Annotated in this window: 42 protein-coding genes (1 of these 42 running past the window's edge); 17 read left to right on the plus strand and 25 right to left on the minus strand. The window is 71.2% G+C overall.

Going from position 1 to position 48757, the window contains the following annotated elements:
• From QRN30_RS07025 to QRN30_RS07055, 7 genes are all read right to left on the minus strand, one after another.
• On the minus strand, positions 1-1058 hold the 5' portion of the coding sequence (locus QRN30_RS07025) for an MFS transporter (RefSeq protein ID WP_284760726.1). It extends 322 nt beyond the left edge of the window; only the first 1058 of its 1380 coding nucleotides appear in the window; it begins with the start codon at positions 1056-1058; the stop codon falls past the left edge of the window.
• Between the two features lie 377 nt (positions 1059-1435).
• Positions 1436-2467, minus strand: a complete 1032-nt coding sequence (locus QRN30_RS07030; RefSeq protein ID WP_071251663.1) for an NAD(P)-dependent alcohol dehydrogenase — start codon at positions 2465-2467, stop codon at positions 1436-1438.
• Positions 2464-3780 carry an ROK family transcriptional regulator gene (locus QRN30_RS07035; protein ID WP_284760727.1) on the minus strand — a complete coding sequence of 439 codons (1317 nt, stop codon included), beginning with the start codon at positions 3778-3780 and terminating at the stop codon, positions 2464-2466. The genes QRN30_RS07030 and QRN30_RS07035 overlap by 4 nt, the downstream gene beginning before the upstream one ends.
• A 184-nt stretch (positions 3781-3964) precedes the next feature.
• A complete protein-coding gene (locus tag QRN30_RS07040) occupies positions 3965-5014 on the minus strand; it encodes a sugar phosphate isomerase/epimerase family protein (RefSeq protein WP_042537748.1) in 1050 nt (349 codons plus the stop codon).
• A 34-nt stretch (positions 5015-5048) separates the two neighbouring features.
• Complete coding sequence (locus tag QRN30_RS07045) at positions 5049-6161, minus strand: Gfo/Idh/MocA family protein (RefSeq protein ID WP_284760729.1); 1113 nt, start codon at positions 6159-6161, stop codon at positions 5049-5051.
• Complete coding sequence (locus QRN30_RS07050; RefSeq protein WP_017886783.1) at positions 6146-6853, minus strand: ThuA domain-containing protein; 708 nt, start codon at positions 6851-6853, stop codon at positions 6146-6148. The genes QRN30_RS07045 and QRN30_RS07050 overlap by 16 nt, the downstream gene beginning before the upstream one ends.
• Positions 6850-8031, minus strand: a complete 1182-nt coding sequence (locus QRN30_RS07055) for a Gfo/Idh/MocA family protein (RefSeq protein WP_017886784.1) — start codon at positions 8029-8031, stop codon at positions 6850-6852. Before QRN30_RS07055 ends, QRN30_RS07050 begins: the two co-directional genes overlap by 4 nt.
• Positions 8032-8128: 97 nt before the next feature.
• Here QRN30_RS07055 and xylA point away from each other — a divergent pair, with 97 nt between their 5' ends.
• From xylA to QRN30_RS07070, 3 genes are all read left to right on the plus strand, one after another.
• Positions 8129-9322 (plus strand): xylose isomerase, encoded by a 1194-nt coding sequence (gene xylA / locus QRN30_RS07060; protein ID WP_042537878.1) that lies wholly within the window; start codon positions 8129-8131, stop codon positions 9320-9322.
• Positions 9315-10781, plus strand: a complete 1467-nt coding sequence (gene xylB, locus QRN30_RS07065; protein ID WP_284760730.1) for a xylulokinase — start codon at positions 9315-9317, stop codon at positions 10779-10781. The genes xylA and xylB overlap by 8 nt, the downstream gene beginning before the upstream one ends.
• A gap of 69 nt (positions 10782-10850) precedes the next feature.
• Positions 10851-11840, plus strand: coding sequence for an acetylxylan esterase (locus QRN30_RS07070; protein ID WP_284760731.1), 990 nt, complete (start codon positions 10851-10853; stop codon positions 11838-11840).
• A 27-nt stretch (positions 11841-11867) separates the two neighbouring features.
• Here QRN30_RS07070 and QRN30_RS07075 read toward each other — a convergent pair whose 3' ends face one another.
• The gene (locus QRN30_RS07075) at positions 11868-12035 is read right to left on the minus strand and encodes a hypothetical protein (protein WP_194590285.1); all 168 of its coding nucleotides are present in this window, start codon (positions 12033-12035) and stop codon (positions 11868-11870) included.
• 197 nt (positions 12036-12232) lie between these two features.
• On the opposite strand from QRN30_RS07075, the gene QRN30_RS07080 reads away from it, so the two are divergent.
• A complete protein-coding gene (locus tag QRN30_RS07080; RefSeq protein WP_017886788.1) occupies positions 12233-12988 on the plus strand; it encodes a helix-turn-helix domain-containing protein in 756 nt (251 codons plus the stop codon).
• Positions 12985-14010 (plus strand): glycosyl hydrolase family 18 protein, encoded by a 1026-nt coding sequence (locus tag QRN30_RS07085; RefSeq protein WP_284760732.1) that lies wholly within the window; start codon positions 12985-12987, stop codon positions 14008-14010. Before QRN30_RS07080 ends, QRN30_RS07085 begins: the two co-directional genes overlap by 4 nt.
• 97 nt (positions 14011-14107) lie before the next feature.
• On the opposite strand, the gene QRN30_RS07090 is transcribed toward QRN30_RS07085, so the two are convergent.
• From QRN30_RS07090 to QRN30_RS07105, 4 genes are read right to left on the minus strand one after another with little or no spacing between them, the layout of a single operon-like run.
• Positions 14108-16603 carry a beta-xylosidase/alpha-l-arabinosidase gene (locus tag QRN30_RS07090; RefSeq protein WP_502869531.1) on the minus strand — a complete coding sequence of 832 codons (2496 nt, stop codon included), beginning with the start codon at positions 16601-16603 and terminating at the stop codon, positions 14108-14110.
• Complete coding sequence (locus QRN30_RS07095; RefSeq protein WP_017886791.1) at positions 16600-17481, minus strand: carbohydrate ABC transporter permease; 882 nt, start codon at positions 17479-17481, stop codon at positions 16600-16602. Before QRN30_RS07095 ends, QRN30_RS07090 begins: the two co-directional genes overlap by 4 nt.
• Entirely contained in the window at positions 17481-18503 is a 1023-nt protein-coding gene (locus QRN30_RS07100) for a carbohydrate ABC transporter permease (RefSeq protein ID WP_017886792.1), read from the minus strand. The genes QRN30_RS07095 and QRN30_RS07100 overlap by 1 nt, the downstream gene beginning before the upstream one ends.
• A gap of 2 nt (positions 18504-18505) precedes the next feature.
• Positions 18506-19801 (minus strand): ABC transporter substrate-binding protein, encoded by a 1296-nt coding sequence (locus tag QRN30_RS07105; protein ID WP_017886793.1) that lies wholly within the window; start codon positions 19799-19801, stop codon positions 18506-18508.
• A gap of 147 nt (positions 19802-19948) precedes the next feature.
• Here QRN30_RS07105 and QRN30_RS07110 point away from each other — a divergent pair, with 147 nt between their 5' ends.
• Positions 19949-20992: a LacI family DNA-binding transcriptional regulator gene (locus QRN30_RS07110; protein WP_284760733.1), complete on the plus strand. Its 1044-nt coding sequence runs from the start codon at positions 19949-19951 to the stop codon at positions 20990-20992.
• 13 nt (positions 20993-21005) lie between these two features.
• Here the strand turns inward: QRN30_RS07110 and QRN30_RS07115 are convergent, their stop codons facing one another.
• Positions 21006-21989 carry an AraC family transcriptional regulator gene (locus tag QRN30_RS07115; RefSeq protein ID WP_140448392.1) on the minus strand — a complete coding sequence of 328 codons (984 nt, stop codon included), beginning with the start codon at positions 21987-21989 and terminating at the stop codon, positions 21006-21008.
• A 121-nt stretch (positions 21990-22110) separates the two neighbouring features.
• Between QRN30_RS07115 and QRN30_RS07120 the strand changes: the two genes are divergently transcribed.
• Positions 22111-22557, plus strand: coding sequence for a MarR family winged helix-turn-helix transcriptional regulator (locus tag QRN30_RS07120; RefSeq protein WP_017886796.1), 447 nt, complete (start codon positions 22111-22113; stop codon positions 22555-22557).
• A 95-nt stretch (positions 22558-22652) separates the two neighbouring features.
• On the opposite strand, the gene QRN30_RS07125 is transcribed toward QRN30_RS07120, so the two are convergent.
• The 4 genes from QRN30_RS07125 to QRN30_RS07140 form a co-directional block, all read right to left on the minus strand.
• Positions 22653-23501: a carbohydrate ABC transporter permease gene (locus QRN30_RS07125; protein WP_027464448.1), complete on the minus strand. Its 849-nt coding sequence runs from the start codon at positions 23499-23501 to the stop codon at positions 22653-22655.
• Positions 23501-24469, minus strand: a complete 969-nt coding sequence (locus tag QRN30_RS07130) for a carbohydrate ABC transporter permease (RefSeq protein ID WP_175470757.1) — start codon at positions 24467-24469, stop codon at positions 23501-23503. The genes QRN30_RS07125 and QRN30_RS07130 overlap by 1 nt, the downstream gene beginning before the upstream one ends.
• Positions 24466-25785: an ABC transporter substrate-binding protein gene (locus tag QRN30_RS07135; RefSeq protein ID WP_017886799.1), complete on the minus strand. Its 1320-nt coding sequence runs from the start codon at positions 25783-25785 to the stop codon at positions 24466-24468. The genes QRN30_RS07130 and QRN30_RS07135 overlap by 4 nt, the downstream gene beginning before the upstream one ends.
• A 168-nt stretch (positions 25786-25953) precedes the next feature.
• A complete protein-coding gene (locus QRN30_RS07140; RefSeq protein WP_284760737.1) occupies positions 25954-26970 on the minus strand; it encodes a LacI family DNA-binding transcriptional regulator in 1017 nt (338 codons plus the stop codon).
• A gap of 153 nt (positions 26971-27123) precedes the next feature.
• Here QRN30_RS07140 and QRN30_RS07145 point away from each other — a divergent pair, with 153 nt between their 5' ends.
• The 5 genes from QRN30_RS07145 to QRN30_RS07165 all read left to right on the plus strand — a co-directional run bounded on the left by QRN30_RS07145 (position 27124) and on the right by QRN30_RS07165 (position 32262).
• Positions 27124-28356, plus strand: a complete 1233-nt coding sequence (locus QRN30_RS07145; protein WP_140448391.1) for a sugar ABC transporter substrate-binding protein — start codon at positions 27124-27126, stop codon at positions 28354-28356.
• Positions 28357-28504: 148 nt separating this feature from the next.
• A complete protein-coding gene (locus QRN30_RS07150; RefSeq protein ID WP_017886802.1) occupies positions 28505-29365 on the plus strand; it encodes a carbohydrate ABC transporter permease in 861 nt (286 codons plus the stop codon).
• On the plus strand, positions 29362-30249 hold the full coding sequence (locus tag QRN30_RS07155; RefSeq protein WP_284760739.1) for a carbohydrate ABC transporter permease: 888 nt from the start codon (positions 29362-29364) through the stop codon (positions 30247-30249). The genes QRN30_RS07150 and QRN30_RS07155 overlap by 4 nt, the downstream gene beginning before the upstream one ends.
• A gap of 49 nt (positions 30250-30298) precedes the next feature.
• Positions 30299-31162 carry a ThuA domain-containing protein gene (locus QRN30_RS07160; protein WP_017886804.1) on the plus strand — a complete coding sequence of 288 codons (864 nt, stop codon included), beginning with the start codon at positions 30299-30301 and terminating at the stop codon, positions 31160-31162.
• Positions 31163-31167: 5 nt separating this feature from the next.
• Positions 31168-32262, plus strand: coding sequence for a Gfo/Idh/MocA family protein (locus QRN30_RS07165; RefSeq protein ID WP_017886805.1), 1095 nt, complete (start codon positions 31168-31170; stop codon positions 32260-32262).
• Positions 32263-32334: 72 nt separating this feature from the next.
• Here the strand turns inward: QRN30_RS07165 and opgC are convergent, their stop codons facing one another.
• From opgC to QRN30_RS07185, 4 genes are all read right to left on the minus strand, one after another.
• Complete coding sequence (gene opgC, locus QRN30_RS07170; RefSeq protein ID WP_284760740.1) at positions 32335-34851, minus strand: OpgC domain-containing protein; 2517 nt, start codon at positions 34849-34851, stop codon at positions 32335-32337.
• Complete coding sequence (locus tag QRN30_RS07175) at positions 34848-35258, minus strand: ATP-binding protein (protein ID WP_017886807.1); 411 nt, start codon at positions 35256-35258, stop codon at positions 34848-34850. The genes opgC and QRN30_RS07175 overlap by 4 nt, the downstream gene beginning before the upstream one ends.
• Entirely contained in the window at positions 35255-37327 is a 2073-nt protein-coding gene (locus QRN30_RS07180; RefSeq protein WP_017886808.1) for a glycosyltransferase, read from the minus strand. Before QRN30_RS07180 ends, QRN30_RS07175 begins: the two co-directional genes overlap by 4 nt.
• 185 nt (positions 37328-37512) lie before the next feature.
• Positions 37513-38298: a TetR/AcrR family transcriptional regulator gene (locus QRN30_RS07185; protein WP_284760742.1), complete on the minus strand. Its 786-nt coding sequence runs from the start codon at positions 38296-38298 to the stop codon at positions 37513-37515.
• A 125-nt stretch (positions 38299-38423) separates the two neighbouring features.
• Here QRN30_RS07185 and QRN30_RS07190 point away from each other — a divergent pair, with 125 nt between their 5' ends.
• The gene (locus tag QRN30_RS07190) at positions 38424-39347 is read left to right on the plus strand and encodes an NAD-dependent epimerase/dehydratase family protein (RefSeq protein WP_274006970.1); all 924 of its coding nucleotides are present in this window, start codon (positions 38424-38426) and stop codon (positions 39345-39347) included.
• 70 nt (positions 39348-39417) lie between these two features.
• Here the strand turns inward: QRN30_RS07190 and QRN30_RS07195 are convergent, their stop codons facing one another.
• The 3 genes from QRN30_RS07195 to QRN30_RS07205 form a co-directional block, all read right to left on the minus strand.
• Positions 39418-40755: a fibronectin type III domain-containing protein gene (locus QRN30_RS07195; RefSeq protein WP_194590292.1), complete on the minus strand. Its 1338-nt coding sequence runs from the start codon at positions 40753-40755 to the stop codon at positions 39418-39420.
• 316 nt (positions 40756-41071) lie between these two features.
• The gene (locus QRN30_RS07200) at positions 41072-42880 is read right to left on the minus strand and encodes a DEAD/DEAH box helicase (protein WP_017886812.1); all 1809 of its coding nucleotides are present in this window, start codon (positions 42878-42880) and stop codon (positions 41072-41074) included.
• A gap of 91 nt (positions 42881-42971) precedes the next feature.
• Positions 42972-43436: a MarR family winged helix-turn-helix transcriptional regulator gene (locus QRN30_RS07205; RefSeq protein WP_042537769.1), complete on the minus strand. Its 465-nt coding sequence runs from the start codon at positions 43434-43436 to the stop codon at positions 42972-42974.
• Positions 43437-43532: 96 nt separating this feature from the next.
• On the opposite strand from QRN30_RS07205, the gene QRN30_RS07210 reads away from it, so the two are divergent.
• From QRN30_RS07210 to QRN30_RS07220, 3 genes are all read left to right on the plus strand, one after another.
• Complete coding sequence (locus QRN30_RS07210; RefSeq protein WP_284760743.1) at positions 43533-45692, plus strand: MDR family MFS transporter; 2160 nt, start codon at positions 43533-43535, stop codon at positions 45690-45692.
• A 76-nt stretch (positions 45693-45768) separates the two neighbouring features.
• Positions 45769-46356, plus strand: a complete 588-nt coding sequence (locus QRN30_RS07215) for a TetR/AcrR family transcriptional regulator (protein ID WP_056072745.1) — start codon at positions 45769-45771, stop codon at positions 46354-46356.
• A 367-nt stretch (positions 46357-46723) separates the two neighbouring features.
• Entirely contained in the window at positions 46724-47146 is a 423-nt protein-coding gene (locus QRN30_RS07220) for a VOC family protein (protein ID WP_194590294.1), read from the plus strand.
• Between the two features lie 31 nt (positions 47147-47177).
• Here the strand turns inward: QRN30_RS07220 and QRN30_RS07225 are convergent, their stop codons facing one another.
• Entirely contained in the window at positions 47178-47447 is a 270-nt protein-coding gene (locus QRN30_RS07225) for a hypothetical protein (RefSeq protein WP_042537772.1), read from the minus strand.
• 94 nt (positions 47448-47541) lie between these two features.
• Here QRN30_RS07225 and QRN30_RS07230 point away from each other — a divergent pair, with 94 nt between their 5' ends.
• A complete protein-coding gene (locus QRN30_RS07230; protein WP_042537898.1) occupies positions 47542-48417 on the plus strand; it encodes a DUF808 domain-containing protein in 876 nt (291 codons plus the stop codon).
• Positions 48418-48757 lie beyond the last annotated feature (340 nt).

Genomic DNA, 48757 nt, shown 5'->3' on the forward strand with positions numbered 1-48757 from the left:
CAGACGGCGAGTGCGACGAGCGAGACCATGATGAGCGCACGCGACCCGAACCGGTCGTCGAGGCGTCCGGAGACGAACGTCGCGATGCCGGCCACGACGTTCGCGGCGATGGCGAACAGGATGACCTGGGACGGCGTGAACCCGAACACCTGGGCGGCGACGATCCCGCCGAACGTGAAGACGGCACCGACGCCGTCGCGGAACACCGCGCTGGCGAGCAGGAACGCCAGGACGTTGCGCCGCTCGCGCCAGAGCCGGGCGATGTCGCGACCGAGGTCCGCGTAGGCGCCGAACACGCCACCGCCGCGGGTGCGGTCCGGCACTGCCTCGGGCACGGTGAGGAACAGCGGGATCGAGCTGACGGCCAGCCAGACGGCGGCGATGCCGATCGCGACGCGGACGTCCCACTGCCCGGTGGCGACGGTCGCCGGCAGCTGCAGGAGCCCGCCGACGACCCCGTCGCCCCGGAAGTCCTGGATGCAGAGCACGAGCAGCAGCACGAGCAGCACGATCCCGCCGAAGTACCCAGCCGCCCACCCGATGGCGGACACCCGGCCGGTGCGTTCCCCGGAGGCGACCTGCCCGAGCATGGCGTTGTACCCGACGGTCGCGATCTCGTAGGCCACGGTGCCGATGCCGAGCAGGGCTGCGCCGAGGAACAGGTACGGCTGGCTCGGCGCGACGAAGACCATGCCGCCGATCGACAGCGCGACACCGATCGTGGCGATGAGGACGGAGCGACGGCGGTGTCCGGACGAGTCCGCGAGCCGCCCCATGGCCGGGGCCACGAGCGCGACGACGATGCCCGCGATGGTCAGTGCGGTGGACACGACGGCGGCGTTGTGCGCGAGCTCCCGCTCCACGATCGCCTTGCCCGCCACCGACGTGTCGCCGACGAGCGCCGGGTCCACGAACGCCCGGCTCGCCAGGTACGTGCTGAACACGAAGGTGGTGACGACCGCGTTGAACGCGGCCGACCCCCAGTCCCAGAGCGCCCAGGAGACGAGCGCGCGCCGGTCGGTGCGCTGCGGCACGACGGCGGCCGGTGAAGCGGTCATGCGCGAACCGTAGCGCGTCCCGGTGACGCGGCGGTGGCCCCGTTCCGGGTCACGTGCGGGACGGGAGGCACGGGGCGGCCCGGCGCCGCGCCTCCCGTCCGCACCGTGCCCGCGTCGTCACCCGGTGCGGGCTTCCACGCACCGTGCCCGGCCGCAACACCGCACCAAGCACGCAACGCGGCCCGGCCGGGCCGGGCCGAGCCGGCGAAGCCTGCACCGTGCCGGACGGGAGGCACGTCGCGGCCCGGCCCCGCGCCTCCCGTCCGCACCGTGCCCACGTCGTCACCCGGTGCGCGCTTCCACGCACCGTGCCCGGCCGCAACGCCGCACCGGGCACGCAACGCGGCCCGAGCCAGCGAAGCCCGCACCGTGCCGGCTCAGGCCGGGACGCCGCCGGGGTAGACGACGGACTTGAGCGACTCCGGGTCGGTGTCGCTCTCGAGAGCCTCGCGGACGTCGTCGAGCCCGAACCGGCCGGTGACGAGCGAGTCGAGGTCGACCTGCCCGGACGCGACCAGCTGGATCGCCACCGGCCACGTGTTCGTGTACCGGAAGATCCCGGTGACCGTGACCTCGAGGTTCTGGATGTGCTCGACCGGCAGGGTCATCTCGGAGTTGCCGAGCCCGACCAGCACCGCGGCACCCGCCGGACCGACCGCCTTGATGCCGTCCGAGACCGCACGGGGCGCCCCGCTGGCGTCGATGAACGCGTCGACGGGGACGATGTCGGACGCGACGGACACGGCGGTGGGGTCGACGACTTCGGTGGCGCCGTACTCCAGGGCCCGCGCACGGCGCTCCGGGACCAGGTCGCTGACGACGATGCGCGATGCACCGAATGCCTTCGCGACCTGCGCGCAGATGATGCCGATCGGACCGGCACCGGCGATGAGCACCGACGAACCGGGCACGATGCCGGCCTTGCGGACGGCGGCGATGCCGACCGACAGGGGCTCGAGGAGCGCACCGGCCTCGAACGACACGGAGTCGGGCAGGACGTGCGCGAACTCGGACTCGATCGTGACCAACTCGGTGAAGGCGCCGTCGACCGGCGGCGTCGCGTAGAAGCGCATGTGCGGGCAGAGGTTGTAGCGACCGGCCAGGCACTGCGCGCAGCGGTGGCAGGGGCGCTGCGGCTCTATGGCCACGCGCTCCCCCACACGGGACGGGTCGACGCCCTCGCCGACCGCCTCGATCGTGCCGGAGAGTTCGTGGCCGAGGACGAGGGGTTCCTCGACGACGAAGTCGCCGATGCGGCCGTGGCGGTAGTAGTGCACGTCGGAGCCGCAGACGCCCACGGCGGCGACCCGGACGAGCACGTCGCCGGCGTCGACGGCGGGGACGGGGCGGTCCTCGACGGTGAGGTCCTGGGTGCCGAGCAGGACACTGGTGCGCTGGGTGGAGGTCATGCGGTTCTCGCTTCCTCGGCCGCGTCGTCGCGGCCGGACGTGAGGGTGGTGGAGGGGGCGGCGGCGGATGCCGCGGGCGTGGTGGCCGTGGTCGCCGCGGTCGCCGCGGGCGCCGCGGTGGCCGGTCTGAGCCGCGCTGCCGTCGGGTCGCGCAGCAGATCACGGAACCCGAGTTCAGCAGCGCCTCGGAGCAGGACATCGGCACCGAGCGCCGCCGGTGCGATGCGCAGCCGCTCGGTCACGGCAGCCATCGACTGGGCCCGGACCTCGGCCTCGATGCGGTTCCCGACGTGGCCGAGGAGCACTCCGAGGAACCCACCGAGGACGACCACCTCGGGGTTGACGGTGTGGATGGCATTGCGGAGTGCGGTCGCGAGGGCCGTGACCTGGCGGTCGACCACCCGCTCGACCTCGGGACGGCGCTGCGCGAGCGCCGCGGCGAGCGCTGACGGGTCGTCCGAGGCGACGCCGGCGGCAGCGACCAGGGCATCACGCGACGCCTCGGTCTCGAGACACCCGACAGCACCGCAGTGACAACGGACACCGTTCGCTGCGACGAAGGTGTGACCGAGCTCGCCGGCGTACCCGTCCGCACCGCTGAGGGGCCGAGCGGCACTGATGACGCCGCCGCCGATACCGCTCGCGCCACCGTTGAGGTAGATCAGGTCGTCGACTCCGCGGCCACTGCCGTACAGCCGCTCCGCCCAGGCGCCGGAGTTCGCGTCGTTCGCGGCCCGGACCGGCAGACCGGTGCGCTCGGCGAGGGGACGGGCGATCGGTTCGTCGTGCCAGCCGAGGTGCGGCGCGTAGCGGACCACGCCGTCCTCGACCCGCACGGTCCCGGGGACCGCGACACCGATTCCGGCGATCCGCGTGGGCGGGCCTTCCCCGGCGATCAACTCGTCCAGGAGTCCGGCGATGGTCTCGACCGCCTCGGCAGCGGTCGGGGCGCTCTCGCTCGCCGCCACCGCGCGGGTGCGCACGCTGCCGTCGAGTCCGACGAGTGCGACGGTCACGGCGTCCACCTCGACCGTGACGGCGACCGCGACCACCTCGGCCGAGGCACGGACCACCGGGCTCGGGCGGCCGACGCCAGCACTCGTGCTGCCGGTCCCGGGCACGTCCTCGTGCACCAGCCCGAGTTCGACCAGTTCGCCGACGAGCGTGAGCGTGGTTGAGCGGTTGAGTCCGGTGCGGCGGGTGAGCTCGGCGCGGGTGATCGGACCGTCCTCGTGCGCCAGGCGGAGGACACGTGCGGCGTTGCGCAGCGCCGGGGTCTGCGCGACACCGGGTGCTGCAGCTGTACGTGCCATCGGGTCCTCTCGGTCGGTCCTTGCTTGCTTGCTTGCTTGCCCATCTTCGCGTGCTCGGTCCTTCCCAGAACGCCTGCGATGGAGAGCGGGATCGGGCGTACCTGGTCGAAACGAACGACCAGGTGTGCCCGGATTCAGCAGGTACGCGCGGAAGCGGTGGGGCGTTCGAACGCAGGCGGCCCGGTCAGCGCGACTGCGAGAACGCGGCGTCGAACGACGCCTCCGGCGGCGCGATGGTGCCGAGCCGCCGTACGAACGCCAGCGCCTCGGGCCCGCCGACGAGGCGGTCCATGCCGGCGTCCTCCCACTCGACGCTGGTCGGGCCGGCGTACCCGATGTGGTTCAGCACGCGGAACACCCGCTCCCACGGCACGTCCCCGTGGCCGGCGGTGACGAAGTCCCACCCGCGCCGGGGGTCGCCCCACGGCAGGTGCGACCCGAGCCGGCCGTTGCGACCGTCGAGCTGCTTCACCGACTCCTTGCAGTGCACGTGGTACACCCGGTCGGCGAAGTCGAGCAGGAACGCGGCGGGGTCCAGGTCCTGCCAGACGAAGTGGGACGGGTCGAAGTTGAACCCGAACGCCGGGCGGTCCTGGAACACCTCGAGCGTGCGCTTCGCGGTCCAGTAGTCGTAGGCGATCTCGGACGGGTGCACCTCGAGCGCGAACCGGACCCCGACCTCCTCGAAGACGTCGAGGATCGGTGACCAGCGGTCGTGGAAGTCCTGGTACCCGGCGTCGATCATCGCCGGCGGCACGGGCGGGAACCCGGCGACGGTCTTCCAGATCGACGAGCCGGAGAACCCGGTGACGGTGTCCACCCCGAGCGCGGCGGCGGCACGGGCGGTCCACTGCAGTTCCTCGGCCGCACGCTGCCGCACGCCCTCGGGATCGCCGTCGCCCCACACGTGCGGCGGCACGATGTCCTCGTGCCGCTGGTCGATCGGGTCGTCGCACACGGCCTGGCCGACCAGGTGGTTGGCGATCGTCCAGACCTGCAGCCCGTTGCGTTCCAGGATCGCCTTGCGCCCGGCGACGTACTCCGGGTCCGTCGCGGCGCGCCGGACGTCCAGGTGGTCACCCCAGCAGGCGATCTCCAGCCCGTCGTAGCCCCACTCCCCGGCGAGTCGGGCCACCTCTTCGAAGGGCAGGTCGGCCCACTGTCCGGTGAACAGGGTGACCGGCCGGGAGGCCCGGGTCGTGTCCGTCGTGTCGCTCGCGTCCGTCGTCGTCATCGTCGTCGTCCTTCTTCGCGGTGGTCGGGTTCCGTCACCAGGATCCGGGCGCGGACCCGGCCGGGACGGTGGCGGGTCGCTCGACGCGCGAGTGCACATCGACGACCGAGTGGTCTCGGGCGGCGGCGGAGACCGCCTCCATGACCTCGAGCACGTGGAACGCGAGGTCGCCGGAGGCCCGGTGCGGCCGGTCCGTCGCGATCGCGTGGGCCATGTCGGCGAGGCCGTAGCCGCGACCGGCGTCGGCGTACCCGGCGGCGACCGGCAGGTCGCGCCACGAACGGTCGTCGGCGGTGGCGATCGACACGGTGTCCGAGAACCGGTTCGGGTCCGGGACGCCCAGGGTGCCCGCGGTGCCGTACACCTCGAACAGCGGGGCGCGGGTGGCCCAGACCTCGAACGAGACGGTCACGGTGGAGACCACGCCGCCCTCGTGCTCGAGGATCGCGACGACGTGCGTGTCGATGTCGACCGGGATCGGGGTGCCGGCGTTCGGCCCCGTGGCGACTGTGCGCTCGCGGGTGGAGCGGGTCACGCTTCCGCTGACCCGGACGACGGGCCCGAAGAACGTGACGAGGCTGGTCAGGTAGTACGGCCCCATGTCGAGCAGCGGTCCGCCGCCGGGCTGGTAGTAGAAGGCCGGCGCGGGGTGCCAGCGTTCGTGCCCGGGGGCGCTCCAGGCGACGGCTGCGCCGACGGGGGTGCCGATCGCGCCGTCGTCGAGCGCGGCGCGCGCGGTCTGGACGCCGGTGCCGAGGACGGTGTCCGGGGCGCTGCCGACGCGCAGGCCGGCGGTGCGGGCGGCCTCGAGCACCGGTGCGGCCTCGGCGGTGGACATCGCGAGCGGCTTCTCGCCGTAGACGTGCTTGCCGGCGGCGAGTGCCCGGGTGGCGATGTCGGCGTGTGCGGCCGGGATCGTCAGGTTGAGCACCACGTCGACGTCGTCGGCGGCGAGCAGGTCGTCCACGGTGGTGCCGCGCACGCCCTGTGCCGCACCGACCTGCTGGGCACGGGCGACGTCGAGGTCGGCGACCGCGGCGAGCTCGAGTCCGGGCAGGGCCGGGAAGTGCTCGAAGTACTGCTGGCTGATGACCCCGACGCCGACGACACCGACGCGGAGCACCCCCTCGTTCAGCGTGCTGCCCACAGGAGTCCCCGTTCGATGATGGTGCGGAGTGGCTGCGACTCGACGACCTCGAGGCGGTGCCCTGGTGCGGAGACGAACACGCGGCCCTCGCCCCACTGCCGCGTCCAGATCGCCGGTGCGGTGACCGGTCGGTTCCAGGCGTCGAAGTCGCGCGCGTCCTGGGTGGTGGTCGCGAGGACGTCGTTGTACTCGTCGGACAGCACCCAGTACTGCTCGGTGACGAGGTCGAAGTCCTCGATGCCCTGCGTGATCGGGTGCTCGTGCCCGAGGTCGGTGATGTGCACCGTGTACGGGATGTAGTTGTCCGACTGTTCCCCGACGCGCTCGTCGGGGTGCTTGCCCGCGTGGTGGGCGAACTGGCCGCCGACCATGTGCAGGTAGTCGGCGGTGTTCCGGAACGCGTCCGCGATGCCGCCGTGCCAGCCGGCCAGTCCGGCGCCGCCCAGGACCGCGCGCTGCAGCCCGGCGAACTCGTCGTCGGCGATGGTCGACATCGTGACGACCTGCACGATCAGGTCGACCTCGTCCATGACGGCGGCGTCGGCGTAGACGGCCGTCGAGTCCGACACCCGGACCTCGAACCCGTTCTCCTGCAGGAACGGGATGAACAGGTCGGTGGTCTCGACGGGCTGGTGGCCGTCCCACCCGCCGCGGACGACGAGCGCCCGGCGGGTCTGCTCGGCGGCGCTCACGAGGTCGCCGTCCAGGTGCTGCCGGCGGCGGCGCTGCGTTCGACGGCGTCGAGGACCCGCTGCACGTGCAGGCCGTCGGCGAACGACGGTGACGGGTCGGTGCCGGTGGCGACGGCGTCGATGAAGTCCTTCACCTGGTGGCTGAAGGTGTGCTCGTACCCGATGAGGTGTCCGGTCGGCCACCACGCGGCCATGTAGGGGTGCTCGGGCTCGGTGACCAGGATGCGCCGGAAGCCCTGCTCCCCCGCAGGGGCGTTCGACTCGTACAACCGCAGCTCGTTCATCGCCTCGAGGTCGAACTGGATCGCGCCGTCGGAACCGCTGATCTCGAGCGTCAGGCCGTTCTTCCGCCCGGTCGCGTAGCGCGTCGCCTCGAAGGTGCCGATCGCACGGTCGGCCGCGCCGCCGCTGAGCCGTGCGGTGAAGAACGCGGCGTCGTCGACGGTGACCTGCCCGCGTTCGCTCGACGCGGTGCCGGAGAGCCCGACCCCCTCGGCCATCAACGGACGCTCGGTCACGAAGGTCTCGAGCGTGCCCGACACGGTGGCGAGCGACGAACCGGTGACGTGCTCGACCAGGTCGATGGCGTGCGCGCCGATGTCGCCGAGCGCACCGGAGCCCGCGAGCGACTTGTCGAGCCGCCAGGTCATCGGGCCGTCCTCGTCCGACAACCAGTCCTGCAGGTAGAGCGCGCGGACCTGGCGCACGGTGCCGATCCGGCCGTCCTGCACCAGCTGCCGGGCGAACGCGATCGCAGGCACGCGGCGGTAGCTGAACCCGACCATGGCGCGGACCCCGTGCGCCCGGGCTGCAGCGGCAGCGGCGGTCATCGCCTCGGCCTCGGCAACGGTGTTGGCGAGCGGCTTCTCGCACAGGACGTGCTTGCCGGCCTGGAGCGCGGCGATCGCGATCTCGACGTGCGAGGACCCCGGGGACACCACGTCGACCACGTCGATGTCCGGATCGGCGACGACGGCACGCCAGTCGGTGGACGCCGCCTGCCAGCCGTACCGCTGCCGGGCTGCCTCGGTGCGTTCGGGATCACGCCCGACGATCACCGCCATCTCCGGGTCGGCCCCGAGGTCGAAGAACCGGGGAGCGGTCCGCCACGCCTGTGAGTGTGCGGCTCCCATGAAGCCGTGCCCCACCATCGCGACCCGCAGTCGTTCCTGTGCCATCCGCTCGCTCCTTTGCGATCACGTGCTTGCCACAGCCAACACTACCGCTTATGTTGGGCGCGGCAACATTTTGTTTCGACGACGAACGGTGACCACCATGGCAACGACGCCCACCCGTGCAGACAAGTTCTCCTTCGGTCTCTGGACCATCGGCTACAACGGCTCGGACCCCTTCGGCGGGCCGACCCGCCCCGCGCTCGACGTGGTCGAGGCGGTCGAGAAGCTCGACGAGCTCGGGGCCTACGGCCTGACCTTCCACGACGACGACCTGTTCGCGTTCGGTTCCACCGACGCCGAGCGCCAGACCCAGATCGACCGCCTCAAGGGCGCCCTCGAGTCGACGGGGATCGTCGTGCCGATGGTCACGACGAATCTGTTCTCCGCCCCGGTCTTCAAGGACGGCGGCTTCACCTCGAACGACCGGCAGGTCCGCCGCTTCGCGCTCCGCAAGGTCCTGCGCAACATCGACCTCGCCGCCGAGCTCGGCGCCTCGACGTTCGTGATGTGGGGTGGCCGCGAAGGCTCCGAGTACGACAGCGCCAAGGACGTGCAGGCCGCGCTCGAGCGGTACCGCGAGGCCGTCAACCTGCTCGCCCAGTACGTCACCGACAAGGGCTACGGCATCCGGTTCGCCATCGAGCCGAAGCCGAACGAGCCCCGCGGCGACATCCTCCTGCCGACCCTCGGCCACGCGATCGCCTTCACCGAGACGCTCGAGCGCCCGGAGCTGTTCGGCATCAACCCCGAGGTCGGCCACGAGCAGATGGCGGGCCTGAACTTCACCGCCGGCATCGCCCAGGCGCTCTACCAGGGCAAGCTCTTCCACATCGACCTCAACGGTCAGCGCGGCATCAAGTACGACCAGGACCTGGTGTTCGGCCACGGCGACCTGCAGAACGCGTTCTCGCTCGTCGACCTGCTCGAGCACGGTGCCCCGCAGGGCGGCCCGGCGTACGACGGCCCGCGCCACTTCGACTACAAGCCGAGCCGCACCGAGGACATCAGCGGTGTCTGGGACTCCGCGTCGGCCAACATGCGCATGTACCTGCTCCTCAAGGAGCGTGCGCAGGCGTTCCGCGCCGACCCCGAGGTGCAGGCGGCACTCGAGGCGTCGAAGGTCGGCGAGCTGTCGACGCCGACGCTGAACGACGGCGAGTCGTACGACACGTTCCTCGCCGACCGCTCCGCCTACGAGGACTTCGACACCGACGCCTACTTCGGCGGCAAGGGCTTCGGCTTCGTCCGCCTGCAGCAGCTCGCGATGGAGCACCTCATGGGCGCTCGTGGCTGACCTGGTCGCGGGGGTCGACTCGTCGACCCAGTCCTGCAAGGTCACCATCCGTGACGCCGCGACCGGTGCGGTCGTCCGCGAGGGCCGCGCGTCCCACCCGGACGGCACCGCCGTCGACCCCCGCCACTGGTGGGACGCCCTCGGTGCCGCCGTCGCGGACGCCGGCGGCCTCGACGACGTCGGTGCCGTCGCCGTCGCCGGGCAGCAGCACGGCATGGTCGCGCTCGACTCCGAGGGCCGCGTCGTCCGCGACGCCCTGCTCTGGAACGACGTCCGCAGTGCGGACGCGGCCGCGCAGATGGTCGACGAGCTCGGCCAGGAGGCGTGGGTCGCCCGGACGGGGCTGGTGCCGGTCGCGTCGTTCACCGGGACCAAGCTGCGGTGGCTCCGCGACGCCGAGCCCGAGAACGCGGCCCGCGTCGCGGCCGTGGCGCTCCCCCACGACTGGCTGTCGTGGCGGCTCCGCGGGTACGGTCCGGCGGACGAGAGTCCGCTCGGCCCCGACCTGGAGGCCCTGGCGACGGACGCGTCCGACGCCAGCGGCACGGCGTACTGGGACCCGGTGCGCCGCGAGTACGACCCGGAACTGTTCGAGCTCGCACTCGGGCGGCCGATGCGGCCGGCGTCGATGGGTGACGACGACGCCGTGGTCGTGCCCCGCGTGGTTGCTCCCGACGAGGCGATGGGCACCCTGTCCACCGACGTCGAGCTGCCCGGCGGCGCGGTCGCGCCCTCCGGCCTCGTCGTCGGCGCCGGACTCGGTGACAACGCCGGGGCAGCGCTCGGCCTGGGTCTCGGCCCGGGCGACGTCGCGGTGTCCCTCGGCACGAGCGGCACGGTCTTCGGGGTCAGCGACGCCGAGGTGCGTGACCCGAGCGGGACCGTGGCGGGCTTCGCCGACGGGACCGGGTCGCGCCTCCCGATCGTCACGACGCTCAACGCGGCCCGCGTGCTCGAGGTGATCGGCGGCCTGCTCGGCGTCGACCACGACGCGCTCGGCGAGCTGGCGCTGCAGGCGCCGGCCGGGGCCGACGGCCTCGTCCTGGTGCCGTACTTCGTCGGCGAGCGCACGCCGAACCGGCCGGACGCGACCGCCTCGCTGCTCGGCATGACGCCGGCGACCACCGACCGGGCGCACCTGGCCCGGGCGGCCTTCGAGGGGATGCTCTGCGCCCTCGCCGACGGACTGGCCGCGGTGCAGGACACCGGCGTGACCGTCGAGCGGCTGCTGCTCATCGGGGGCGCTGCGCGGAACCCGGCGGTCCGCGCCGTCGCCGCGCAGGTGTTCGGCCGTGACGTCCTGGTGCCGGAGCCCGGCGAGTACGTCGCCGCGGGGGCTGCGAAGCAGGCCGCGTGGGCGCTCACCGGAGCCCTGCCGACGTGGGACACCGCGACGACCACCGTGCCGTCCGACCCGCACCCGGAGGTGCTCGAGCAGTACCGCGCGGCGGCGCGCTGAACCGACACTCCGTGCCCCCGGCGCCGTCCTCGACGGTGCCGGGGGCACGATCGTCCCGGAGGACACACCATGCCACTGACCGACCTGCCCCTCGACGCGCTCCGCGCCCACCGCTCCGACGTCCGGCGCCCAGATGACTTCGACGCCTTCTGGGCGGACACGATCGCCCTCGCCCGGACCGCGGGCGAGGGGGTCGAGCCGGTCCTCGTGCCCGCCGAGACCCCGGTCACCGGTCTCGTCGTCGAAGACCTGACGTTCCCCGGGTTCGCCGGTGACCCGGTGCGGGCGTGGGTCAACCGTCCCGTGACCGACGACCCGGGCGCACTGCCGGTCGTCGTCGAGTTCCTCGGCTACGGCGGTGGCCGCGGTCGCCCGGGTGAGCGCGTGCACTGGGCCCTCGCCGGGTACGTGCACGTGGTGATGGACACCCGCGGCCAGGGCTCCGGGTGGGCCGGCGGCGACACCCCGGACCCGCACGGCTCCGCACCGCACGCCAGCGGCTGGATGACGAGCGGCATCGGCTCGCCCGCCGACCACTACTACCGCCGCGTCTACACCGACGCCGTGCGGCTCGTCGAGGCGGTGCGCACGCTGCCCGGCGTCGACCCCGATCGCATCGCGCTGACCGGCGGGAGCCAGGGCGGCGGGATCGCCATCGCCGCAGCGGCCCTGGTCGAGGCACACGTCGGACCGATCACCGCGGTGCTGCCCGACGTGGCGTTCCTGGCCGACTGGCGGAACGGCACCGACGTCGCGGTGGGCGGTCCGTACCTGGAGCTCGCGCAGTACCTCGCCGTGCACCGCGACGCGGCCGAGGGCGTGTGGGAGACCGCCGCGTACTTCGACGGGGTGAACCACGCCGCCGGCATCACCGCACCGGCGCTGTTCTCGGTCGCGCTGATGGACGACGTCGTCCCGCCGCGCACGACCTTCGCCGCGTTCAACGCCCTGGGCTCCACCGACCGCGAGATCGCCGTGTACCCGTACAACGGGCACGAGGGCGGCGGCTTCCGGCACTGGGAGCGTCAGGCGGCGTTCCTGGCGGACCGCCTGCGCTGACGGACGTCGCGCGTCAGCGGTCGCTGCTCACGGGTTCGGTCCACGCTGCGCGCGGAGGTCCCCGAAGGTGAAGCGCTCGCGGTTGACGTCGTCCTCGGACTGCACGATCCAGCCGCGTCTGGCAGCCCGTGCCCGCGCCCGGTAGGAGGTGATGTGGACCGGGGCGACCCCCGGTGCACGCTCGTAACCACTCATCAGATCCTCCGATCTGTCCCCGAGCCTCCGACCCTGTTCGGAGGAGGACAGTTTGAGTACCTCTTGGACGGTAAACGCCTCGCGCGGCGTCCACAATGCCCCCCGAACGGGTGCGGGTCACATCCGCGCACCTCGGATACCGACGGCGTCGTGGCGTCGGAGGCCGATCCACACGAGCGCCTCGTACGCTCCCACGTATGGACCAGGCACCGACCACGGCGAGTGGTCCCGAGCACGGCGGAGCACGGCTGTCCCGCACCGTGCACGAGGCGCTGCGGTTCGTGCACGCACACGCCCGCGAAGCGATCTCGGTACCGGACATCGCCGCCGCCGCGAACCTGTCGACCCGAGGCCTGCAGAGCGCGTTCCGGCGGGAGCTGCAGACCTCGCCAGCGTCGTACCTGCGCGGGGTCCGGCTCGAAGGCGTCCGCCGCGACCTGCTCTCCATGACACCGGCGGACCGTCGCACCATCGCGGACGTCGCGAAGCACTGGCACTTCAGCAACGCCGGGCGGATGGCGGCCGAGTACCGTGCCGCGTTCGGCACCGCACCGTCGGCGGCGCTCCGGTCGTTCGACCCGGCGGACCCGGACCCCCGCGCCACGACGGACCTCGGTGTCCCCCCGGGCGAGGGCTCGCGCTTCCGCGTCGTGCTCGACTGCGAGGTGGAGATCGAGGACGCCGACGCGACGTTCGCCAGCGCCCTGCGCCGCGCCCAGGGCGACGACCACCCCTGGCACGGCTACGACCCGGACGGCAGCACCGCTGACGTCGTCGCGTTCCTGCTGGCGAGCGCCGTCCGCGGGGTCGCCGGTGACACCTCCGGCATCCGGCTGCGTGCCGTCAACCCGATGCTGCGGGCGCCCGACCAGCACGGCGGGTACCCGTCGGCCGAGCTCCCGCCGTGGTCGGCACCCGGCCACCCCGGACGACCGGACGGACCCACCGCATGACCGGCACCCCGCGTCGACGCCGCTCCGCACTGCTCGCCGCCGCGCTCACCGCAGGACTCGCACTCGCCGGCTGCACGGCCCCGACCGCCGCCCACGCTGATGGGTTCGACGTGACCGGCTTCCAGCCCGAGAACGCCGACACCGCCCTGGTGGACGCGAACGCCGCCGCGATGGACGTGGTCGGCGTCGACGGGTTGCTGCTGAACCGCACGGGGTCGAAGGTCACCGCACCGTCGCGCGCCGCCAAGGCCCAGCGCAACCGGGCACACGCCAACGGGCTCACCGCGCAGCTGCTCGTCAGCAACTACTCCGAGGCCGACGGGGACTTCAGCGAGCCGATCGCCCGCAGGCTGCTCACCTCGCCCGCGAACCGCGCCCGGGTCGTCCGATCACTCGCCGCCGACGTGGCCACGGGCGGTTGGGACTCGGTCATGATCGACCTCGAGGCGCTGACCAAGGCCGAGAAGCCCGGTCTCACCGCCTTCGCCCGCGAGCTCCGGGCCGCCGTCGGCGACGACGTCCGGCTCGACATCGCCCTGTCCGCGTCGACCACCGCGGCCGGGTACGCCCGCCTCGGCTACGACGTGCGCGCCCTCCGTGCCCCGCTCGACCACCTGACGCTCATGGCCTACGACCAGCACAGCCCCTGGGAGCCGGACGCACCCGGTCCGGTCGGTTCGCTCGCGTGGTCGTCGAAGGCCGCCCGTGCACTCGTGAGCCTCGCTCCCGCCGACCAGATCGTGCTCGGTGTCGCCGGGTACGGCTACCACTGGAAGGGGAAGCGTCCGGCCGGTCAGCTCTCCGACGCCCAGGCCCGGCTCCGGGTCCGGAAGGCGGGCGCGACCGCCCGCTGGGACGCGACGGTCGGCGAGTGGACCGCGACCCTGCCGAGCGGCGAGGTGCTCTGGTGGTCCGACGCACGCTCACTGCGTGCGCGGGTCGCGCTGGCGGAGCGGCTCGGCCTGACGGGCGTCGCCGTCTGGTCACTGGACCTGTCCGACCGGCTCGAGCCGGTCGGGTGATCAGGACCCGCTGACGGACGGGAGGCGCGGTGCGAGCCCGCACCGCGCCTCCTGTCCGTCACCCGGTCACGCCCAGGGCACGTGGTCCGTCACCGGGTCAGACGAGCGACCACGCCACCAGGCGGGGGTCGCCCGGGGTGACCTCGTGCACCGCGCCCGTGACCGCGACGGTGGCGCGCTGGGTGGCGGTGCCGGGGACGGGGTGTCGGACCGGACCGTCGCCCGAGGCGACGATCCCACCCGCTGCCACCGAGCCTGACGGCCGCGACGCCGCCGCGTGCGACGCCACCCAGACCTGCACGTCGCCGGGCTCGACCACCCTGCGCATCCGACGGTCGGTGAACGCGAAGCGCTGCACCGGGACGCGGAAGCGGACCCGCACGGACTCCCCCGCTGCGACCGCGACGCGCGCGTAGCCGAGGAGCTGCACCTCGGGCCGGGTGACGCTGCCGTGCACGTCGTGCCCGTAGAGCTGCAGGACGTCCTCGCCGTCGCGCACCCCGGTGTTCCGGACCGTCACCGACACGGTGAAGACGCCGTCGGACCGGACGTCCGGGTCGACGACGAGCTCGTCGTACGCGAAGTCGGTGTAGCCGAGGCCGAAACCGAACGGTCGCACCGGCGTCGAGTCCGCGGCGGTGACGTCGGACGGACCGCCGAGCCGCGGGTGCAGGTAGGTGAACGGCTGCGCGCCGGCGGACCGGGGCAGGGACAGCGGCAGCCGGCCCGAGGGCGAGGCCACGCCGGTCAGCAGGTCGGCGATCGCCAGCCCGCCGCCCTCGCCCGGGAAGAACGCCTGCACGACCGCGGCCGGGCGCGGCTGGTCGCCGTCGAGCGCCCAGCCGATCGCGTACGGCCGGCCGGTGAGCAGCACCATCACGGTGGGGGTGCCGGTCGCGACGACGGCCTCGACCAGCTCGCGCTGCACGCCGGGCAGGTCGAGCGACTCGGTGTCGTTGCCCTCGCCGACCGTGCCGCGGCCGAACAGGCCCGCCTGGTCGCCGACGACGACCACCGCGACGTCCGAGGCGGATGCGACCGCAACGGCGTCGGCGAAGCCGGCCCGGTCGTTCCCCGTCACGGCGCAGCCCGTGGCGAAGCGGACCGCTGCCGGACCGAGCGCCTGGGCGACGGCTTCGCGGACGGTCGGGATCGCGAAGCCGAGCGGCAGGTCGGGGTGCGAGGCGAGCACGTGGTTGGCGAACGAGTAGCAGCCCTGCAGCGCCTCGGCGCGGTCGGCGTTCGGGCCGATGACGGCGACCGAGGCCCCCGGTGCGAGCGGGAGGACGGGGGTGGTGCCGTCGGCGGTGCCGCTGTCGACGCTGACGCTGCCGCCCTCGTTCGACAGCAGCACGAGCGACTCGGCTGCCAGCCGCTTCGCGAGCGCCTGGTGCAGCGGGGTGTCGAGGTCGATCCCGGTGGGGGCGTCCTCGGCGAAGGCGTCCGGTTCGAGCAGGCCGAGCCGCTCCTTCTGCCGGAGCACCCGGAGCACGGCACGGTCGACGAGAGCCTCGTCCACCTGCCCGCTGCGGACCCGCTCGACGAGCGGTGCGAGGTACGCGTCACCGGTCGGGAGCTCGACGTCGATGCCGGCCTCGAGCGCCAGCGCCGCGGCCTCGCCACGGTCGGCGGCGATGCCGTGCATGACCTCGAGGAACGCCACCGAGAAGTAGTCCGCGACGACCGTGCCGTCGAAACCGAGCCGGTCGCGGAGCAGGCCGGTCAGCAGCTCGCCGTTCGCTGCGACGGGCACGCCGTCGATCTCGGCGTACGAGTTCATGACGCTCCGGGCGCCCCCGTCGCGCAGCGCCATCTCGAACGGCGGCAGGTACACGTCCGCGACCTCACGGGCCCCGGCGTGCACGGGGGCGTGGTTCCGCCCCGCCTGCGACGCCGAGTACCCGAGGAAGTGCTTCAGGGTCGCGTCGACCCCGGCCGACTGCAACCCGCGCACGTACGCGGTGCCGACCGTGCCGACCAGGTAGGGGTCCTCGGCGATGCACTCGTCGACCCGCCCCCAACGCGGGTCGCGGATGACGTCGAGGACCGGCGCGAGGCCCTGGTGGACGCCGAGCTGCCGCATCGACGCACCGATCGCGGCGCCGACCTGCTCGACGAGCTCCGGGTCGAACGACGCGCCCCACGCCAGCGGCGTCGGGAACGTCGCGGCCTTCCACGCGGCGAGGCCGGTCAGGCACTCCTCGTGGACGAGCGCCGGGATCCCGAGCCGGGTCTCGCACTGCAGGCGGCGCTGTTCCGCCCAGAGCCAGGCGGCACGCTCGTCGGGTTCGACGGGGCGGGTGCCGTAGACGCGGGTGAACTGCCCGATGCCGTCGCGGGTGATGTCCGTCAGGGTGCCGCCCTGCTGCACGGCCGCCATCTCGCCCTGCATGGGGGCGACGACGCCGTTCTGGTCGAGCCAGTAGCCGACGAGCTGGGCGACCTTCTCGTCGAGGGTCATCTCGGCGAGCAGGGCGTCGGCGCGGGGGCCGGCGGGGGTCGTGGTCGCGTCCGTCGCGGTCGCGTCCGTCGCGCTGTCGGCCTGGAGGCGCGGGTCGCGTCCGGCGGTCCGCGTCGCGTCGGTCGCGGTCACCCCTTCACCGCCCCGGTCAGGCCGCCGACGATGCGGCGCTGGAAGATCGTGAAGAACACGAGCGCCGGGATCATCGACATCGAGGTGAACGCGAGCACCTTGGCGGTGTCGACGGAGTACTGCGACGAGAACGACTGGACCCCGAGCGGCAGCGTGTAGGCGGCCTCGTTGTTCAGGATGAACAGCGGCAGGATGTAGCTGTTCCAGCTGGCGATGAACGCCAGGATGCCGACCGTGACGACGCCGGGCAGCGACAGCGGCACGACCATCCGGAAGAAGAACCCGAGACGGCTCGCCCCGTCGATCGACGCGGCCTCCTCGAGCTCGTCGGGGATGGCGCGCAGGAACGGCACCAGGATGATCACGGTGGTCGGCAGCGCGAACGCGATCTGCGGCAGGATCACGCCGGCCAGGCTGTTCGTCAGACCGAGGTCCTTGACGAGCAGGTACAGCGGGGTGATCGCGACGGTGATCGGGAACATCAGGCCCGCGGCGAACAGGGCGTAGAGCGCCCCGCGGCCGGCGAACCGGTAGCGGGCGAGCACGAAGCTCACCATCAGCCCGAGCACGACGACCCCGAGGGTGGTCGTGACGGCGCTGATCGTCGAGTTGCCGAGCTGCTGCCAGAAGATGCCGCTCGACAGCACGGAGCCGTAGTTGCCGAACTCGAACGGTGCCGGCAGCCCGGCGGGGCTCGTGGTGATCTGTGAGTTGGTCCGGAAGCCGCCCAGCACGATGTAGAGCACGGGTGCCAGGTTGGCGGCGACGAACAGGATCGCGACGACGTAGGTCAGCGGGTTGGCGCGTCCGATCGCGGCACTGGACCGGCGCTCCCGCACGGCCCGGCGCCCGGGGGCGACGATGCTCGTGGTGGCCATCAGTTCTTCCTCTCGGTGAGTGCACCCGCGGTGTCACGGCGGAGCACGAAGCGCTGGTAGATCAGGGCGACCACGAGCGAGATCACGAACATCACGACCGCGACGGCGCTGCCGAAGCCGAAGTTGCCCGAGGTCCGGCCGTTGGCGACCATGTACGTCGCCATCGTCGAGGTACCCGCGGTCGAGGCGATGTACTGGCCCCAGATGATGTAGACGAGGTCGAACAGCTGCAGCGAGCCGATGATCGACAGGAACGCCCAGATGCGGATGGTCGGTCCGAGGAGCGGCAGGGTGATGCGCCGCTGGATCTGCCAGTAGCCGGCACCGTCGATGGCGGCGGCCTCGAACAGTTCCTCGGGGATGCTCTGCAGGCCGGCGAGGAACAGGATCACCGCGAAGCCGATGTACTTCCACGAGATGATCACGAGCAGCGTCCAGATGGCGATGTCGGGGTTCGACAGCCAGTCCGCACGGAGTCCGCCCAGGCCGATGCTCTGGAACAGGTCGTTCACGGCGCCGTTCGACTGGAGCATGAGGCTCCACCCGGTGCCGACGATCACCTCGGAGATGACGTACGGCACGAAGACGAGCACGCGGACGAGCCCGCGGCCGTGCATCTTCTGGTTGAGCAGCAGGGCGAGCACGATCGCGATCGGCCCCTGCAGCACCAGCGAGAGCACGACGATGAAGCCGTTGTGCATCAGGACCGCGTGGAACGCCTTGTCCTGGAAGATGATCAGGTAGTTCTGCAGCCCGACGAAGTCGGTGGGCGGGCCGTAGCCCTGCCACTTGAAGAACCCGTAGTAGGCGGCGAGGCCCACGGGCAGGATCACGAACGTGACGAAGACGATGACCGCGGGTCCGGCGAGGACCGCGATCTCGACGCGCTTCCGCCAGTCCGCGATGCGGCGCGTGGTCCGCCGACCGGCGGGGAGCGGCGAACCGCTCCCCGCCGGGGACGTCCCCGCGGCCGTGTCCGACCCGGTGGCCGGAGTCGTACCGAGCGAGGTGTCGAGGGCCATGCTCAGCCCTTGGCCGCAGCCTGGTTGGTGGTCTCGACGATGTCCTTCGCGTCACCCTTGCCGGCCAGCAGGTCGACGACGCTGGTGTTCAGCGCGTTGCCGACGTTCTGGCCGTACAGGGTGTCCAGGTACTGCGAGACGAACGGGGCGTCCTGGTAGGCGGCCAGGGCCGACTTCAGGTAGTCCGAGTCGACGACCGACTGGGCGTCCTTGTTCACCGGGATGGCGTTGAAGGCCTTGTAGTACGCCTCCTGGTTGTCCTTCTGCACGATGAAGTTCAGGAAGTCGGTGCACGCCTTCTTCGGGGCCTGTGCGGAGCAGGAGTTGCCGTCGACACCACCCATCATCGACTTCGGGTCACCCTTGCCACCGTCGGTCGCGGGGAACGGGAACCAGCCGAGGTCGGGCAGCGGCTTGGCGTCCGGCGTCAGCGATGCGATCACGCCCGGGTCCCACGCACCCATGAGCTCCATGGCCGCCTTGTGGTTGGCGAGGAGACCGGCGGAGCTGCCGGCACCCTGCTGTGCCGCGGTGGTCAGGAAGCCGTTGTTGAAGGGCTTGGTGGCGTTGAAGTCCTCGAGCTGCTCGCCGGCCTTCGTCCAGCAGGCGTTGTCGAACTTCAGGGACTTCGCCGCGTCCTCGAGCGTCTTCTGGCTGCACTCGCGGAGTGCGAAGTTGTAGTACCAGTGGGCGGCCGGCCAGGCGTCCTTCGCGCCGACGGCGACCGGGTCGATGTCCTTGGCCTTGAGCTTCGTGATCGCGTCGTTCAGCTCGTCCATGGTCGTGGGCGTGCCCTCGATGCCGGCTTCCTTGAACAGGTCCTTCGAGTACCAGATGCCCTCGGGGAGCACCGCGCCGGGCATGGCGTAGGTCTTGCCGTCCTTCTCGTAGCCGGCGAACGTGCCCGCGCTGATGGACTTCTTCGCGTCGGCGCTGATGGAGTCGGAGATGTCCATGAGCTGCCCGGCGGCGATCATGGCGTCCATCTTGCCGCCGCCACGCTGCAGGAACACGTCGGGGGCGTCGCCGGAGTTGAGGGCGGTCTGGAGCTTGCCGTCCAGGTCCTCGTTCTGGATCGCCTGGGTCTTGATGGTGACGTTCGGGTACTTCTCCTCGAACGCCTTGACCGTCGAAGCCCAGTAGGCCTTGCCCGGTCCGGTCGTCGAGTTGTGCCAGAAGGTCATCGTGACCTTCCCGCCGTCCTCGGAGGCATCGCTGCCCGCCGAGCACCCGCTGGCCACCAGTGCGGTCGCCCCGATCAGCGCGATGGCTGCCGCGGCACGGATCTTCCTCGTCATCGTGGAACTCCTGAAGTGTCGTCGTTGACATGGCGCGACATCGACTGCCGCTGCGGAGAGCATGCCTGCTGCTCGGGGGCGGTGTCAATCGATATCGATAACGTTTTCTTAACCGATCGCAGGGTGTCGCAGCGGTACGGTGTGCACATGGACTCGGCACTCGGCGCGCGTCCCGGTGCCGGCCGGGTGACGATCGGCGACGTGGCACGAGCGGCCGGGGTCTCGATCCCGACGGTCTCCAAGGTGATCAACCAGCGCGACGGTGTCGCCGCCGCCACCATGCTCCGCGTGCAGCAGGTGGTCGAGGACCTGGGGTACGAGACCTCACTGGTCGCCCGGAGCCTGCGCAGTTCGCGGACCGGGGTCGTCGGCATCCTGGTGCCCGAGTTCGAGCCGTTCTCGACCGAGCTGCTCCGCGGCATCTCGCGGGCGGCCACCGACACCGGCTACGAACTGCTCGCCTACGCCGGCCTGATGACCGGCGCCGACCGACCCGGCTGGGAACGCCGGTCGCTGTCCCGACTGTCCGGCACCCTGATCGACGGCGCGATCGTGGTCACCCCGACCACGGCCCTGTCGAGCTCCTCGATCCCCGTCGTGGCGATCGACCCCCACACCGGGCCCGAGGGCCACGCCACCGTCGACGCCGACAACGAAGCCGGAGCCGTCCAGGCCGTCGAGCACCTGCTCGCGCTCGGGCACACCCGCATCGCGCACCTGCAGGGTCGCGCCGACCTGGCGTCCGCCCAGCTCCGGGCAGCCGGCTACCGTTCCGCCCTGACCGCCGCCGGCATCACCGTCGACGAGTGCCTGCTGCGCGACGGCGGCTACCAGGAGGACCAGTCCGCGGCCGTCACCCGGGAACTCCTGGCCCTCGACGACCGCCCCACCGCGGTGTTCGCGGCGAACGACTCGTCGGCGATCGGTGTGCTCCGCGCCGCGGCCGAGGTCGGGCTCCGCGTTCCCCAGGACCTGTCCGTCGTGGGCTTCGACGACGTGCCGCAGGCCTCCACCACGACCCCGCCGCTCACCACGGTGTCGCAGCCGCTCGACGAGCTCGGGTCGCACGCCGTGCAGATGCTCCTGACCATGCTCCGTGGCGAGCCGACCACGGACCACGTCCGGCTCCCCACGACCCTGCGGGTGCGAGCGAGCACCGGCCCGGCGCCGCGACCCACGGCCGGCCGCTGAGCACCCGTCGTCGTCAGCGGCGCAGGGTCTGCTTCGGGTACTCGCCGAACCGGGCCGCGTACGCCGCCGAGAACCGGCCGAGGTGGGCGAACCCCCACCGCCGGGCGACGTCACCGACGACCCCGGCCTGCGGGTCGAGCTCGAGCAGTTCGCCGCGGACCCGGTCGAGCCGGACCTCGCGCAGGTAGGTCAGCGGCGACACGTCGAAGACCCGGCGGAACGACTCCTGCACCGACCGCACGCTCAGGCCTGCGACCTCGGACAGCTCCTGGACGGAGACCGGCTCGGCGGCGTGGGCGTGGATGTACTCCACCGCGGCCCGCAGCCGGGCATTCCGGGGGAGATCGAGCACCGCGGGCAGGTCGTCGGCCTGCGGCGGGAACGTGTCCAGGAACGCGGTGGCGGCCGACCGCTTGGCCTCGTGCCACGCGTCGGAGTCGGGCCCCTCGGCTCGCAGGGCACGCGACAACGCCACGAGCGCCTCCTGCCAGCGCTCCGCGGTGTCGGGCTCCGGCACCCGGGTCGGGTCGAACCGCAGCGGCGCCGTCTCGACCTCCAGGTGCTCGTACGCGACGCGGTGCACGTAGTCACGCCCGAAGTGCACCAGCCGCTGGTCGTGGTCCTCGGCCGTGAACACGAAGTCGTCCTCGGGTGGCAGGAGCACGGGGACGTCGCGGCGCAGCTGCATCCGCGCACGCCCGGAATCGAGCGACGCGGTGCCGCTCGTGATCCAGGTCACGACGTAGTCCGCCCCGACGGGCACCGAGCCACGCACGGCACCGCGGAGCCGCGAACGCCGGATGCTCACCTCGGAGTCGCCGACGGCCGTGTACCGGTACGAGAAGTCGTCGTCGATGCGCCGGACGGACCACCGATCGGCACCGTGGACGGCGGCGAGGTCGCGCTCGGCGGCGTAGGGGTCCCCGCCGGCGACCTCGAACCGCACCGGTTCGCCGGCCCGGTCGGCACCCTGCGGGTCCGGGACGGGGTCAGCCACGGCGCCCTGCTCCCGACGCCGCCACCCGGACCGTTCCACGAACCGCGCTATGTGGATACGCTGGGGTGGTGACTGCGGCGTATCGTGACCCGGACGAGACCCGTGCAGAGGGGGCGCTGTCGTGAGCGATGTCGACCTCGACGCAGCGCTGACCCGGCTCGAGGCCGCGGTCTCCGAACTCCGCGGGCGGCTGCGCGACGAACTCGGCGTCTCCGGCGGCGACCTGACGCTGCTGCAGTTCGTGTCCCGCGCCGAAGCAGCGGGCCGGACCGTGCGCGTGAAGGACCTGTCGAAGCACCTGGGACTCACCGGCCCGGCGGTCACCGGCATGGTGGACCGACTCGAGCACAGCGGACACCTCAGTCGCGTCCCGAACCCCGACGACGGCCGGAGCCGGTACATCGAGCTGACCGATGCCGCCCGCCGCGACTACACGCGCGCGATGGACGGCACGAACAAGCACCTGCACGACCTGATGGCCTCCTTCTCGGAACGGGAGCGGGCCAGGTTCGTGCGGATCATCGACCGCATCGTCGCAGCCGTCGATCTCGGCGCACCGAGCCCCTGACGGCAGGGTACGGGCGGTCAGCGCGACGCTCGGACGAATGTCCAGCATGCGCAGCTAGGTAAGTTCTCTACCTATCTCCGCATGCCGGACACCCGTCACCCCTTGACGGCGCCGGAGGTCAGACCGGACACGATCGAGCGGCGGAACACGAGCACCAGGATCACGATCGGCACCGTGGCGGCCACGCTCGCGGCGAAGATCTGCGCGAACGGCACCGTGAACTGCGTCCCGAAGAGCGCGATGCCGACCGGGATCGTCCGGAACGAGTTCTCGCTGTTGAAGGTCAGCGCCATCAGGAACTCGCTCCACGATGCCGTGAAGGTGAAGACGCCGACCGTGAACAGGCCCGGCTTGGCCATCGGCAGGATCACGCTCAGCACGGTGCGCCACGCCCCGGCCCCGTCGATCTCGGACGCCTCCTCGATCGTCGACGGGATCCCCTGCAGGTAGTTCCGCATGATCCAGATGGCGAACGGCAGGTTGAACGCGACGTACGGCACGATCAGACCCGGGTACGAGTTGAGCAGCCCGAGGTTGCGCTCGAGCAGGTACAGCGGCGTCAGCACCGCGATCGCCGGGAACACCGACAGCATGAGCAACGAGGTCATGATCGCCGTTCGGCCCCGGATGAACCGGCCGGCCAGCGCGTACCCGGCCAGGAACGCCAGCGCGAGCACGATCACCGTGGTCGACACCGACACGATGACGCTGTTCACCATGTACTGGCCGAGCGCGTTGTCACGGAAGGCCACCACGAAGTTGTCGAAGGTGAACGACTGCGGCCACACGGTGGGCGGCGACTGCCCGATCTCGGACGCCGGCTTGAGCGACGTCGTGACGAGCCAGTACAGCGGCAGCGCCGTGAGCACCGCGATGACGACACCGCTGACGTTCACGGTGTTGACCCACTTCCGCCAGCCCTTGCGCACACGTTGACGGGGCATCAGTCGTCCCCTCCCTTCGCCTGGTTCCGGAACGCCCGGAGGAACAGCAGACACCCGGCCGCGACGATGATCGCGGTCGAGGTCGCGATCGCGGCGCCCGGACCGATGTTGATGTCCTGGAAGAGCACCTTGTAGCCCATGATCGCGAGCGACTGGGTGGCGGTGCCCGGTCCGCCGTTCGTCAGCACGAACGGCAGGTCGAAGACGCCGAACGCCTGCAGGATGCGGAACAGCACCGCGATCGTCAGGGTCGGGGTGAGCTGCGGCAGCACCACACGCCAGAACGTCTGCCAGGTGCTCGCGCCGTCGAGCTCGGCGGCCTCGTAGTGGTCCTCGGAGATCTGCACCAACCCGGCGAGCAGGATGATCGCGACGAACGGCGTCGTCTTCCAGATGTCCGCGACCATCAGCCCGGTGATCGCGGGCACCGGTTCACCGAGGATCACCGGAGCGTCCCCGAACAGACCGAAGAACCACGTCGCGACGCCGTAGGTGCTGTCGTAGATGTACTTCCACAGCTGCGCGTTGACGATGGTGACGAGCGACCACGGGATGAGCATGAGCGCGAGCATCCAGCCGCGGGTGGCCCCGAGCCGCTCGAGCACCAGCGCGACGAGCATGCCGAGCACGAGCTCGACCGAGACCGTCACCACCGTGTAGAGCACCGTGAACCCGAGCGCCCGGTACCAGTCGGCGCTCTGCAGCAGGGCCGCGTAGTTGTCGAACCCGAACGACTGGATGGTGAAGCCCTCGTAGCCGACCTCGACGTCCGCGAAGCTCAGGACGACCGAGTACACGACCGGGAAGATCGTGACCGCGGCGACCACCAGGAGCGCCGGGGCCGCGAAGCCCCACGCACCCCGCGAGCGGATGCGGTCGAGACGCGACCGCCCCGTCGGCCGGGGCGGCGGATCGACGCGCCCCGTGCCTCCAGGCCGTGCCGGCCGTGTCGCGGTGCCGGCGCTCACAGCGCTGCTCCCTGCAGTGCCAGCGAGATGGCGGAGGCCATCGCGCTGGTGCCGCCGTCGACGGACGCCTGCCCACCGAGGATGCTGTTGCCGTTCTGGTAGATGCCCTGCGACACCTTCGGGTAGTAGGCGGTCGAGGTCGGGCGGGGCACGAGCGTGATGCCCGCCGCCGTGTCGTAGGTGGGACGCTCCTGGCGCTTCGCGTCCTCGCTGACGAGTGAGGCGCTCCGCGCCGGCAGGACGCCGCCCTCGCGGGTCAGGAACTGCTGCGCGGTCTCGCTCGACATCCAGCGCGCGAACGTCAGTGCCGCCGCGGGCTCCTGCGTGTGCGGGTTGATGTAGTTCCCCCACCCGCCGATCGTCGAGTGGTGCTCGTCCATGCCGTCGAACGTCGGCCGGGCGGCCAGACCCACCTTGCCGGCGACCCGGCTGTCCGGACCGTTCGCGATCCCCCACGCGTACGACCAGTTGCGGAGGAACGCCGCACGGCCGCCGGAGAACGCGTCGTTGGTGTCCTGCTCCTGGTACGTCAGGGTGGCCCGCGGCGACGCCCCCTCGGTGATCAGTGAGCGCATGAACTCGAAGGCGCGCTTCGTCTCGGAGCTCGTCGTCTCGGGCTTGGTCAGGTCGTCGTTGAGCAACGACCCACCAGCGTCCGCGACGAACTCGGTGACGTTGCAGGTCAGCCCCTCGTACACGTCGCCCTGGAACGCGAACCCGTAGCTGACGTCACCGGTGTCGACGAGCTTCGCGGCGGTCTCGCGCACTTCCTCCCACGACGCCGGCACCTGCAGGGAGTGCTTCGCGAGCAGGTCCTTCCGGTACAGGAAGAACGACTCGTCGATGTACAGCGGGAACATGTAGTACGTGCCGTCGACGCTCGCCGCGAGCCGGAGCCCCTCGGGGAACTGGTCGAAGAAGTCCTCACCGACGAGCTGGTTCACCGGGGTCGCGAGCTTGTTCTTCGCGAACTGCCCGGGCCACGCGACGTCACCCAGGTAGACGTCCGGCGTGCTGCTGCCCGCCGCGATCTGGGTCGTCAGGCTGGTGCGGTTCGTGTCGGTGTCGCTCGGGGCACTGACGATCCGGACCCGGATGTTCGGGTGCTCCTTCTGGAACTCCGCGATGAGCCGACGGCGCAGGTCACCCCCGTCCTTCGAGGCGACCTGGCCGGCCCACCAGCTGATCGTCGCCTCGCCCTCGGGCGGTTCGGTGGGCCAGTCCTCGACCCGCGTGCGCTCGGGTCGGGTGGAGCAGCCGGCGAGCAGCAGCACCCCCGCTCCCCCGAGCATGAACGTCCTCCGGTCGATGGCCATCCGTCCTCCTCGACGTGTGGTGCTGCGAACCTGTGCATCCACACAACCAGGCGGAGCCTGGGCTGTCCGCAGGGATCTGTCGCTTTCGCTGGTGGCTCCGTGGGGCCGGGGGGCGGCGGCCTGGAGGCCCGTGGCGGGGACGACCCGCGCCTCCGGACCGGCGGGTGGTCAGGCCGGGGCGGGGGCCGTGGACTCGGCGATCCGCAGCGTGCACGGCAGCAGGAAGTGCGGCAGGTCCTCCGAGGTGCCGTCGAGCTGCTCGATGAGGGCGTCGGCGGCCCGCACGCCGAGCTCCGGGCCGGGGGCGACCATCGTCGACAGCCGCGGGTAGTGCTGGTCCGCGTTCGCCTCGGACGACGCGATGCTGAGCACCGAGACGTCCTCGGGGACCCGCCGCCCGGCGGTGTACAGCCCGACCAGGACGCCGGCGGACGAGTCGTCCTTCATCACGAGCACGGCGGTGACGTCGGGGTCCGCCGCGAGCAGGTCACTCGTGGCCTGCCGGCCGCCGTCACTGCCGGGCCCCGCCGTGACGATCGTCCCGGTCAGTCCGCGCTCGACCATCGCCTGCCGGAACGTCGACTCGACGCGCAGGTGCGGTGCGTAGCCGGCCATCGGGGTGCCCTCGAGGTCCTCGAGGACGAGCCCGAACCGCCGGTGCCCGAGGGCCTGGAGGTGGTCGAGGCTGTCCTCGATCGTCGTCTCGAAGTCGATGTCGACGAAGGGCAGCCCGCTGCTGTCGCGGGTCCGGCCGATCAGGGTGAACGGCACGTCGAGGTCGGTGAGGACGGCGACGCGGGGGTCGTCCATCCGCACCTCCATCAGGATGACGCCGTCCACGAGTCCGCCCGACACGAGGTCGTCCAGGTCGTCGCCGGCGGGGTCCACTGGCCAGAGCACGAGGTGGTACCCCCGCTCGGACGCACGCTCCGCCGCGCTCATGAAGAACTGCGAGGTGGTCGGGCTGAAGCGGTTGCCGGTGGTCGGGAACAGCAGCGCGATGATCCGGGTGCGTCGGCTCGCGAGCGCACGGGCGACGACGTTGCCACGGAACTTCAGCTCGCGCATCGCGGTCCGCACCCGCGCCGTGGTTCCGGGGGTCACGTACTTCGTCCCGTTCACCACGAAGGACACGGTGGCGATCGAGACCCCCGCCCGATCGGCGACCTGCTGCATCGTGGCCATGCCGCTGATCCTAGCGCTCGCCGTGTCAGAAAAGCGCTTTACAGGTGAAGCGCTTATCTGTTAGCTTCTCGCCCCAGGAGCACAGCGACGATGACGTCAGCGGCCTCGTCGATGCGTGCCTGTCCCAGCATCCGTCAAGAGAAGAGCTCTGCAATGAAGCAAAGATTCCCCTCCCAGTCGCGCCGGACCCGCGCCCTCGTCGGCGCCGTCGCCGTGCTCGCCACGGTCCCCCTGGTCCTGTCCGGGTGCTCCGGCTCCGGATCGGCCTCGTCGGGCGGCAGCAAGGCCCTGACGATCGAGGACTACTACGACGCGAACTACAACCCGGTCTACAAGCAGTGCGCCAAGGAAGTCGGCGCGACGGTCACGATCAACCACGTCGCCGGCGCCGGCCTGATCTCGAAGGTGCTGCAGCAGGCGTCGTCGAAGACGCTGCCCGACGTCCTCATGCTCGACAACCCCGACGTGCAGCAGATCGCGTCGTCCGGTGCGCTGTCCGACCTGTCGGCCTACGGGCTCGACGCCGACGGCGACGTCCCCGGCGTGAAGGCGGCGAGCACCTACAAGGGCAAGCTCTACGGCCTGCAGTCGAACACGAACTCCATCGCGCTCTACTACAACAAGAAGCTGCTGGCGGACGCCGGTGTCCAGCCGCCCAAGACGTGGGACGAGCTCAAGGCCGCCGCGAAGCAGCTCACCAAGGGTTCGACCTACGGCTTCGCGATGAGCAACATCAACACGTACGAGGGCACCTGGCAGTTCCTGCCGTTCTTCTGGTCGAACGGTGGTGACGAGAAGGACATCGCCACCGCGGACGCCACCCAGGCCCTGCAGCTCGTCGAGGACCTGCAGGACGACGGCTCGATGTCCAAGAGCTCGATCAACTGGGCCCAGGCGGACGTCAACAACCAGTTCCTGGCCGGCAAGGCCGCGATGATGATCAACGGCCCCTGGCAGCTCCCGGCGCTCAACGAGAAGAAGAGCCTCGAGTTCGACAGCGTCCCGATCCCGACACGCACCGGCGAGGCCACGGTCGCACCGCTCGGCGGCGAGGCGTTCACCGTCCCGCAGACCGGTGACAAGGACAAGATGCAGCTCGCCGGCAAGTTCGTCGGCTGCCTGCACACGCAGAAGATGCAGAAGGCCCTGTCCGAGGTGAGCGGCAACGTGCCGACGAACCTCGAGGCCGGCGCCGCGTGGGCGAAGGACCACCCGCAGGTCGCGTCCTTCGTGACCACGGTGCAGACCGCCCGCGCTCGCACCGGTGAGCTCGGACCCGACTGGCCCAAGGCCGCCACGAAGATCTACACCGCCGTCCAGCTCGCCCTCACCGGCAAGGCCAGCCCCGAGGCAGCGCTCAAGCAGGCGCAGTCCCAAGAGCAGTAGTCCACGGGGAGCCGGCCGACCGGTCGGCTCCCTCCGGCGACTAGGAAAGGACCCCGGCGTGAGCGCCTCGACACAGACACGACCACGGACGATCCCGCCCGTGACGACACCCCGACCCGGGCAACGACGAGCCCGGTTCCGATCCGGCGTGACCCGATGGCTCTTCGTGGTGCCAGCGGCGGTCTTCGTGGCCGTCTTCTTCGGCTACCCGGTGGTGAAGAACATCGTCATGTCCTTCCAGGACTACACGACGGCGACATTCTTCACCGGCGAGGCCCCCTGGGTGGGACTCGCCAACTACATCTCGGTGTTCCAGAGCTCGGTGTTCACGACGAGCCTCGTGAACACCGCGCTGTTCACGGCGGGCTCGATCATCCTGCAGTTCGTCATCGGGCTGAGCCTGGCGCTGTTCTTCCGCCGGCACTTCCCGCTGTCGGGCTTCCTGCGGGGACTGCTGCTCCTGCCGTGGCTGCTGCCGCTCATCGCGTCCAGCGCGGTGTGGAAGTGGCTGCTCGACCAGGACAGCGGCGCGCTCAACCAGCTCCTCGGTGTGGTCGGCATCGCCCCCGTGCCGTGGCTGGTCAGCCCGAGCCTGGCGCTCATCGCCGTGATCGGCGTCAACGTCTGGCTCGGCATCCCGTTCAACACGACGATCCTGTACAGCGGTCTGCAGTCCGTGCCGCCGGAACTCTACGAGGCCGGCTCGCTCGACGGCGCCACCGGGTTCAAGGCGTTCTGGTACATCACCTGGCCGAGCATCCGGTCGGTGGTCAGCGTCGTGATCGTGCTCGGGGTCGTCTACACGTTGAAGGTCGTGGACATCATCCTCGGCTTGACCGGCGGCGGCCCGGCCAACTCGACCCAGACCCTGGCCACGAACGCCTACCACCAGTCGTTCATCAACTTCCAGTTCGGCATCGGAGCCGCGGTCAGCAACGTGCTCATCGTCGTCTCGTTCGTCTTCGCGATGGTCTACATCGCGATCTCACGGAAGGCGGTCGACGAATGAGCGTCGGACTCGCGAACCAGACCGTCACCGCCACCCGCGCGATCACCACCAAGAGCACCCGTGCCCCCCGGCCACGCGGTTCGGCGAAGGGGATCCCGTTCACGATCCTCGGCTGCGTGTTCCTCGCGATCATGGTGTTCCCCATCTACTGGATGGTGAACACCAGCCTGCAGGCGACGTCCGGGGCCGCCACGGCCACGTGGTTCCCGTTCTCCCCCACCTTCGCCGGCTACCAGGCCGCGTTCGCCCAGCAGGGGCAGAACTTCGTCTCGAGCATGATCATCGGACTCGGCACCGTCCTGCTGACGCTCGCCATCGCGACACCGGCCGCGTACGGGCTCGCACGGTTCCGGATGCGCGGCGGCCGGGTGTTCCTGCTCGTGCTGCTGATCACGCAGATGATCCCGGCGATCGTCATCGCGAACGCGCTGTACACGCTGTTCAACAACATCGGGCTGCTCAACAGCTACGTCGGGCTGATCCTGGCCGACAGCGCGGTCCAGGTGCCCTTCGCCATCCTGCTCATGCGGGCGTTCATGGAGTCGATCCCACCGAGCCTGGTCGAGGCGGCACTCGTCGACGGCGCCAGCGACTTCCGGGCGTTCGTGTCGATCGTCGTGCCGATCAGCCGGAACGCCATCGTCACCGCGGCGCTCTTCACGTTCCTCGGCGCGTGGGGCGACTTCCTCATCGCACTGACCCTGACGTCGACGACCGCGGTCCGACCGATCACGCTCGGCATCTACAACTACATCGGCTCGAACGTCACGGACTGGGGTCCCGTCATGGCGACCTCGGTGCTGGCGTCCCTGCCCGCTGCCGTCCTGCTGATCTTCGCGCAGAAGTACATCTCCGCCGGTGCCCTCGGCGGTGCCGTCAAGTGACGGCACCGGACCGAAGCCGCCACGCATCCCAGCCAGAAAGGCACACACCATGACCACCACCCCGCTCCGAATCACCGTCTGGGGCGAGAACGTCCACGAGCAGGTCGAGCAGCACGTCGCCGAGCGGTACCCCGACGGCATGCACGGCGCGATCGCGGACGGCATCCGCGAGCACCTGCCCGAGGCCGTCGTCCGGACCGCCACCATGCAGGAACCGGAGCACGGCCTCACCGACGAGGTCCTGGCGGACACCGACGTGCTCACCTGGTGGGGGCACGCCGCACACCAGGACGTCGACGACGCCGTGGTCGACCGGGTGCACCGGCACGTGCTCTCCGGCATGGGGCTGCTCGTGCTGCACTCCGGCCACTGGTCGAAGATCTTCGGCAAGCTCATGGGCACCACCTGCACCCTGCGGTGGCGCAGCGAGCACGACCAGGAGCTCGTCTGGACCGTCAACCCCCAGCACCCGATCACCCGCGGGGTGCCGAACCCGATCGTCATCCCCGAGCAGGAGATGTACGGCGAGTACTTCGACGTCCCGACGCCCGACGAGCTCGTGTTCATCTCGGGCTTCACGGGCGGCGAGGTGTTCCGGAGCGGCATGACGTACCGCCGCGGCCTGGGGAAGATCTTCTACTTCTCCCCCGGTGACCAGGACTTCCCCGTCTACCACCACCCGGACGTCCGCCGGGTGATCGCGAACGGCGCCGAGTGGGCACGGCCGGAGCGCGAGCGCGAGATGCCGACGCTCCGCCGCTACGACCTGGGCGAGTACTTCGACGGGCAGCACTACCGCGGCCCGTTCGACGACGCCGAGCCGGAGACGGCCGCCCCGGCGGCCGCCGAGCCCGCGGTCACCGAGCCGGCAGCCAGTGCGCCCGCTGCCGAGCGCGACGGGGCGCAGGCGTGAGCCCCTTGCGCGTCCTGCAGGTCGGCGCCGGCGGGATGGGGCGGGCCTGGCTCGCCACCGTGGCCGCCGACCCCGAGGTCGAGCTGGTCGGCATCGTCGACCTCGACCTCGACGCCGCGCGTGCCGGCGCCGCACACGCCGGCGACCCGTCGATCCCGGTCGGCACGGACCTGACCACGCTGGCCGCCGAGACCGGGGCCGAGGCCGTGCTCGACATCACCGTGCCGGTCGCGCACCACCCGGTCACCATGCAGGCGCTCCGGGCCGGGCTCCCCGTGCTCGGCGAGAAGCCCGCCGCGCAGACCGTCGCCGAGGCGCTGTCGCTCGCGGCAGCCGCCGAGGCCACCGGCAAGCTGTTCATGGTGTCGCAGTCCCGCCGCTACAACGACCAGCTCGTCGCGTTCCGGCAGCACGTCCGCGACCTCGGTGTCGTGGGCGGGCTGAGCACCCGGTTCGCGAAGGCACCGCACTTCGGTGGCTTCCGCGAGGAGATGGACGACGTCCTGCTGCTCGACATGGCCATCCACGCCTTCGACTCGGCGCGGTACGTGCTCGAGCGCGATCCGGTGTCGGTGTACTGCGAGTCGTGGAACCCGTCGTGGTCCTGGTACCGGGGCGACGCGGCCGCCGCCGCCGTCTTCACGTTCGAGGACGACGTCCGCTACGTCTACGACGGCTCCTGGTGTGCGCCGGGTGCTGAGACCTCGTGGAACGGCGACTGGCGCGCCTCCGGAGCCGCCGGCACGGCACTCTGGGACGGCGACCACGACCCGTCGAGCGACCTCGACGGCACACCGGGGTCCCCGGTCACGGCACCGTCGGTGGGACACGAGATCGCCGGGTCGCTGGCGTCCTTCGTCCGGGCCGTCCGCTCCGGCGAGGTGCCGGACGGCGAGGTGCACGGCAACGTCATGAGCCTCACGATGGTCGACGCCGCGATCACGTCGGCGCGCAGCGGGCGCCGGGTGGTCATCGACGAGGTGCTCGAGCAGGCACACCGGGACGCCCTGGCCGCCGAGCAGGACGACGCGGTCCGCGACCGCCTGGCGGCGTGGCAGTCGGTCCGTGGCGCGCTCCGCGCGCGCCTGCCCGCGTCCTGAGACGCGACCACAGGACGGACGGGAGGCCCGTGGCGACACCGCCACGGGCCTCCCGTCCGTCGGAGCGCGCGATCAGCGCGGGATGACGGAGAACAGGAACTTCTTGCGGACCATGTACCAGGCCAGCAGGATCAGCGCCGTGTGCACCACGAACCCGATCCAGAAGTCGCCCCACGGCACACCGGGGATCGACGCGATCGCCAGGGCGAAGAACACCTGCCAGACGAACACGTACAGGCTCGCCTGCCCGAGCGGGATCCAGAGCCAGCCGATGGCGGCGGCGATGGGCTTCCAGAACACCGTGAGGATCGCGTAGGACACGACCGCGAAGAACGCGATGTCCGCCAGGCGGCCCCACTGCAGGTCCACCCGCTGGTACGCCGTGTTGTACAGCGACTGGTACATCTCGGCCGGGAACGGCACCGGGGTGAACCCGAAGTGGTCACCGGCCCAGACGTAGACCAGGAACGCCGCGTACCCGCCGACCGCGATGCCGACCAGGACCTTGCCGAGACGCCCGGTGAGCGCGCCGACGATCTGCCGCCGGTAGTACCCGAGCACGAGCCCGTGGGTGAACACGACCTGCCAGGTGAACAGGGGGAACACCGCCTCGAACTGCGAGTTCAGCGGGCGGAAGTCCGGGTTGAGCGCCTGGAACACGTAGAGCGCCCAGCTGGCGGCGAGGAGCGCCCACCAGAACCCGCGGCGGATCACCCAGATGAATGCCGGGATGAACAGGCTCAGCACCACGAACAGCCCCATGATGTTGAACGGCCACGGCCCCATCTCGAGCAGCAGGAACTGCCGGATCGCGTACCAGGGCGGCGGGTACGCGAGCAGCTGCATGACGTTCGGGTACAGGTCGTAGACGCGTCCCTCGGCGTCGACCCCGCCGAGGCCGGTGCCCCGGTCGGTGAAGGTCGTGATGGCGTCGGTGTTCAGGAACGGCACGAAGCTCAGCACGAACACGACGGCGATCACCACGAGCGTGACGACGTACTGCTTGCGTGCGCGCTTCCACGCCCCGATCGCCGCAGCCCACTCGCCGAACTTCTTCACGGCGAACGGGTACGTCATGCCGAGCACCATGCCGGACAGGAACACGAACATCTCGGCGCCGGTGATCGCCCCGACGGCGTGCAGCGTCAGGTACGAGTACGGTCCGCCGATCTCGATGTGGGTGATCACCACGGCGAGGATGATGAACCCGCGGAACAGGTCGAGGCGCAGGTCACGGCCTGGCTTGCCGTCGTCGGGGTAGCGCCAGCTCGGCAGCAGCCGCCCGAAGACCCCGCTCAGCAGGAAGACGATCGCCAGGCCCGCGGCCAGCCAGACGATCCACGCCATCTGGTCGCCGCCGGTCTCGTACTCCTGCGAGATCGCGGCGTTGCCCTGCTGCACGGTGACGCGGTCGGTGACCGGTCCGAAGGCGAAGTCCCCGGACCGCTCGAGGTCGGCGCGGAAGGCCTTCGCGACGTCCGGGTCCGCGGTGAGTCGCCAGTCGGCCACGCGGTTGCCGGCTTCGGGCTCGCGGCGCTCCGCCTCGAGCACGGTCATGCCCCGGATCAGCGGACGCTCCTGCACGGCGGCGAGCACCTGCCGCCACCAGCTCCGCTTGACCTGGAGCTCGGCGTCGCCCTGCAGCTCCCGGTTGTACAGGGCTCCGGTGTCGAGCAGCATCGGGCGGTCGCCGGCCACCGCGAACCGGTCGTAGAACGTCTCCGACTGGGGTTGGTCGTAGCCCCAGTCCTCGTCGAACCGCGACTCGACCTCACCGCTGCGGGTGAGCGGCACGGCACGACCGGCGGCCTCGGTCGGGTCGCCCTTGCCGTACGAGAACATCGACAGCCCGACCCAGTCGACGGCCTCGGCCCCCGGCCAGTAGGGGCCGTACGGGTCGTCGGCACCGGTGAGCTGTCCGTCGCCGTTGGTGTCCGCCTTCGCGACGTCGATCACCGACAGGTCCCGCAGCCGCCCGGCGGACTCGCCGAACGGGTAGCCGGCACCGTACCCCGGGGACCACACCATGAGCGCGTCCGACGCGCCCGCGTGCACGGTCGTGGCGAGCGCCCGGAACGCCCGGACGAACTCGGTCGGCTGCTGCCCCCACCGGACCCACGTGCCGTTCATCTGCGGTGCGAACCGGACGAGCACCTGGGTGTCGTACTGGTCGTGCAGGTCCTCGAACACGGAGTTGACGGCGCGTGCGTCCCCGGCGTCGAGCGACCGCAGCCTGCGGTCGGGTTCGAGGCTCACGACGAGCACCGCACCCTGGGTCGCCGCCGCGCGCGCCGACCGGAGGAGTTCCTGCTTGGCCGGGCCGTCGAGCGGGTAGTCGACGGAGACGCCGTACATCGACGGCGTCGCGCCGAGCCGTCCCTCGTAGCCCTCGGGCGAGTCACTCGCCCAGTCGAGGTCGGGGCCGAACCACGTCGAGCCCCCCGCCGGCTCGACGGCGGCGGCCCGCTGCACGGGTGCCGCCGACGCCGCGGACGCCGCGGACGCCGCGGACGCGGGCAGCGCACCACCGAGCAGGAGCGTGGCGATCGTGACGAGGAGGGCGAGAGCGCGGGCCACCTGCTGCTTCACCGGTCGCACGCGAGGATCCAGACGTTGTGGCCGGACTCGTGCCGGTGCTCGAGCCGGTCGAGCGCGGCGATCGCGAGCGCCAGCCCACGCCCGCTCTCCTGCTCGACGTCGGCCATGGTGACGGCGCTCAGGTCGATGTCGACGGGCATCCCGTTGTCGGTCAGCACCGCGGTCAGGGCCTGGTCGGTGGCCTGGAGGCGCACGGAGTACCGGCGCCCGGTCCCCCGGTCGGCGCGGACGGTGTGCTCGACGATGTTCGCGGCGACCTCGGCCAGGGCGGTCTCGAGTGCGAAGCGGAGCCGCACGTCGTCGATGCCGAGCCCGTCCCACCACGCGGCGAAGCGGTCCTGCACCTCGTTGAGGGAGTCGGGCGTCGCGGCGACCTCGAACGTGGTCTCGGTGCTCACAGTGGCCCTCCGGCGGTGCTCGACTCGTGTTCGGACTGTGCGGGGGTGGCCGGACCGCGGTACCGGACCGCGCGGATCACGATGCTGAAGATGAACAGGTCGAAGACGACCCACGCGGTGTTGACGAGCGGCGCGATCCCCTCGGCCTGACCGGTCAGGTACCGGATGACGATCATCACCAGGGCGGCGACCAGGGCACCCATCGCCCAGAGCTGCGGCTTGACCAGGTCCCACCGCGGCTTCTGCTCGGTCTCGTCGCGCACCTTCGGGGTGACGCGGAACCCGAGCGGCTTGCCCCGGAAGACGTTCTGGAACGCGCTGGTCACCGACTCGATCCAGATCGGGAACAGGGCGAGCGAGTACTGCTGCCCGCGCCAGGTCGGTCTGCCGGCGGCCACCACCCAGAACAGCAGCTGGTTGCACACCAGGAACGGGATGAGCCGGGCGAAGAAGTCGACGCTGTAGGCCTGCACGGGCACGACCCCGAACGACAGGCAGAGCACCGGCGCCGCGATGTAGACGATCGCGGCGAACCCCGACAGGTAGCTCCACATCGTCGAGAAGTACATGAGCCGCTGCCCCCACGACAGCCCCTTCTGCACCAGGGGGTTCTCACGGAAGAACACCTGCATGGTGCCCTGCGCCCAGCGCAGTCGCTGCACGAGCATCGTCGGCAGGTCCTCGGGGGCCAGGCCCGTCGCCAGGATCTCGTCGTGGTACGCCGACTTCCAGCCGAGGCCGTGCAGGCGCATCGCGGTGGCCATGTCCTCGGTCACCGAGATCGTCGCCAGCGGCATGATCGGCTGGGCCTCGTCGTCACGGTTGACGTCGAGGGCACGGGCGAGCACGGCGATCGACTCGATGGCGGCGACCGGCGAGGCCTCACGCCGCCCGAGCACGTCGAGGGCGGCGTCGTCGAGTCCGGCGAAGGTGTTCGCGTCGGTGGACATCGCCGCGAGCTCCTGCAGGTCGTTCCGCACCGATTCGAGGTCGGCGGCGGCGAACCGGAACGCGATGGCGTCGATCCCCCGCTGGAACGCGTAGGTCACGTCGCCCAGGGGTTCGCCGGACCGGACCTGCTCGCGTGCGCGGTCGACCACGCCCTCGGCGTCGTCGAGGGCATCGAGCACGCGCGGGTCGGTCTCGGTCTCGCGGGAACGGGCGAGGAGCTTGCGCGAGGTGGCGAGGGTGCGCTGCACGGACGCCTCGACCTCGGCCACGTAGCGCGAGATGCCGAGCTGCATGAGTGCCTCACGCCGCAGGATCGCGTTCGACCCGCAGAAGAACGCGGCGTTCCAGCCGTCCTTCGACTGCTGGATCGGGCCGTAGAAGAGCGGCGCCTGGCTGCCGAGGGGGTCGGCAGCGGGGACGTTCTCGAACCACTGCGGCGTCTGCACGAGCGCCATCTGCGGGTCCTTGAAGTAGCCGAGGGTGCGGTCGAGGATCGCCGGGTCCGGCACCTGGTCGGCGTCGAGGATGAGCAGGAACTCGCCCTGGGTCGCGAGCAGGGCGTTGTTGAGGTTGCCGGCCTTCGCGTGCCGTGGCCGGTCCACCCAGTCGGCGCCGCGCGTGATGACGCCGATGCCGAGCGCTTCGGCCGCCGCGCGCATCTCGGGGCGGTTGCCGTCGTCGAGGATCCAGGTGGTGTGCGGGTGCGTGATCGCCTTCGCCGCGCGGGCGGTGCGCTCCACCAGGTCGACCGGCTCGTTGTAGGTCGTGATGAAGACGTCGACGGTGACGTCGGTGGACGGCTTCGCCGGCGGTTCGCCGCGCTCCCGGAGCCGCCAGGCCCCGAGCGCGAAGAGCAGCGAGTCGATGACGCTGTAGGTCTCGGCGAGGATCAGCGGCACCGCGATCCACCACGAGTGCCAGTTCACCGAGGCCGCCCAGCGCCACACGATGTAGTTCACCCCGGCGAGGGACGCCAGGAGCGCCACGGTCCGCACGGTGACCAGGCGCCGGCGGGCCGTTCCGGTGGTGAGTCGGCGGCGGTCCTGTCGGCTGACGTCGAGCGCGGTCACCGGGTCGCCCCGACCGTGGTGCCGTCGCACGTGCTGCGTCGCAAGCATGCCTCCTGATCCGCGGGCCCCGGCCGCAGCGCACGCCCGAGAGTGGTTCCGTCCGGCAGCTGACCCGGGGGCCACCGTGCCGGTCGTCCGCTTCGGTCGTCGGGCACGACCTGGGCGTGACGACCTGTCTACCGCACGGGTGGGGAGTCTGTCAGGTTGCTCACCCGATCTGGGGACACGGCGTCTCAGAAGACGGCGGTGAACCCCAGGTCGTCGGCCTGGCGTGCGATGACCTGGTCGAAGTACGCCGCACCGTCGGACACGGACCCCACGAAGTGCCCGAAGAGCTCGAACGAGATCGTCCCGAACACCGTCGTCCAGGCCATCAGCGTCCGGACCAAGACCTCGTCGGGCAGGGAGATGCCGAACGAGCGCAGGGTGGCGACCCCGTCCGCGACGGCGGGACCGGCCACCCCGGGAGCCGCCGTGGGCGCGGTGGGTGATCCGGGCCTCCCGGCCGTCCCCGGCGTCGACGTGACGGGCGAGCCCGACGTACCCGATCCGCCCGACGCACCCGACGCACCGGGCGCACCGGAGCCGACGGCGTCCGCGACCACGCGCACCAGGGCGAGCGTCGTCCGTGTCGCGGGTGCGACCGTCTCGCGCGGCGCGGCGTAGCCCGGTACCGGCGAGCCGAAGAGCAACGCGAAGTCCCCCGGGTGCGCGATCGACCAGTCACGGATCGCCCGGCACATCGCGACCCAGCGCGCCCCGGCATCGGGTCCGGCTGCCGCACCGGCGGCCTCGACCGCGGCACCGAGCTCGTCGTAGTCGGTGATGAGCAGGGCGGTCAGCAGGTCGTCGCGGCTCGGGAAGTACCGGTACACGGCCGACGAGACCATCCCGACGTCACGGGCGACGGCACGCAGGCTCAGGGCCGCAGGACCTTCGTCGGTCAGACGGGTGCGTGCCGCGGCCAGGATGTCGGCCGTGACCGTCTGCCGTGCGAGCGCTCGGGCGGTGGGTGCCATCCGTCGATCCTGGCACGAGAGAGCAGCGCACACAAAGGAGAGCAGTGCTCTTGCTTTTCCGCGCAGGAGCGGTCATGCTCGCTTCCGAGAGCACTGCTCTCGCATCGACCAGGAAGCAGGAGACCATGTCCCACCACATCGTGATCGGCGCCGGCCCGGTCGGCCGCCACGTCGCCGGACTCGTGAACGCCCGGGGCGACCGCGTCACCGTCGTCTCCCGCTCCGGGCGCAGCACCGGCGTCGCCGGGGTCGAGCACCTCGCGCTCGACGCCTCCGACGCCGACGCGCTCACCCGCGCCGCCGAGGGAGCGGCCGTCCTGTACAACTGCGCGAACCCCGGCGACTACACGCAGTGGGAACGCACCTGGCCCCCGCTCGCCGCAGCACTGCTCACCGCGGCCGAACGGACCGGTGCGACCTACGCCATCACCGGGAACCTGTACCCGTACGGCCCGGTCGACGGACACATGCGCGCCGGACTGCCCGACGCGGCCACGGACCGCAAGGGCGTGCTCCGGGCGCGGATGTGGGCCGACGCCCTCGCCGCGCACGACGCGGGCCGGATCCGCGCCGTCGAGGTCCGCGCCTCGGACTACCTGGGGCCCGGGATCGGCGCGAACGGGCACGTCACGCGCGTGCTGCCGGCGGCACTGCGGGGCCGGGCGGTGTGGATGGTCGGCCGCACAGACCTGCCGCACACCTTCACCGACGTGCTCGACGTCGCCCGGACCCTCGTGGCCGCCGCCGAGGACGAGAGCGCCCACGGCCGCACGTGGATGGTGCCGAGCAACCCCGCGCGAACGCAGCGCCAGGCCCTCACCGACGTCCTCGCGGCGACGGGGAAGCCCGCGGTGCCGGTACGCCGGATGCCCGCGGCCCTGTTCCGCGTCGGCGGGCTCGTGTCGCCGATGCTGCGCGAGCTGGCCGACCTGACCTACCAGTGGACCGCGCCGTACGTGGTCGACGACGCCGAGAGCCGCACCCGCTTCGGCATCGAGCCGACCCCGTGGGACGAGGTGTGCCGCCGCACGGCCGCCGGCGTGGCCTGACCGCGAGCCACATACGGAAGGGGGTAGGACGCACCATTGCGTCCCACCCCCTTCCGCCTCGCACCGCCGGTCAGATCACCAGCAGCCTCGAGTACTGCGCCACGTCGAGCTGCTGCGCAGCTCCACCCGCGGCGGGGACCTTCCACAGCCCGACCGAGGGGCCGCTCTCGATCGAGACGAACACGTCCCCGTCGGCGGAGGCGGCACCCAGGTGCTCGCCACGCGACCCGGCGGTCAGCCCGGTCACCGGCACGGTCGACGTCCCGCCGCTGCCCACCACGAGCTTGTCCGGGATGCCACGGTCGATCGTGCACCCGCCCGGCCGGTACTCCGACGGGGCGGGGCAGAACTGCGCCGACTGCAGGAGCGAGAAGCCATCCGCGTTCGCGGCGGCGTAGTCGAACGCGTACCGCGGTTCGATCTTCGTCAGTTCGGTCGCACCGGGCTTGAGCTGGTACCAGATCCACGACCCGGCGGCACCGGTCGATCGGATGTCGACGTAGACGTTGCCCTGCGAGTCCGCGAGCACACCGGCGGGGTAGCCGACGATCATGCCGCTCGGCCCGGTGAACGTGCGGGGTGCGATGCCGGTGCCCTTGACGTACGGCTGGCTGACCGTTCCGCCGAGCACGACGACCTTGCCGTCCGGGGTGACCGTCCAGAAACGCTGATCACTCCCGACGGCTTTGCCACCCAGGTCGAGCACGGTCTTCTGGGTCGAGGTGCCGACCGGCAACTGCTGCACCGCGCCGGTCACCGAGTCCACCCAGTACAGGTTGCCCTCGGCATCGGAGCGCAGGTCCGGAGTCAGGTGCAGGCCGGACGCGATGATCGAGATCCCGCCGCCGTCGGCCGGGTGCAGCAGGATCGAAGTGCCGTCCGCCGTCGGGGTGAACACGTCACCGTCGGCATTCGCGGCGAAGCCCTCGACGTCCCTCGCGACGACGGTCTTCGCACCGCTGCCGGAGTCCGCGAACCGCACGACGTCACCGTTGCCGTCGAGCCCGAACAGCGACTGCGTCGTCTCCGGCTCGGGTGCGGGTGGTGCCGTCCAGCGCAGCGTGATCGTGCGGCCGGTCCCCCGGTGTCCGAGGGCACGGAGCGAGAACCGGTACGTGGTCGCGGGCGAGAGCTCGTCGAAGCGGTCGGAGCGGGCACGCGGGTGGAGTCGGTCGGCCTGACGGTCGTGCCGGTTCGCGACGGCGGCGACCGCGACCTTCCAGCCCGTCACCTTCGCGCCGTGCTTCGGGCCACGCCACGTCAGCGTGGCGCTGTCCGCGTCGCCGGTGACGCGGACGGCGGTCGGCGCTCCCGGCACCGACGACCAGGAGGTGTGCGCCGTCGCAGGCGCCACACCTCCGAAGACGAGCGCCGCGGCGGCGACCGCGGTGATGAGTGCTCGGTACACGATGTTCCCCTGCCTTCTCCGCGGCTCCCTGCGTCACGGCTCCGGGTATCACAGCACCGTGCCGACCGCAGGGGAACGGTTGCGGGCGGGATGTGCGGTTCCCCGCACCGCAAGATGCCGCCTGGTACCCCCGCACACGCCGTCGTGTTCCCGAGACGCCGCGGAATCCGGCGGCGTCTCGCCGACTCGGCGGCGTGGAAGCGACACGACGGCGTCTCGCGGGCCCGGAACGCGCACCGACGACGGACGGGAGGCACGGTGCCAGCTGGCACCGTGCCTCCCGTCCACAGGGGTCGCGTCTCGGACGCGGCGCGTCTCAGTAGCGCGGCTTGCGCTCCGGACGCTCGTCGCGGTCGTCACGGCGTCCGCCACCACGGCGATCCGCACGGATCTCGATGAGCTTGCCGCTGATCCGGGTGTCGGTCAGGCGGTCGAGCACACCGGGGTCCATGTCGGCCGGCAGCTCGACGATCGAGAAGTCCGGACGGATCTGGATCGCACCGAAGTCGTCGCGGCGCAGGCCGCCTTCGTTGGCCAGCGCACCGACGATCTGGCGCGGCTCGACGCGGTGACGCCGGCCGACCTCGATGCGGTACGGGGACATCGGCTGCGAACGACGCGGGGCGCGGTCGCCACGGTCGCGGTCGCCGCCACGGTCGTCGCGGGCACCACGGTCGTTGCGGCCGCCGCGGTCGTCGCGGGCACCACGGTCGTCGCGCTCGCTGCGGCGGGCGTCACGCTCCATCTGCGAGCGGAGCGCGTCGTCGGCTGCGGTGAGCAGCAGCGGCGAGTCACCCTGCGCCACGACCGCCAGGGCGGCAGCGACGTCGTCCGACGGGACGTCGTGGTGCTCGACGTAGTGCGCGATGACGTCGCGGAACGCGGCGATCCGGCCCTGGTCCTCGAGCGCCGCGGTGATGGCGTCGTCGAAGCGGGTCAGGCGCGTCTCGTTGACGTCGTCGATGGTCGGCAGCTGCATCTGCGTGAGCGGCTGCTTGGTGTGGCGCTCGATCGCGGCGAGCAGGCGACGCTCACGCGGGGTGACGAAGCTGATCGAGTCACCCGAGCGGCCGGCACGACCGGTACGACCGATGCGGTGCACGTAGGACTCGATGTCGACGGGGATGTCGAAGTTCACGACGTGCGTGATGCGGTCGACGTCGAGACCACGGGCGGCGACGTCGGTGGCGACAAGGATGTCGAGCTTGCCCGACTTCAGCTGGTTGACCGTGCGCTCGCGCTGGGCCTGGGCGACGTCACCGCTGATCGCGGCGGCGGCGTACCCGCGGGCACGGAGCTTCTCGGCCAGGGTCTCGGTCTCGCTCTTGGTGCGGACGAAGATGATCATGCCCTCGAAGTCCTCGACCTCGAGGATGCGGGTGAGCGCATCGACCTTCTGCGGGTACGAGACCATCAGGTAGCGCTGCGTGATGTTCGCGGCGGTCTTCGTCTTGGTCTTGACGGTGATCTCGGCCGGGTCGGTCAGGTACTGCTGCGAGATGCGGCGGATCTGCGCGGGCATCGTCGCCGAGAAGAGCGCGACCTGCTTGTCGTCCGGGGTGTCGGCGAGGATCGTCTCGACGTCCTCGGCGAAGCCCATCTTGAGCATCTCGTCGGCCTCGTCGAGGACCAGGTACTTCAGCTCGGACAGGTCGAGCGTGCCCTTCGCCAGGTGGTCCATGATGCGGCCGGGGGTGCCGACGATGACGTCGACGCCACGGCGCAGGGCGGAGAGCTGCACGCCGTAGGCCTGGCCGCCGTAGACGGGCAGGACGTGGACGTTCTTCATGTGGGACGCGAACTGCTCGAACGCTTCGCACACCTGCAGGGCGAGCTCGCGCGTCGGGGACAGCACGAGCGCCTGGGGCTTCTTGCTGCCGGACTCCATGCGGGACAGGATCGGCAGCGCGAAGGCGGCGGTCTTGCCGGTTCCGGTCTGCGCCAGGCCGACGACGTCGCGCCCGGCGAGGAGGGTGGGGATGGTGGCTTCCTGGATGGCGGAAGGGGTCTCGTAGCCGATGTCCTTGACGGCCTTGAGCACAGCGTCGCTCAGGCCGAGATCGGCGAACGTCACCACGGGCCCGTCGTCGAGGGTCTCAGTGGTGGGGGTGGTGTCCGTGCTCATACCACCAACGGTATCTCGAATGCGCGCTCCGCAGGGACGGGAGGCCCGTGGCGGCGCCGCCACGGGCCTCCTGTCCGTCCCCTCGGTCACGTCAGGAGCGCGTGGTGCCGATCCCCAGGACCGTGTCGGCACGGTCGTTCAGCCGCGTCAGCATCTCGGCGAGCGCGCGCAGCTCGTCCGAGGCGAACTCCCCCGTCAGGTCGTCGAAGACCTCGGCGCCGGCGGCGTCCAGCTCGTCGAGCAGCCGCCGGCCGGCGGGGGCGAGCGTGACGAGCGTGGCGCGGCCGTCCGCGGGATCGGGTGACCCGATCAGGTGCTCGGCCTCGATCAGCGAGGCCACCCGCCGGCTGATCACCGGGCGGGACAACCCCGTCGCGTCGGCGATCGCGGTCGCCCGGACGGGGCCGTGGCCGGCGACGGCACGCAGGATCACGCGGGCGGTCGGGTCGAGCCCGCCGCGCGACTCGATGAGCGAGGAGCGCAGGGTCTGCCGGACCCACAGCCGGTCGAGCTGGGATCGCAGGAGTCGCTCTGCGGCACGCCGGTCGTCGGTCACGCGCCCAGCGTAGCGGGCACATTTAGTTGCTTGCCGGAAGCAACAGATGTATCGTTGCGCGGTCTGCAAAGTTTCACAGCCAGAAAAAGGAGTTCGATGACCGCCACCGCACCCGTCTCGGTGCAGCACGGTCGGCACACCGCCGAGGCCCCCGCGGCCTCCGGAGGCGCCGGCCAGCAGCCGCTGATGACCCACCGTCAGATCCTCCTGGTGATCTACGGCCTGATGGCGGGCATGTTCCTGTCCTCGCTCGGCCAGACGGTGTTCGGCACGGCGATCCGCACGATCGGCGACGACCTGCACGGGCTCGACCAGCAGGCCTGGGTGACCACCGCGTACCTCATCACCTCGACGATCGCGACGCCGATCTACGGCAAGCTCTCCGACATCTTCGGCCGCCGTCCCCTCTACATCTTCGGCATCGTCGTCTTCATCCTCGGCGCCGTCCTGTCGTCGATGTCCACCTCGATGCTCATGCTCGCCGCCTTCCGCGCGGTGCAGGGCATCGGTGCCGGTGCGCTGATGTCGCTGCCGCTGGCGATCATGGGCGACATCCTCGCGCCCCGTGAGCGTGCGAAGTACCAGGGCTACTTCCTGGCGGTCTTCGGCATCTCGTCCGTCATCGGCCCGCTCATCGGTGGTCTGCTCGCCGGTTCCTCCGAGATCCTGTGGATCACCGGCTGGCGCTGGGTCCTGCTGATCAACGTGCCGATCGGTGTCGCGGCGCTGCTCATGGTCATCGTGTTCCTGCACCTGCCGAAGGTGCACGGCGCCGGCGACGCGAAGCCGAAGGTCGACTGGTGGGGCGCGACCGCCGTCATCGTCACCCTCGTGCCGCTCCTGCTCGTCGCCGAACAGGGCCGCATCTGGGGCTGGGGCTCCCCCGCCGCCGTCGCCTGCTACGTCGTCGGTGTCGTCGGGCTGATCGGTCTGCTGCTCATCGAGTCGAAGATGGGCGACGCGGCGATCATCCCGCTCAAGCTGTTCCGCTCGGGCACGTTCTCGATGGCCACCGTCATCGGGTTCCTGGTCGGCTTCGCGATGTTCGGTGCGATGCTCACGATCCCGCTCTACCTGCAGATCGTCGTCGGGCTCACCCCGACCGAGTCCGGCTTCGCCACGCTGCCCCTGGTCGGCGGTCTCATGATCGCCTCGATCACCTCGGGTCAGATCGTCGCCCGCGTCGGCCGCTACCGGATCTTCCCGGTCATCGGCACCGCGCTCGTCTCCGCCGGCTACGTCGTCCTGACCTTCATGTCGATCGACAAGCCGCTCTGGTTCCTGATGATCGGTATGTTCCTCATCGGTCTCGGCCTCGGCTCGGTCATGCAGTCGCTGACCCTGGCGTCGCAGGGCTCGGTGGAGGCCCGTGACATGGGCGTCGCCACGTCGTCCGCCACGTTCTTCCGCCAGATCGGTGGCACGCTCGGCACCGCCGTGCTGCTGTCCATCCTGTTCTCGGTGATGCCGGCGAACATCCTGACCGCGACCGCGAACCAGAAGGACCTCGGTCCGGCACTCGACGCCGCGCTCAACCCGACCGTCGCCAGCGCGAAGGCGAACCAGGGCGCCATGGACAAGATCTGGACGCCCGTCGTCACCCCGCTGACGAAGACCGTGCAGTCACAGCTCGACGCCGCCTCGGCCAAGGCGAAGCAGGCCGCCGACGCCGCGGTCACCGAGCAGGTCACCGCGGCCGTGCAGCAGCAGGTCGCCGCGGGTGCCGTGCCCGCAGCGGCAGCGCAGACCGTGATCGACCAGCAGGTCGCCGCGGCCACGCCGGCCGCCGAGCAGTCCGCCCTCGAGCAGGTCGCCGACCAGGCGCACGCCAGCGTGCAGGACGGCACCGTGTCCGTCGACTGGTCGAACGCTGCGCAGCGCTCCTACTGGGTCGAAGAGCTCACCCCCGAGCTCGCGAAGAAGATCGACGACGGCAACACCACGAGCGACAGCGCCACCAGCACGAACGACACCTCGTTCCTGACCGGTGCCGACAGCCGCCTGACCCGGCCGTTCATGGCGGGCTTCAACGCCTCGTCCGTGACGATCTACTGGGTCGGTCTCGGCGTCATCCTGCTGGCGTTCGTGCTGACCTGGTTCTTCCGGGTGCCGCCGCTGCGCCAGCGTTCCGCGCTGCAGGAGCAGGCCGACATGTCCGCCGAGGCGCAGCTCGAGGCCGAGGCGGGCGCCGCCGCAGCCGAGGCCGGCTCGTTCACGGGCCCGATGACCGGGTCCACACCGACGACCCGTCGGTGACCGACCGGGGCGTCCGCCCGTGCCCCCTTTCCGGGCGGGCGCCCCTCCCACCCACATCGATCGACCAGGAGTCCACGTGATCACCACCCCGGCAGCGGCTGCGGCAACGGAGCCGTGCACGCTGCGTGAACGGAAGAAGCAGCAGACCCGGCAGGCGCTGCACGACGCGGCACTGACGCTCGTGTCCGCGCACGGGCTCGACGGCGTCACGGTCGAGCAGATCTGCGCCGACGCCGACGTCTCGCCCCGCACCTTCTTCAACTACTTCTCGTCGAAGGCGCACGCGGCACTCGGGCTCGACTCGGTCGAGGTGCCGGAGCGCGCAGCGGCCTGGTTCGCCGAGGCCGACGGGGCCCTGGTCGCCGACCTGTGCACCCTGGTCGCGGCGACCGTGCCGCTCTCGCAGGACCGCAGGCGCATGAAGGAGCTGCTCGTGCTCCGGCCGGAGATGTCGTCGATGGTGATGCAGTGGATGGCCGAGTCGCGCCAGTCCCTGCTCAGCGTCGTCGGCACCCGCACGGATGCGCAGACCGCCCGCACCGCTGTGACCCTGGTGATGTCGGCACTCAGCGAGGTCGCGCACCGCGAGACCGTGCGGAGCAACGACGAGCTCGCCGACCGGCTCCGTGCGGTCGTGCGCGAGATGGCCGCGCTCGCGTCCTGAGGCGCGGGGCGCGGGGGCGCAGGGCGTACCTGGTCGAATCGGGCGTACCTGGCAGGAACTTCCCGCCAGGTACGCCCGTTTCCGCTTTCCAGCGCAGGCGCAATGGGAAGGAACGTCGCGCCGTGCGCGTGCCCCGGTGCCGGACGGGAGGCCCGTGGCGGCGTCTCCACGGGCCTCCCGTCCGCACCGTGGCCGGGTGGCTGACACGCCGTCGTGTCCGCCCGACGCCGGGAAGTCGTCGAGACGCCACCGTTCCCGGAGGCGTCTCGGCGTGACGACGGCGTCTCCCAGCCGTCGCGCACTCGCACTGCTCGACTGACGAGCCCTGGGGTTTCCCCAGTCCGCACTCCGGAGTACCTTGCCGGGCATGCACACAACGGGACCCGCGCCGTACTTCCAGTTCGCCGGCACCGCCAGGCAGGCCCTCGAGCACTGGCAGCGGGTGTTCGGTGGCCAGGTGCAGATCGCGACCTACGCGGACTTCTCCCGCACGGACGGCCCGGCCGACGCCGTCGCGCACGGCCAGCTCACCGGCGAGCTGCAGCTGTTCGCCGCGGACGCGAGCGAGGGCGAGGGCGGGGGCGACACCCCGTTCTCGGCGACGGGGCTGCTCTTCTCACTGCTCGGCGCCGCGGAACCGGACGTCCTGCGCCGGTGGTTCGACCAGCTCGCCGAGGGCGGCACGGTCGTCGACCCACTGCAGCAGCGACCGTGGGGCGACTGGGACGGCACCGTCCGTGACGCCTTCGGGGTCGCCTGGCTGATCGGGTTCGAGGACTCGGCGCGCTGAGTCCCGCGCTGACTCCCGCGCGCAGCAGCGCCTACTGCTGGTCGGACGGCAGCAGCGGCGCCCAGAAGGCGTCGGGGCCATCGGCCTGCACGGCGTCCGGCTCGAACCGGAAGCCGTACTCGCGCACGAAGTCGAGTGCCGCGGCCCGCTCGTCCTCGGCGTCGTCGTGCGCTGCGTCGAACAAGTAGACGCCGTGGCCCATCGCGACACCGGCGTCGCTGATCACGGAGAGGTCCCAGCGGCCCTGCTCGGAACGCTCGATCCGGACGACGGCGGCCTGGGATGCGGTGAAGTCAGCCATGTCGCGAGCCTACGGACGCCCCGCGGCTGGCGTTCAGGATGCTCCGCGGCCACTACGCTGTGCACGGTCACAGGTCAGACGAGTGGAGAACGCATTGTCAGTCGGATTGCTCGCCGTGGTGGACGACATCCTCTCCGCAGCCCTCAAGGCCAGCGCGAAGACCGCGGGGGTCGTCATCGACGACGCCGCCGTCACACCCCAGTACGTGCAGGGCCTGGAGCCCGCCCGCGAACTGCCGGTCGTCGGGCGCATCGCCCTCGGCAGCCTGTTCAACAAGTTCGTCATCATCATCCCGCTGGCCCTGCTGCTGACGGCGTTCGCCCCCGGGGTGCTGCCCTGGCTGCTGCTGCTCGGCGGCACCTACCTGTGCTTCGAAGGTGCCGAGAAGGTGACCGAGTGGTTCGGTGTCCACCACGAGGGCGGGTCCGACGAGGCCGTCACCGAACCGAAGCTCGTCTTCGGCGCCATCCGCACCGACCTCATCCTGAGCACCGAGATCATGCTCATCGCGCTGGCGGGCCTCGACCCCGACCTCGGGCTCTGGCCGACGCTCGGCGCCCTGATCGTGATCGGCCTGGTCATGACGGCGGTCGTCTACGGCGCCGTGGCGCTGCTCGTCAAGGTCGACGACATCGGCCTGCAGATGATGAAGAACTCGGTCCGCCGCACCCGCCGGATCGGTGCCAGGATCGTCCGCGCGATGCCGATGGTCTTCCGGGTCATCAGCGTCATCGGCACCGTCGCGATGCTCTGGGTCGGCGGACACCTGGTCATCGCGAACCTGGCCGAGACGATCTGGCACGGACCGTACGACCTGCTGCACGGGATCGAGCACGCGCTCGATGCCGCCGGCCCCGTCGTCGTCTGGATCGCCGACACGGCCGTGTCGGCCGTGGCCGGCCTCGTGCTCGGCATGGTCGTCGTCGGCATCGTGCTCGGCATCGGCCGCCTGCGCGGCGGGCAGCACTGACGCGACTGCGCGACGGACGGGAGGCCCGTGGCGGCCTGGCACCGCGCCTCCCGTCCGGTAAGGCGTCCTGACCTGCAGCAGCCGAAAGGTCACAGAGCGGTAACGACGTCAGATCCGTCCAAACCCTTCGCCAGAGGGTGCCGAATCACCTGCAACGACCGGGAACCACCCGGAGCGCTCACCAGCCGCACACCGCTGGTTCTCCACCCTGCACCAGGGTGTGTTCGGCGCGCACACAGCAGCCGCGCCGAGCGCGACAACAGCAAAGGACTGATCACGATGCGTAAGAGCCTCAAGACCTCCATCACCCTCGCCACCACCGGCGCCCTCGTGCTGGGCG

The organism is Curtobacterium sp. MEB011, from assembly GCF_030209655.1.
Lineage (GTDB): Bacteria > Actinomycetota > Actinomycetes > Actinomycetales > Microbacteriaceae > Curtobacterium > Curtobacterium poinsettiae.

Coding starts and splice junctions, on each gene's coding strand:
- QRN30_RS07200 (WP_017886812.1), bottom strand. CDS start 42,880: ATGAGCACGGACACCACCCCCACCACTGAGACCCTCGACGACGGGCCC.
- QRN30_RS07180 (WP_017886808.1), bottom strand. CDS start 37,327: ATGCTTGCGACGCAGCACGTGCGACGGCACCACGGTCGGGGCGACCCG.
- QRN30_RS07160 (WP_017886804.1), top strand. CDS start 30,299: ATGACCACCACCCCGCTCCGAATCACCGTCTGGGGCGAGAACGTCCAC.
- QRN30_RS07190 (WP_274006970.1), top strand. CDS start 38,424: ATGTCCCACCACATCGTGATCGGCGCCGGCCCGGTCGGCCGCCACGTC.
- QRN30_RS07085 (WP_284760732.1), top strand. CDS start 12,985: ATGACCGGCACCCCGCGTCGACGCCGCTCCGCACTGCTCGCCGCCGCG.
- QRN30_RS07030 (WP_071251663.1), bottom strand. CDS start 2,467: ATGACCTCCACCCAGCGCACCAGTGTCCTGCTCGGCACCCAGGACCTC.
- QRN30_RS07075 (WP_194590285.1), bottom strand. CDS start 12,035: ATGAGTGGTTACGAGCGTGCACCGGGGGTCGCCCCGGTCCACATCACC.
- QRN30_RS07110 (WP_284760733.1), top strand. CDS start 19,949: ATGGACTCGGCACTCGGCGCGCGTCCCGGTGCCGGCCGGGTGACGATC.
- QRN30_RS07185 (WP_284760742.1), bottom strand. CDS start 38,298: ATGGCACCCACCGCCCGAGCGCTCGCACGGCAGACGGTCACGGCCGAC.
- QRN30_RS07220 (WP_194590294.1), top strand. CDS start 46,724: ATGCACACAACGGGACCCGCGCCGTACTTCCAGTTCGCCGGCACCGCC.
- QRN30_RS07080 (WP_017886788.1), top strand. CDS start 12,233: ATGGACCAGGCACCGACCACGGCGAGTGGTCCCGAGCACGGCGGAGCA.
- xylA (WP_042537878.1), top strand. CDS start 8,129: ATGGCAACGACGCCCACCCGTGCAGACAAGTTCTCCTTCGGTCTCTGG.
- QRN30_RS07070 (WP_284760731.1), top strand. CDS start 10,851: ATGCCACTGACCGACCTGCCCCTCGACGCGCTCCGCGCCCACCGCTCC.
- QRN30_RS07055 (WP_017886784.1), bottom strand. CDS start 8,031: ATGGCACAGGAACGACTGCGGGTCGCGATGGTGGGGCACGGCTTCATG.
- QRN30_RS07145 (WP_140448391.1), top strand. CDS start 27,124: ATGAAGCAAAGATTCCCCTCCCAGTCGCGCCGGACCCGCGCCCTCGTC.
- QRN30_RS07125 (WP_027464448.1), bottom strand. CDS start 23,501: ATGCCCCGTCAACGTGTGCGCAAGGGCTGGCGGAAGTGGGTCAACACC.
- QRN30_RS07225 (WP_042537772.1), bottom strand. CDS start 47,447: ATGGCTGACTTCACCGCATCCCAGGCCGCCGTCGTCCGGATCGAGCGT.
- QRN30_RS07105 (WP_017886793.1), bottom strand. CDS start 19,801: ATGACGAGGAAGATCCGTGCCGCGGCAGCCATCGCGCTGATCGGGGCG.
- QRN30_RS07040 (WP_042537748.1), bottom strand. CDS start 5,014: ATGACGACGACGGACGCGAGCGACACGACGGACACGACCCGGGCCTCC.
- QRN30_RS07035 (WP_284760727.1), bottom strand. CDS start 3,780: ATGGCACGTACAGCTGCAGCACCCGGTGTCGCGCAGACCCCGGCGCTG.
- QRN30_RS07135 (WP_017886799.1), bottom strand. CDS start 25,785: ATGGCCATCGACCGGAGGACGTTCATGCTCGGGGGAGCGGGGGTGCTG.
- QRN30_RS07100 (WP_017886792.1), bottom strand. CDS start 18,503: ATGGCCCTCGACACCTCGCTCGGTACGACTCCGGCCACCGGGTCGGAC.
- QRN30_RS07210 (WP_284760743.1), top strand. CDS start 43,533: ATGACCGCCACCGCACCCGTCTCGGTGCAGCACGGTCGGCACACCGCC.
- QRN30_RS07155 (WP_284760739.1), top strand. CDS start 29,362: ATGAGCGTCGGACTCGCGAACCAGACCGTCACCGCCACCCGCGCGATC.
- QRN30_RS07140 (WP_284760737.1), bottom strand. CDS start 26,970: ATGGCCACGATGCAGCAGGTCGCCGATCGGGCGGGGGTCTCGATCGCC.
- QRN30_RS07095 (WP_017886791.1), bottom strand. CDS start 17,481: ATGGCCACCACGAGCATCGTCGCCCCCGGGCGCCGGGCCGTGCGGGAG.